This window comes from Pseudoalteromonas sp. BSi20652, assembly GCF_000239855.1.
In the GTDB taxonomy this organism is placed as follows: domain Bacteria; phylum Pseudomonadota; class Gammaproteobacteria; order Enterobacterales; family Alteromonadaceae; genus Pseudoalteromonas.
Window position 1 is genome coordinate 1 of sequence record NZ_BADT01000100.1, and the last position, 52,253, is coordinate 52,253.

Genomic DNA, 52,253 nt, shown 5'->3' on the forward strand with positions numbered 1-52,253 from the left:
TAAGTACTGGGGACATCGGTGAGTAACAAAACGCTTAGACATAAATTAGCATTTACGTGCATGGTTCCAGTAATGACACCAGGATTTATCTTTTACACTTTGATAAACGGACACTATGAAAAAGTCTTTATTTTGATCTTAATATTATTGAGCGGCCTTTATTATTTTAGGCTATATTTTAATACTTTTAAGAAGTCAGATGGATTTATTGCAAGACTAATCTGGTCATTTATCATACTCACTTCATCAATGATTGTATTGAGTTTTTCACCTGAGGCAGACAATGCGTTTGCTGGCGCGGCACTATTTTTAGTTTTGCCATCCATTTTTATCTCTGCCTCCATGCTCACCAGTAGTAAGGCAGCACGCAAAGTTGTGATGTACAGTAAAGGTACGTTATAACAAAAAATTGAAGACGGATGTTCCCGAGGAGCGCGGGCCCACCGCTTAATTTGGTGTTAGGTTTATTCAAGGTAATCTGGTGTATCGAATTCTTTTAGCGTGTTCTTTTCTGGTATGTTCCTACTTTTCTATAGGGGCGTATTTGTTATACGCACAAATGCCACGCTATTTATTTCCAAATATTGTTTTAACTTCTAAAACTGAGGAGCTACATAAATTTGAGCTTTACGACTCATTAAAAAATGGATTACTTGTTCGTGAGTATGGGCAATCTGAAGAGCAGTGTATTATATTTTTCCCAGGACGACACGGTGGTGTAAAAAAATACGAAGAAACCCTTTTTAAAGCATTCCAAAACAATAACTTCAAGGTGTTTTCTATCTCGTACTCTGGACAAGATGGCGCTATAGGTCAAGTTGATAATATTGCATCATTAATAAAATTAACTACTGATGAAATGAGATCTATTTCATTAAATTGTCCACTAGAAAAAACTATTATTTATGGCCGCTCTTTGGGAGCAACTGTTGCAGTGTACTCTGTAGGCAAAACAAAAGTGGCGGGGGTAATTCTAGAGGGGGTTGCTCCGTCATTATCGATTGCAGTTAATAACTACTTAAATTCAAAGTGGTATTTAAGCCCGCTGACAATATTGCCAATCGAGATCTTGCTTCCAAAAAACTATGACTTAAACGATCCTCTTTCAAAATTAATAGCAACACCTGTTAGCATTTTTCAAGGCGCTAAAGATTCACAGACACCTTTAAGTCAACTTAAACAAAGTTGGAGTTATGGTAATAATGTATCGCTACATGTAGTTAAAACAGGCGAGCATTCAAATACATATATACAAGCAACAAACGAAATTGTTAAGGTAGCAAAAAATATGTTGGTGCAACCATAAACCTAACAAGAAAATAAACAAGGGCAAAAAACAGCTGGTTTTTGCTCGTGCTTCGCTAATTTTAACCAGCTATTTTATTGCCTCTGAATGAGGCGTTATTTTTATTTCAAGTTCAGAGCGTTAATGGAATATTTATGCCAATAAAAAAGTGGATTGTTCAATACGCAATAGCTCTACCAATTATTTTTGTTCTGCTAACTGGTGTTCAATACTTAAAAGGTAGAAGTCTAGAATACTCTATTGAATTCGGTATATCGTGGGCATTGGTGTCGGTAACTATTTTTGCTCTTAGGCGTTTTTACAATTATCGCAAAAACATTAATTGTGCTGTATGTAATGATTTATCTAATAACAACCAAGATCCTAATAGTAAGTAAAAATAACAAGTGACTAAGGTTATGAGCGTCCGTTCATGGCACATTAATGCCCTTGGAATTGAGCTTGAAACTGTTTCTAAACGTTTGAACTAGCAAGGAGCTTATTTAAGTTAAAAAATGACAAAATTCACATATTATAAAAATTTATCTTTATCAGTTATTTCCATCGCATTAGGCCTAGCCATCGGGTTTGTAAATCTAAATCAGCTTAATAGTGGCTTTCCTTTTAAAAGTGACCTTGTAGAAAAAAGTGGTCTTGTTGATTGGGCTCAAGCACATGATTATGGAATACGCTTCGGATTTGTTAATGATCCAATGAATTTTAATTACCCGTCAAAATCAAATGGGCAAGGCATTGTTGAAGAGTCTCTTTTGAAATCAAAAGATCAGCTTGTTACTATTTTATTTGAGGCTTCTGATACGCATTCGCCAATCTACTCTTCGAAGATATATCATAATTTTTTTGAGTTAAAAGTGAATGGACTGCTTGTTCGTTCTTATGAAAAATCTGAACAAGCTTGGAAGTCAGACAACAAGTTGACACCTTTTATTGTTGCTCTATTTTTGATTGGAGGAACATATATTTGGCGCAAAACAAAAAAAGAGTACAAATATACTCGATATTAAAGCACAGCTAACTCTCACATCATCAGGCCAGAGGGCTCAAATATTGACTTCAAAAATCACGATTCATCAATGTCTGCTCCAGGCACTCAACCGACGTTTGTTATTAGCACATACTTTCCCCGTATTTACTCTGACTGTAATTTGATGTTTTCAAATTTTTTGTTTTATTAAAAGCTACCCTTGCTCCTTTAAGTAGGTCAAAATCTCACGTTGCTCAACAATCTCACCTTCTGTGTAGTATCAATTGGTTAATATATCTTACTTTGCTTGTTAGTTGAGTTTCGTCTGGTACAATCAGTCAGTTATTCGTGTAAGCGAAACGTTGTAGATTAATTCGAGTGGGAATTGGATGAGAATTTTTAAAGCGAAAAGCCCAGCAGGATTTGCTGAAGAATACATAGTTGAGTCTATTTGGAATGGCGATTTCCCTCCAGGTTCAATTCTACCAGCTGAGAGAGAGCTCTCTGAGTTAATTGGCGTAACAAGAACTACATTACGCGAAGTGTTACAGCGTTTAGCGCGAGACGGTTGGCTAACTATTCAGCATGGTAAACCAACAAAGGTGAATAATTTTTGGGAAACGTCGGGCTTAAATATATTAGAAACGTTAGCACGTTTAGATGAAGATAAAATGCCTGAGCTGACAGATCAGTTGTTGTCTGCGCGTACTAATATAAGTGCTATTTATACCCGAGCTGCGATTAAGCTTAATCCTGAACGTGTAATTGAAATTTTATCATTAAGCCACGAGCTCGAAGATACTGCACAAGCATTTGCTGATTATGACTATAAAGTGCATCACGAATTAGCTGTTGCAGGTAATAACCGAATATATGTATTAATTCTTAATGGTTTTAGAGGGTTTTATTCCAAAATTGGTTGCCACTATTTCTCAGATCCGGGTACCCGCGAGCTTGCCCGTCAGTTTTATAAAGATTTAACAATTTTGGCGCAAAATAAAGAGCACGATGGTGCTATTTCGATGATGCGTAAATATGGTCATCAAACGGGTGAGATTTGGCAAAAAATCCGTGGCGATATGCCCTCAGATATAATGGACTAAAACCCAAGTTAAAAGCCGCATTATTTATGCGGTTTTTTTATAGGTACTTTAAAAGTCATAGAGGGCTTAATGCAATTGTTCACATCTCGTTTAAGTATGCGACAAATCACAGATGCTGACTGGACTCTGTTCTTACAGCTTCACCGAGAACCGGATGTACTTTTGCATTGTTTTGATATGCCCAAAGAGGTCTTTGTGAGGCAACGTTTTGAACAGCGTTTACCTCCATGGAACTCAAATTCTCGTCATCCGCTATGTTTAGCAGTTATAAATAATGAAACGCAGCAAGTTTTAGGTGTTACAGGCTTTACCTATGATGGTATATGTGCGGAGTTAGGATACTTATTTTTACCCGCATATTTTGGAAATGGCTATGCCACTGAGTCATTGAGAGCTGTTATTGAATGGGCATGGAAAGAGTGTGGCATTACGCAATATAAAGGTGTTGTTAAACGTGGTAATAAAGGCTCCGAGAACGTGCTTAGTAAGTGCGCACTCACCCACACTGATACAATTAGTCAAGTACATACCATTGCAAACAAGTTATATGATGATCTGATTTATACACTTAAGCTTTAGTCCTATTTATTGGGCTAGAAAGCTAGCCCAAATATAAATAGGCGCACTAACTATAAGTGTTGCTCTATTGTTTTTCGGTCTTTTTCAGGCATATTTTCTACGACTAAATTAAACGAATTATCAATCATACGTTCAATTTCGCCCTGAGGAATAGAGCCGTCTAGAATAACAGTATTCCATAAACGTTTATTCATATGATAGCCTGGAACGACCGCAGGAAAAATGTCGCGTAACGATAATGCTTCATCAGGGTCGCATTTTAAGTTAAGCCACCAAATATTTTCTCCATCATCATTTGTTTCACCATCATTGCCAATGGCAAGAGTAGCAAACATTTTGTGATTTACTTTATAAACATCAACCTCTTGAGCAAACGGTTTTGTAACCTGAACAAGTGGTTTTTTAACTAAATACTCATGTACTTTTATTTGGTCCATGATCCATTCCTTGAAGTCATACTCGGTATAGTTAGAATAGCAGTTTTTTACACATTTGATTATATGTATTTTAGTCTAAATTTTAATTTTATAAGTTAATACAACGTATAACGAGGTTTTAAGTAACTTTCTTGTTGAACAAAGTCCAGTTCGTGGTATGTTTCTGACAATCAAAAAAATAATAGGAATTTCTACATGCCAAAGGCGAGTGATGTTAAAAAAGGTACTGCCATTGATTTTAATGGTCGCGTTTTAGTTGTAAAAGATATTGTGAGATCAGTTCCACAAGGCCGTGCTGGTGGTAGTTTATACCGTATGCGTTTATATGATGTAGTAACTGGTGGTAAAGTAGACGAAACATTTAAAGACAGCGACATGCTAACACTTGCTGATTTAACGCGACGTGAAGTAATGCTTTCTTACGTAGATGGTGACGAGTATGTATTCATGGATAATGAAGATTACACGCCATACAATTTAAACAAAGAGGCCATTAGCGAAGAGATTCAGTTTGTTAACGAAGAAACACAAGGTGTTCACGTTATTGTAATTGATGGTGCACCCGTAGGGCTGGACTTACCGTCAAGTGTTGAACTTGTTGTTGAAGAAACAGACCCGTCTATTAAAGGTGCGTCTGCGAGTGCTCGTTCAAAACCAGCACGTATGTCTACAGGTTTAAATATTTCTGTACCAGAGCATATCTCAACAGGTGATCGCATCCGTATTAATACGGTTGAACATAAATTTATGGGTCGTGCTGAAAAGTAAGTCATAAATTATAACTTTAAAAGCCGAGCTAAGGTTTTACTGGTTCGGCTTTTTTGTATGCCTGTGGTTTGTTGCTTTAGATTTAATCAAAAAAACGCTAAAATAAATGCCTTATTTTTGAGCTGTTTTAAGGTGTAGATTTGTCTCTTGTTTTATTAAGCTGTGTATTTATAGCGATAATGTACTTGCAGGTTATAAAAAAAGGCATGCCAGTTAAGCGATGGCTTATTTTAGCTGGTTTGCTTGGCCCTGTGGCGTGGTGTTTGTTTAATCTACATTATCGTCGTGCTTTGGTGCGAAATGTGGGTGTAAATGCATGCATATGGCGTCCTTAATTTATTGACGTCACATTTTTATTATTTGTCCTAATTAAGCTGGGTGTTGCTTTACTTTGTTGTCGTTTTAAAAACTCAGTAAATTCATCTTTAGATAATGGCTTGGAGTAATAATAGCCTTGCACTGTTTCACAATTTAGCTTTTTAAGTATTTCAACTTGGTTAGCTTGCTCAACCCCTTCTGCAACTACGTGTAAATCAAGGTTGTGCGCAATGGTAACAATTGAGTCGACCATATTACGGCCACGTTCGTTTGTCATATCATCTATAAATGCTTTATCTACTTTTAATGTATTAAGAGGGAATTGCTTTAAATACGCTAAAGAAGAATAACCCGTACCAAAATCATCCATTGCTAAGTGAATACCTCGTGCACTTAACGAGCGCATAATTGCTATTGCTTCTTTGGGATCGTCCATTACTGTACCTTCGGTTATTTCTAGTTCCAAAAAGTATGAAGGTAATTCGTTTTTTTGTAAAATAACGTCAATACGAGAGGTTAAATCAGGAAGACTGAATTGTTTTGCTGATAAGTTAACGGCAACTCGGCCGCTAAATAATCCACTATCGAGCCATTTTTTTACATCTCTGCAGGCTTTGTTTAATACCACTTCGCCTATTTCTATTATTTGACCTGTTTCTTCAGCAATAGGGATAAATACACCCGGACTTATAATACCTTTTTTGGGGGTAATAAAGCGTACTAATGCTTCCATTCCCGTCAACTTTCCGGTGCGAATATTCATTTTTGGTTGGTAGTACACTTCAAAATGGTCTTCTTTTAGACCAAAACGCATAAGGTTTTCTATTTGTAGACGCTTAACAGCTTGGCGATTCATAGCGTCATTAAAAAACAGGTAGCTATTACCTTCTTTTTAGCATGATACATGGCTATATCAGCATTTTTTAACAATAACTCAGGTGTATTACCATCTTCAGGAAAGAGCACAATACCAACGCTTGAGGTAATTGCTAGTTCATGACCGGCCATCTTAAACGGTGTAGCAATAGCAGCTAAAAATTGCTTTGCCATACGTGTAATTAAATGAATGTCATTAGTGTCTGACATTACTAAAGCAAACTCATCGCCACCTAAGCGATAAAACACATCGTTTTCACGGGTTAGCTTGTTTAAACGCATAGCAAGTTTAGCAAGTAAACTATCGCCTAATTGATGTCCCAGTGAGTCGTTTATTTTTTTAAAGTTGTCTAAATCAAAAACGAGTAATGCATGGTGTGAGTGTTGTTTAACTAATTTGTGTAGATCAGTAAAAAATAAATTTCGATTAGGTAAGCTCGTTGTTCGGTCTCTATTTGATAAGTTATGTAATTGAGACTCTGCTTTTTTGCGCTCAGTTAAATCAGAATAAACAATAACATAGTTAGTTATCTGATTTTGATCATTCTTAATTTCATCAATTGATATTTCAATGGGAAGCAGTACACGTTTACTGTTACGCAGTTTTACCTCTTGCTGAATATGTTCGGTTTGTCGTACCACTTCGATTATGTTGTTTACATAAACGTTATCGTAGCCAGGAAGGCTGAAATCTTTTTTAAGGTATTGCTCACGTACACCCCCAAACAATGTTAAAAAACTAGGGTTTATATCAACTAGCTTAAAGTTTTTATCGTATATAGCTAGCGCATCAGTAAGTGATTCAACACATTTAGCGAATAAGTTTAAGCGTTCTTCAGTTGATTTTAACTGCGAGATGTCGCGTACTGTACCCGTCATTCGAAGTGGTAATAAGTTGGCATCTTTCTCAATTATTTTTCCACGGTCGAGTACCCAGTGCCAGCGACCAAATGTATCTTTAATTCGATAAGTCGCTTCAAAAAATACAGTTTGTTCGGCAAAGTGTTTTTTAAGCGAATGTTCGACATTTACTACATCATGCGGATGAATAAGGCTTTTATTAGGTGGGAAGCCGATTAAAGTAGTTGAATTCATCATATATTTATCATTAATACGAATGACTTCACCTGTTTTTATATTCCAATCCCAGAGAGTATCGCCGCTGCCTTCAACGGTGCTTTTTAAACGTTTTTCAGATAATCGCAGTTGGCGGCGTGAACGTCTTAATTTATAAATTACAAATAGCAGGTAGGGTAAAGCAAGCGCTATTACAGCGCTCGCTAAAATAAGGATAGTATCTGAATTGTAATTAAATGATAGCTCAAAAGCGTAAAGGCTAAATGAGCAGGCAATTAAGACAAGTGACAAGATTAGTTTTATTATTGTTATTTTTATCATTTTTTTTACTTCCAATATACAAATGATAATCTAAAACAAGCAAAACCAAGAGTCAAAGAGAATGCGAATAAACTGGCATATTTTGAGATTTATTCGCTTTAACTGAGCTTAATAGCTCATATCTTGGCCTGTCTTCATTAAAAAGTTCGAGTGCATATGTTTTTAGTTCTTTTAAAGTGAGTGCGTTTAATGCATTAAGTAGTCTTTGCTGCATATTAAATTCATGATCTCGGTTGCCAATAGCAAGCCATAACCGTTGGGAACGTAAACGCAGGTTTTTATCTTTTTCGGCAATATGAGTATTTAAACCATGCTTTTGTTGTTGCCAGTTTTCTTCATCTAATTCATCTATGTTATTTAAGTATTGATTAACAAAGCAGTTATGGCGATGTATTAAAGTTTTGGCATCAAATTTAGGTGATTGAATATAAAAAGCGATACCGGCACGTGTGTTAAATGGTGCATAACCAGCACCCACCAAATAACCCAGCTGTTGCGTTGTGCGTAATTCATTAAAGTAGTCTTGGTTCATTAAATGATTAAGTGCCATCATTTTTACTTTTTCGATTACGCTATCGGTTTGTGCTTGATAATAAATAACCATAGCATGATCATTGCTAGGTAACTCTAGCTCATACCGCGTTACCTTTTTAATTTCAAATAGCGGACGTCTTAAATCGTCTATTGTTGTTGCATGCTTCAAATGTGCAGCTACTTTTTTCTGAAATTTAACTGCATCACTTTCTTGCCAGTTACCATGCAAAAATGACTCAACGTGAAGCGCTTTAAAAAAGTCCTGTCTGAATTCATTAAATTGCTGAAAGCATGTGTTCTTTAATGCTGATGCGAGTTCATCTGGTTGTGGATTCCAAGGCATTACCTTTGCACCTAAAATACTAAATAACTCACTGACAGGTTTGTTTTGGTTGCTATTACGCCAATGTCTTACGAGTTGTTTTTTATACTCAGCAAAGCGTTTAGAACAGATATCAACATTAAATAATGCATCAAGAAGTTCATCAACTAATTCTAACTGGCTAGATGAAAGCCCTGCTGTATGAAGTGTTAAACCACCTTGGTGTGACGTTAAATGATAACTCAAACCTGCTAGTTCTGCAGGGTAAAATTGCTCGCCCACGCTATCCATAAATAAATCTGTAAATAAACGAGTTAAAGCCATGTGTTTTACATCTTTTACTGCAAAGTCTGAATCCATGGCTAAATAAAAATGACCTTTTGCCACTCTAAAGGTATTGTCTTGTTTAAACCAAAAATCAAAGCCTGGTTCTTTTACTAAAAGCCTTGGCTGTGTTTGTGGTTTGACTATATCAAATAGCACCACATCTTTAGTTAAATAGGGATTTGCAGTTGGTAATAACATATCCTTTAGAGGTTTGTTTATATCGCTTAGGGCATCAAGCCAGCTGGGTGATACTTTCTCAACTTTATAAGGTGTGTTGTACCATGCGGTTTTGTGTTCAGGCTCTACGTCAGGGTGTATCAATACAACCCGCATATTGTTTGGCGTTAACCACTGCATAGCCATATCATGAGTCGCTTTTTTAAAGCCCTCCATTAAATAGTCACCTTGCAAATAGTTACATTCGTCATAGTGTTGCATGTTTATACTTAAGTTACTGACCCAATCAATTAAGCGAGACTTTTCCTGGTTATCAAAAGCAATTTGTAATAGATTTTTTTTATCTTGATAAAGACGAGGTAACTTATCTGTATTTGCATTAATTAAACAGATGTATTCAAAAACCATTTCTATAATGTCTTCAAAGTACTCAATACCTTCATCGGTGAGTGCCATACTTATATTAAAATCTTTAAAATTACTGCCATTAATACCGCCGCCTGCGGAGAGTGCATTTATCCAGCCTTGGTCTTTTAAAATAGAATAAAGGGAACCCGCGCCTTCATAGCCTAGTAAATGGGCAATAAAGCTGACCGTTTTGTGGCGATAAAAATCATCAATATTAGGCATAGCAAAGCTAACGATGAGCTTTTGCATGTGTTTGTGCGGTTCAATATGCAGTATTTTTCCAATGTCTTGTTTGCGATACAGTGGCTCACTAATTTCTGGCTTTTTAAGATTTTTATTGCCTTTGATCTCGCTAAAGTACTTATTAGCCCAAATTTGCAGTGTATCAAGATCTTCATTGGCGCAAACAACCAAAGTCATCCTCTGAGCTTGATAATGGTTATTAAAAAAATCACGTAGCTCATCACTAATACAGCGCTCTCTATCTGCAAGTGTTTGTAAGTTACCCACTGAAAATTTAGCAAAAGGATGAGCAGGATTAACGGTTTCTTTATGGGCTTGATAAATACGGCGACCGTCATCTTTAATTTTTAATTTAAATTCGGCTTCAATCGCGTTTCGTTCTTTTTCTGTTTCAGCAGGGTTTAAAAGCGGTGCTATAAAAAAACGGCTAAATTGCGTTAGGGCTTCTTCAAACTCTTGATTATTTATGTCAAAAAAATAGCAAGTATGTTCTGTACCAGTCCATGCATTCGTATTGCCGCCAGCCTGTGATACAAAATTATTAAAGCTGCCAGAGCCTGGAAATTGGTCAGTGCCTAAAAAAAGCATGTGTTCTAAAAAGTGTGCTAAACCTTGTCTATCAAGAGGATCATCAAAATGACCCGCATTTACAGCCATAGATGCAGCCGCTTTTGTTGAATCTTTATCTTGCACAAGTAGTACTTTTAGACCATTGTCCAGTGTGAGGGTCCGATATGCTCTGTTATCATTGCGACTGATATTCAAATGATGCTCCTGAAACTAAACGTTTGCTTGTTAACAACAGATGATAACTTCAGGGCCGTGAGGTACAGCTAAAAAATTTACCTGAATATCATAAAAGAACTATTTTAGAAAAAAATAGATTTATGCTGTCAATATAGCGGACAAATGGGCAGACTGGCTACTGTTTTATATTCTTTAATCGGTTGATTTTTTATGAAAACAATCCTAATAATGCGCCACGGTGAAGCAACACCTATGCAGGCTGACGATGCTGCTAGAAACCTAACTAGGGTAGGGGGTGCAGAAGCAGAAAAAATGGGCATATGGCTTAGCAAAAATCATTTCCCCGATGCTTTGTTGGTTAGTCCTTACACTCGTGCACAGCAAACCGCACAAGGTGTAGCAAAAAATAATAATTTTAAATTTAGTGAAACCACCCACGATATCGTGCCTGAGGGCAAACCACAAATTGCTGTCGACTACTTAGAGGCCTTAATTGCCACACATCCTGAATGTAATTCTTGGCTTATCGTGGCGCACATGCCTATTGTTAGTTATTTGGTTGATCAATTAAGCCCGGGAAATATGCCGATTTTTAACACCGGTGCAGTTGCAGTAATTAACTATGATGAGCAAACTCAGCGTAGTCAATATATGAGTATAAACGCTCCTGAAAATGTATAACCTTAAATAAATATATAGAGAAAAAAGTATGGCGATCGAACGGCTTCAAACAGGTGCGCGTATGAGCCGCATTGTAAAACATAACGGTACAGTTTATCTATGCGGACAAGTATGTGCTGACGCTGAAAAAAATATTAAAGAGCAAACCCAAACTATGCTCGATAAGGTTGAAGTATTGCTTGATGAAGCAGGCAGCTCAAAAGAGCATATGCTAAGTGCCACTATATATATTAAATGTATGGATTATTTTGCTGATATGAACGCAGTATGGGATGCATGGGTACCCGAGGGGCATGCACCAGCGCGTGCTTGCGTAGAAGCTAAAATGGCACGCGATGCTCTACTTGTCGAAATCTCAGTCGTCGCTGCTTTAAAAGCGTAGTCGTGGTAACAGTGGCAAGTACTCGTCCTTTCGTTGCACTCATCACTGGCTCAAGCCGAGGTATAGGTGCTGCCACTGCATTATATTTTGCTAAGCAGGGTTATGATGTTTGCATTAATTATAAGTCTGATCTAGCAAGTGCGCAGTTAGTTGCAAGTGAGGTGGAAAGTTTTGGTGTTAGAGCTCAAATTGTAAAAGCAGATGTGTCACAAGAGGCTGATGTTTTAGCTTTATTTACCCACATAGATAAGGAATTTGGACAGCTTAATGTATTGGTAAATAATGCCGGTATTTTAAAACCACAAATGCCTTTGTTAGATATGAGTGCTGAGCGCATAAATGCGGTTTTGACCACAAATATTACCAGTGCTTTTTTATGTAGCCGTGAGGCAGTAAAGCGCATGGTAAATGGTGGCAGTATTGTTAATGTTTCATCCGGGGCGGCTAAAACAGGTTCTCCCAACGAATACATAGACTATGCTGCATCTAAAGGAGCTATGGACACATTTACTATTGGCTTAGCAAAGGAAGTGGCAAGTAAAGGTATTCGTGTTAACTCTGTTCGACCTGCGCTTATTTACACTGATATGCATGGCGATGGCGGTGAAAAAAATCGAGTCGATCGTCTTAAAAACAAACTTCCTCTTGGCAGAGGCGGAACACCCGAAGAAGTTGCTGCAGCCATTTACTTTTTAGCTTCAGAGCAGGCTTCTTTTACAACGGCTAGTTTTATTGATGTAGCCGGGGGTTTGTAAGCTAAAGTAATACAGCTAGCCAAAACGTAAAACTAATGACACTTAAGATAGTAGACAACACCACAGCACCCGCTAATGTTGCTTCATGTTGCTTTATTTGACTCGCAATAAGGTAGGCATTTACACCAACAGGAGACGCACTTAAAAGTACCAATACGTTAAGTATTTGCGTGTCTAGTTTAAAGACATAAGTACCTACCAATAGCACTAATGCCGGTAATAAAGTTATTTTTAAAAAAGAGGCAATTAAGGCTGGTTGCCAATTTGCAGCTATTTTATAAAACGCTAAATTTGCACCAAGAACAAACAGCGCACAGGCAATTGCGGGTTTAGCTAATAGCTCTAAACTATTTGCTAAGTCAGTGAGCAGCGTTACTCCTGATATGTTTAGTATAAGCCCACAGCCAATGCTCAGTACTATGGGGTTTAATACCATGCTTTTTCCAAAATGCGACCACGAAAACTTATCGATACTGCCTTTAGCGCCGATTAAAAATGTAAGTGCAAATAACAATGTGCTATGAAATGTAATGATCATAAACGCAATTGCAATCATTTCTTTTCCTAATGACGCAATAACGATAGGAATACCCACAAGCACCATGTTGGAATAGCTAGAAGCAAGACCGAATACACTGTGTTGCTGGTAATTTTTTAAATGTTTTTTATTTAAATAAAAGCGGTCAATTAAAATACCAATACCAAACACAGTCAGTACAGGTATGTAAAAGCTTAAAAATGCAAATAGGCTAATGCTTTGCTGCAAGTTAATTTGCGACATATTTAACAATAAAAAAGCAGGTAAACTAATATAAAAAGTAAACTTACTCAGGCCTGCAATGTGTTGTTGTTCAAAAAATTTCAACCTGCAGCAGCTATAACCAAGCGCAACAATAAAAATGAGTGGAAAAATAATTAGAAAAAATATGCACGTAGTTACATCCTAGTAATAGGTTAAATTAGCGTCTAAATTCATCGCTTTGTGGTAAGTTGATCAAAATAAGAACAGCGCCTCTACCACCATATTCAAGTGGCGCTTGGTGCATTGCTATTACATCGGGGTGTTGCACTAAATACTGTGGTACTTTGTGTTTTAGTATGCCGCCCCCAATACCATGTACTACACACGCACAATAATAATGCTGCTTTTTACATTCATGAATTAGCCCTGCGAGTTCATCTTTAGCTAGTTCTTTATTTAAACCATGTAGATCAAGCGTTAAATCGGGGGCGAAGTCACCACGACGAAGCTGTTTGGCTAAAAAACTATCTTGCCCTGGTTTTACATATTTAATCGTTCCGTGGGTGTCTATATCGGGAATATAAACGTCTGAGAAAAAAAATTCAGACTGTGCCTGCTTTTTTTGCTGGGCAAATTGCTTAGCTTGTGACACCTTAGGTTTTGTATCAAAACGATGAGTATCTTGTTTAAATACTTTAGCGCCTGTGATCGTTTGACGAAATAAGCTTATATCGTCATTGGTTAGGGACGAATGTGGTGAATTGTTTTTTTTCATAACTTTATACCTAAACAAAAAAACGTAAAAACGCAGCGCAAAAGGCGGTACAATACTTAAATGAGGGGCAATTGTAATTTGCCCAGCGCAGATAGGCAATGCAATCGTCTCAAAGACTCAAAACAGTCAGTAAGCTACTACAGGTAAAAATATATGAACGATTTACAAATAGAAGAAGCAACACTCGAAGAAGCCGTTGCAGAACTGTCAACTTTACATGACTGGTTACGTTGGACTACAAGCCAATTTGCAAGTAGTGGTATATTTTTTGGACATGGTACTGATAACGCATGGGATGAAGCGGTAAGTTTGCTCCTTCCTGCGCTTAGTTTACCTGTTGATGCACCAAAAGAATTAATGCATGCGCGTTTAACAAGCACAGAAAAAAACCTGCTATCAGGTCTTATTGCCGAACGTATTAACGACTGCACGCCAGTACCTTATTTAACAAACATAGCCTGGTTTGCTGGTATGCCGTTTTATGTGGATGAGCGCGTACTTATCCCTCGCTCCCCGTTTGCTGAGCTTATAACTAACCGTTTTACACCGTGGTTAGAGGAGCCTGAATCAGTTAACCGTATTTTAGATTTATGTACAGGCTCAGGTTGCATTGCAATAGCGCTTGCACAAGCATTCGAGCAAGCACAAGTTGATGCGGTAGATATATCGTATGAAGCACTTGAAGTAGCAGATATAAACATTAGCGATTACATGCTAAGCGAACGAGTACTGCCTATTCAATCAGATGTATTTAGTGGTGTACCTGGCCAAAAGTACGACCTTATAGTGGCAAACCCTCCTTATGTTGATGCAGAGGATATGGCTGATTTACCTCGCGAGTTTCACCATGAGCCAGAACTTGGGCTTGCATCAGGTCATGACGGCTTAGATGTAACACGTACCATTTTAAGTGAAGCAAGTGAGCATTTAACCGATAACGGTTTGTTATTTGTAGAGGTGGGGAATTCTATGGTACACATGGATGCACTTTACCCAGGCGCGCCATTTGAGTGGGTTGAATTTGAGCAAGGCGGCTTAGGTGTATTTGTAATTAGTAAAAAGCAGTTAGATGAGTATTTTACAAAATAAGTAAAAATAATGAATAGCCAAGCCAAGTGCTTGGCTATTGGTAGTCATTAGGAATGAGGAAAGTTAATGGCAGGTAATAGCATAGGGCAGTTATTTAAAGTGTCCACCTTTGGCGAGAGCCACGGCGTTGCATTAGGCGGCGTTGTTGATGGAACTCCCGCAGGTCTTGAAATAACAGAGGCCGACTTACAAATTGATTTAGATCGTCGTAAACCAGGGCAAAGCCGTTATACAACGCAGCGTCGAGAAGGCGATCAAATAAAAATATTAGCAGGCGTTTTTGAAGGTAAAACAACCGGTACTAGCATTGGTTTGTTGATTGAAAACACCGATCAGCGTTCACAAGACTACGGCAAAATTAAAGATGTATTTCGTCCAGGTCATGGTGATTACACGTATTGGCATAAATACGGTCTACGCGATTATCGCGGTGGAGGACGTTCATCTGCACGCGAAACCGCAATTCGTGTGGCGGCGGGCGCTATCGCTAAAAAATACTTAAAGCAATTTCATGGTATTGAAGTTAAAGCATGCTTAAGTCAACTTGGTCCTATTAAGGCGGAAACATTTGACTGGGATGAAGTTGAAAATAACTTATTCTTTTTCCCTGATGCAAGCAAGCTAGAAGCGCTTGACGAATATATGCGAGACCTTAAAAAGCAAGGTGATTCAGTGGGCGCTAAAGTAAAAGTAGTGGCAAGTAATGTACCTGTAGGATTGGGTGAGCCAGTATTTGACAGACTTGACGCTGAGCTTGCACACTCATTAATGAGTATTAATGCTGTAAAAGGTGTTGAAATTGGCGATGGATTTGATGTGGTTGAGCAAAAAGGCTCAGAACATCGCGATGAACTAACTCCTGAAGGATTTACATCAAACCATGCGGGTGGCGTACTTGCAGGTATTTCGACAGGGCAAGATATTATTGCTTCTATCGCGCTAAAGCCAACGTCGAGCATTACTATTCCAGGTAACAGTATTAATACAAGCAACGAAGCGGTAGAGATGATCACAAAAGGTCGTCATGATCCATGTGTAGGTATTCGTGCAATCCCGATTGCAGAGGCGATGATGGCTATTACATTAATGGATCATTTACTTCGTCAGCGCGGTCAAAATCCACATGTAAACCATGAACACGGCCCAATAAAAGGCTCTATTTAAATACTTATAGATACGTTAATCCACAGTGCGTTTAACTCATTTTGTATTTATGATAAACCTCGTATTTTCATGCGGGGTTTTTTTATTTCTCAAAGGCTGCGGTTACAATTTCTATGCCTAAACAAATAACGCACACTAAAATGGATTGGCTGAAGAAGTTAGTTATTCACGGTTATTTCTAATCTATATTGTAAAGTGAGAGCCTTCTTTAAATATAATGAAATTACTCTTTTGTGATATTTTTAGGTAAAAGGTCTAGCGCTTTTTCAATAGTTTAAGGAGCTTCAGACTCTGTTTTTATAATTAATTTAATAGAGTAAGGGAAAATTGTTGAACTTTAATTAGGTTATCCCCATATACTTGAGTAATGTTTAAAATAAATGAAGTGCGAAGAGAAACTATAATGACGCTTGAGAGAACCGACCGAGTTGAAATCCCAGTCCTAGCACTGCGCGATGTAGTGGTATACCCGCACATGGTGATCCCGCTTTTTGTAGGCCGTGAAAAATCAATAAAATGCCTAGAAGCGGCAATGGACAAAGACAAACAAATTTTCTTGGTTGCACAAAAAGATGCAACTGTAGATGAACCAGAACAAGATGATATTTATCGTATTGGCACTATTGCTACGGTACTTCAGTTATTAAAATTACCAGACGGTACAGTAAAGGTATTAGTTGAGGGTACGCAACGTGCTCAAATTGAAGAGTTTGTAGATAATGATGACTTCTTTGTAGCTAATGCTCAGTTTATTGAATCTGATTTAATTGATGAGCAAGAGCAAGATGTATTCATCCGTAGCGCTATTAGTCAGTTTGAAGGTTATGTAAAACTAAATAAAAAAATCCCACCTGAAGTATTAACGTCAGTGTCTGGAATTGATGAGCCTGCGCGCCTTGCCGATACAATGGCTGCGCACATGCCATTAAAAGTACCTGAAAAACAAAAAGTGTTAGAAATTTCAAGTGTTACAGAGCGTCTTGAATATTTAATGGCATTGATGGAAGGCGAAATAGATCTATTGCAAGTTGAGAAAAAAATCCGTACGCGCGTTAAAAAGCAGATGGAAAAGTCTCAGCGCGAGTATTACCTCAACGAGCAAATGAAAGCCATTCAAAAAGAACTCGGTGAGCTTGATGATGTACCTGATGAATTTGAAGCACTTAAAAAGCGCATTGAAGAATCGGGCATGCCAACAGAAGCACAAGAAAAAGCAACCACAGAGCTTAATAAGCTTAAAATGATGTCGCCAATGTCAGCTGAAGCGACTGTAGTGCGTTCATACATAGATACGTTAATTAATGTGCCTTGGAAAAAACGCTCTAAAGTGAAAAAAGACTTAGCGGGCGCGCAAAAAATTCTAGATAGTGACCACCATGGTTTAGATAAAGTAAAAGAGCGTATTTTAGAGTACCTTGCGGTACAACAGCGAACTAATAAGCTCAAAGGCCCAATTTTATGTTTAGTGGGGCCACCAGGTGTTGGTAAAACATCACTTGGACAATCTATTGCGCGTTCAACTGGTCGCAAATATGTGCGTATGGCACTGGGCGGCGTACGTGATGAAGCTGAAATCCGTGGCCACCGTCGTACATATATCGGTTCAATGCCAGGTAAGTTAATTCAAAATATGACTAAAGTGGGCGTTAAAAATCCACTGTTTTTGTTAGATGAAATCGACAAAATGTCATCTGATATGCGTGGCGACCCAGCGTCAGCATTATTAGAAGTACTCGACCCTGAGCAAAACAGTCATTTTGCTGATCATTACTTAGAAGTTGATTACGATTTATCTGATGTAATGTTTGTTGCGACATCAAATAGTTTTAATATTCCAGGCCCATTATTGGATCGTATGGAAGTAATTCGCCTATCGGGTTATACCGAAGACGAAAAGTTAAATATTGCAAAAGAGCACTTAATAACCAAGCAAGTAAAGCGTAATGGCTTAAAAGAACATGAGATTGAAATTGATGATAGTGCGATCATCGGTATTATTCGTTACTACACACGTGAGGCGGGCGTGCGTAATCTTGAGCGCGAAATTTCAAAACTATGCCGTAAAGCAGTTAAAAATATCTTAATTGAAAAAGACACTAAAACAGTGACTATCAATCAAGATAATCTTGAGGACTTCTTGGGTGTTCAACGCTTTGATTACGGTAAAGCTGAAGATGGCGACCGTATTGGTCAAGTTACAGGCCTTGCATGGACAGAAGTGGGTGGGGATTTACTAACAATTGAGTGCGCAGCAGTACCAGGTAAAGGTAAACTTACTTATACAGGTTCATTGGGCGATGTAATGCAAGAGTCGATTCAAGCGGCAATGACCGTTGTCCGTAATCGAGCTGAAGCATTTCGGATTAATAGTGACTTTTATGAAAAACGTGATATTCACGTACACGTACCAGAGGGCGCAACACCAAAAGATGGTCCAAGTGCAGGTGCTGCAATGGTAACGGGTCTTGTATCTAGCTTAACGGGTAATCCTGTTCGTGCTGATGTTGCAATGACTGGTGAAATTACGCTACGTGGCGAAGTGCTTCCTATCGGTGGCTTAAAAGAGAAATTATTAGCAGCGCATCGCGGTGGAATTAAAACGGTAATCATTCCAAAAATTAACGAACGTGACTTAAAAGAGATACCTGATAACGTGCTGGCAGGTCTTGATATTCACCCAGTTACATGGATTGACGAGGTGTTAAAACTCGCTTTGGTGCATCCTGTTGATACTTTTTCAGTCGAAACACCAAAAAAGCAGTAAAAAACTTAAAAAAAGTGCTTTTTAGGGCTTTTCAAATCTAAACGGTATGATAAGTTAAGCACTGGTTTTCAAGCCTAGCCCGCACAGGGCCTAGGCTTAAGAAAAATATAATTATGTGAGCATAATAAGTTTGCTCTAAAATTTCAAAAAAAGTGATGTTAGTTTAAAAAACCATCGCTCTTGATAATAACAATGAAAGAGGATGATATTGTGAATAAATCTCAATTAATCGATCAAATCGCAGCTGATGCTGACATTTCTAAAGCGGCTGCAGGTCGTGCACTAGATTCATTCATCGAATCTGTAACTGGCGCGTTAAAAGAAGGCGACTCAGTTGCACTTGTTGGTTTTGGTACTTTTTCGGTACGTGAGCGTGCTGCACGTTCAGGCCGTAACCCGCAAACTGGTGAAACTATTCAAATTGCTGCTGCCACTATCCCAGCTTTTAAAGCCGGTAAAGCGCTTAAAGATGCAGTAAACTAATCACTGTTTTAAACACATTAGTTATGGCGAGTGTAAAGTTACTTATTCACCACAACAGATGAATTAAGTAACTTTACCGCCAGTTACTTCAAGTGAAAAAGCGTATCTGGTAAGATACGCTTTTTTTACATGTGACAAGGTAAAATACCTTGATCAAAAAGAGATAAACAAATGCTTGAGAAAATCAGAGAAGGTTCGCAAGGACCTGTAGCCAAAATAATTTTAGGCGCGGTGATTTTATCTTTTGCCTTAGCTGGGATCGGTAGTTACCTAGGTCAAACCACAGAACAACCCGTTGCTGAAGTAAATGGAATTAAAATTAGTCAAACCGATTTCAACCGTGCTTATCAAAACGAACGTAGTCGTTTAGAGCAACAGTTTGGTGAATACTTTACACAAATTGCGGCTGATCCAAATTACATGGCACAAATTCGTCAAGGTGTAGTTGACCGCTTAGTACAACAAGAATTGCAATCACAGCTAGCGGCTGATTTAGGCCTTCGCGTAAGCGACGAAAGTGTACGTAAAACAATTTTAGAGCTACCGTACTTTCAAATTGGTGAAAAGTTTAATAACGATCGTTACTTGCAAGTAATTCGTCAAATGAACTTTCAACCAGATGCTTTTCGTGAATACTTACGTAAAGATATGACACGTAGTCAGGTTGTATCAGCTGTTGCAGGTACAGACTTTGCCCTAGAGAGCGAGCTCAAAAGCGCAATTGCTCTACAGCAGCAAACTCGTAGTATTGATTACCTAGTTGTAAACAAAGAAGCACTTGCAATAAACGTTGAAGTGTCAGAGCGAGAAGTATCTGATTACTACGAGTTAAACGCATCACAATTTTTATCTCCAGAGCTTATCTCAGTAAGTTATATAGAGCTTAAAGCACAAGATATAAATGTTGAATCGGTAACCGAGGATGACGTTAAAGCGTATTACGATCAAAACAAAGCACAATACGTTGAGCCAGAAAAACGTCGCGTATCACATATCTTAATTGATAACAGTGAAGACGATGATGCAGCAAAAGAGAAAGCTAATGCACTTCATGTACAACTAGAGCAAGGTGCAGACTTTGCTGAGTTAGCACAATCATCATCTGACGATATCGTTAGTGGCGAAATGGGCGGCGATCTTGAATGGATTGAACGTGACGTAATGGACCCTGCATTTGAAGACGCGACTTTCGCACTTCAAAACAAAGGTGATATTTCTGAGGTTGTTGCTTCTGAGTTTGGTTATCACATAATTAAACTTACAGACATTCAACCACAACAAGTTAAAGCGTATGACGATGTTAAAGCTGACTTACGTGCTGAATTAGAACAAGCTGAAAAAGTAGATGCATTTTACGAAAAGCAAACTGAAATGGGTGCACTTGCATTTGAAATTTCAGACCGCTTAGATGATGCTGCAGAAGTTGCTGAAGTGGAAGTTAAATCTACACCTCTTTTAGCACTCAATGCTCTACCAGAGCCGTTAAACAGCCCTGCAGTTGTAACAGCACTAACATCAGTTGATTTACTTGAAGATAAAGTAAACTCTGAAGTTATTGAGCTTGGTGAGGAGCATGCAATTATTGTTCGTATTAACGAGCATAAACCTGCAGCGACTAAACCACTAGATGAAGTAAGCGAGCAAATTAAAGCGCGTTTAGTTAATGAAAAATCATCTGAGCTTGCTAAAGAAAAAGCGCGTAGCTTATTTGCAGAAGTACAAGCAGGTAAGAGCTTAAACGATGTAGCAAACGAGCAAAGCTTAACGGTTCGCCAAGAAGCGCAGTTAACACGTCAAAGTTACACTGTGTCACCTGCTATAGTGACTCAAGCATTTAAGATGGCTCACCCAGCAGGCTCTGCAGTATTTGAGCTCGTTAATTTAAATAATGGTGATGCAGCAATTGTAGCGCTTAAGTCGGTAACAGATGCACAAGTTGCAGCTAACATTGATCCTCAAGCAAAACAAAGCATTACTATGGCGCAAGCTAATAAAAACTACATGGTATTTATTGAAGCGCTTAAGGCAAATGCTGAGCTTAACTTACCAACGACTGCACAACCAGTTGAGTAATTAATTTTAGCTCATAAAGAAAGGCGCTTTTAAAGCGCCTTTTTTATTGTCTTGAATAAAGTAGGTATAATACCAATTCGCTTAATTAAGCATTATTGCGGATTGGTATTAATTACCTCTGGCAATAAACTCAATCCGATTGCCGCTAGGCTCTCTTATCATCATATGCTGGGTTGGGCCCCTACCTAAATTTTCGGGTGCAAACTCTATAATAATATTATTTTGCATTTTTAAGTGTTCATGTAGCTCGCTTAACCTTTTGATACTTTCAACACTGAGTGCTAAATGGTGTAAGCCCACATTTTCTGCTCGATTAAACTCTACACGTTTTGCATCGTTTTTCACGCGCCATAATGTAATGGTTATTTTATTGTTTGATAAAAAATAAGCAGGATAGTCTGGGTCATTTCCTAGCGTTTTAAAGCCAAGTACATCAGTAAAAAATGCTTTGGATGCATCTAAGTTTGATACGGTTAACCCTAAATGATCAACGCCACCAACCCAATTTTTAATCTTTTTTGGTGTATCAGCAACAGCTGAAGCTGACAGAAGGAGTAAGGGGGAAAGGCTAAGTAATAACTTTTGTTTAAGCATGAGATCTCTTGTTAATTAAATACACTTAACAAGAAGACCCATCTAAATACGGTTAACTTACAAAAAAGTTAGGTATTTATAATCTGCCTTAGCAGCTCAATAATCGCTGCGTTACTTTTGATTGGGGATTTTGAAAAACCTCTTCAGTAGGGCCGTATTCAACTACTTCGCCCTTATCAAGCACAACAACGTGATCGCTAATATGGCGTACTAAGCTTAAATGATGGGTGATCATTACATAGGTTAATCCTGTATCTCGTTGCAGTTTAAGTAACAAGTTTACTATTTGGGCGCGTATAGAAGGGTCTAAAGACGAAAGAGCTTCATCAAGAACAATCACCTTAGGATCTAAAATTAATGCGCGAGCAAACGCTACACGCTGTAATTGCCCTACACTAAACATATGTGGGTAGTAGTGTCGGTGATCCACTAGTAAACCAACTTTTGATAGCGTAGCCGCTATTTTTTCTTCACGCTCTGTATTATCAAAACCAGTATTGTACTGCAGGCAATCATCAAGCATTTCGCCAATAGTTAATCCTGGATTTAATGATGCGCCTGAATCTTGAAAAATCATACGGATGTGGCGACATTGATTATCGCGTACACCCTTGTCTTCAATAATGTTATTTTCAAGTAAAATTTGCCCGCTATCAGCACTATCAGCACCAGAAAGTAACTTAGCTAAGGTACTTTTTCCTGAACCGGTTTCGCCAATAATTGCAATGCTTTCGCCTTTACCCACACAAAATGAAATGTTTTTAAGTACTTCAAACTTTTTACGTGAAAAAAGCCCAGCTCGTACATTGAATGTTTTCGATAACGCTTGTACTTTTAATAACGGTTGCATTATTTCATGTCCTTAATTAGCGGGAAATGGCATGCGTAACTATGTCCGTGGTGCTTAGTAAGGGGAGGTGTGATTACACATGCTTTTTGTGCTTGTGGACAACGTGGTCCTAAACGGCAGCCAATAGGCAAGTGTTGTAGGGTTGGAATAGTGCCTTTGAGAGCATAAAAAGGCTCTTTATGGGCTAAACCTTGTTCGTAGTCGGGCAAACTTTTTAATAAAGCTTGTGTATAGGGATGGCGAGGTTGTTTAAATATTTGCTCGGTCGGACCTGCTTCAACCATTTGTCCACAATATAAAACGTGAATACCATGTGACCAATGCGCAATTTCTTCAAGTTCGTGAGAAATCATCAAGATGGACATGTTTTTAAGTTGGTTTAAGCTTTTTAATAACCTAAACACTTGTGCACGCGTTGTGCTTTCAAGCGCTGTAGTTGGCTCATCAGCAATTAATAGCTTGGGGGTTCTGGCAATCGCCATTGCTATCATGACTTTTTGACATACGCCTTCTGAGAGTTCGTGTGGATAGCTACTTAGTACCGCTTCGTGGTTTTTAATACCTACTTTATGGATGAGTGCTTTTACTCTGTCTTTTCGCTCGCGGTTGCGCTTTAAAAAGAAACCCTTAGTAGCAACCTCTGGTAATGTTTCGGCAATTTGGTCAAATATTTTAGCGGTCGGGTCAAGGCAGCGGCTTGGGTCTTGATAGATCATCGCTATATCCTGGCTTACAATTTTACGACGTTGATCAGGAGTTAAACGCATCAAGTCTACACCGCGCCAATGAATACGGTCGGCTGTTATATCCCAGCGTTCGTTTAGTACGCCAATAATGGCTTTAGCAATTAGGCTTTTGCCAGAGCCAGATTCACCTACAAGTGCATGTACCTCACCTTCTTTTAAGCTAAAGCTGACTCTATCTACCGCTCTTATAACGGTTTCTGAAGTGCGAAGTTCAATTGTTAGGTTTCGAACATCAAGTAATTGCATTCAATCAGCCTTACGTGCTTTTAGCACTTGTCGCAGACCATCACCTACTAAATTTGTAGATAATACGGCTAAAAATAGTAGAACGCCGGGCAGGGCAACCGTCCAAGGCGCTAAATAAATTAGGCCTAAATTTTCGGCTAATATTGCACCCCACTCGGTGGTTGGTGGCTGAGCGCCTAGTTTTAAAAACCCCAGTGCAGAAATATCCAATATGGCAGTCGAAAGCGCCATGGTGAATATAACCACAATATGCTCATAAATATTAGGGAAAATACCGCGCGATATAATATGCCAATTAGATGCGCCATCGAGCCTGAAGGCGGTAATGTAATCTTTATTTAATTCATCAACAATAAGGTTTCTTATTGAGTGAATAAACTGTGGTAAAAGCGCTAAAATAATAGCCCACACGGTATTCATTAAACCAGGACCCAGTATAGCGATTATTATTATTGCCAATAATAACGAAGGAATAGAGAGCGTTATATCAAGTAAATGATTTAAAAAGCTTGATCGTAAACCACGGCTAATACCTGCAAAAGTACCCACTAATACACCAATAATAGTGGTGAGAAGCGCGGCCACAACAGATAAACCAAACGTATATGTAGCACCATTCATTAAACGCGAAAGTACATCGCGGCCTAAATCATCGGTGCCTAAAATAAAGCGGACATCGCCCATTTCACGCCAAGATGGTGGGATAAGCAATGCATCACTATGCTGTTGGTTAACACCATAAGGAGCTAAAAGTGGCGCTGTTGCGGCTAATAACGCAAATGCTAAAAATATCCATAAACCAACCAATGCTGGATGATTATTTTTAAATTTTCGCCAAAATCGCGCGAGTGGCGATTTATTCGACTCTTCAGAAAATAAATTAAACTTTGCCATGGGCTTGATTCCGCGAGAGTGGGTCGAATAGAGTGTAAATAAGCTCAGCTGTAATAGTGGCTAAAATAACAAACAACGATACCGCCATTAAACCGCCTTGAATAGCGGGGAAGTCGCGTTGATAAATACTGTCAATTAACCAGCGACCAATACCTGGCCACGAAAAAATGACTTCGGTTATCATTGCAAGTGTTATTAGCGTACTAAACTGTAAACCAATTTGCTTAATTACCGGTAGTAATGCATTACGCAGTGCATGGTGCATTATAAGTTGCCTGCGATTAAGCCCTTTTGCTCTTGCCGTTTTAATAAAGTTTTGATCCATTACTTTAAGCATCGACTCGCGAGTAAAACGAACCAATACAGTTGTTGGATACATGGCAAGTACAATAGTAGGTAGCGTTAAATGATGCAGTGCATCTAAAAATGCAATTCCTTTGTAGGGAAAACCCGCTAACGCGATATCAATTAAGATAAAGCCTGTATCGGCGGGAATTTCATAAAGGAGCCCCATCCTTCCTGACATAGGAAACCAGCCAAGCTTTAATGAAAAAACCATTATTAATAACAATGCGAGCCAAAATACAGGCATTGAATAACCCACCATAGTGGTAGAATTTATAAGTTTATCGGGCCAGCGTTTATGATAGCCAGAGCCTAAAATGCCAGTAGGTACACCAATAACAACCGATACAATCAATGCATACACGCTAAGCTCTAAGGTAGCCGGTAGCAAATCCACAATATGGCCAAAAACACTGTTACCAGAGGCAAACGAAAGCCCCCAATCACCCTGAAATATTCGCCCTAAAAAGGCAATGTATTGCATAAAGTAATTGCTGTTATATAAATACTTGTCTTCAAGCTCACTATGCTGTGCAAAGTTACTACTTGGTATGCCGCTTAAATTACTTAGCGGATCACCGGGAAATAAATACGCCAGTGAAAACGTAAATACGCTGAGCATCAGTATCATAAAAAAGAACAAACCAAGGCGGCGTAAAACATAATCTAAGATCATTATTTTTTCCTCGCGTTGGCAAGTGATATAGCGCCAAATGGGCCAAGTGTTATACCTTCAACATCAGCACTGCTTGCTTGAAAACGCAGACCATGGGCAATAGGTAATAATGGTAGCTCGTCGATAATTAGTGTTTGCGCTTCTTCATAATATTTTTTACGTTTATTCAGATCAGTTGTATCGAGTGCTTGAGTTAGCAATAAATCAAATTTAGGGTTACACCAGTTTGCTGGATTTTTACCACTAAAAGTTGCGGTACAACTTAATAGTGGGCTAAAGAAGTTATCAGGATCGGGTGTATCAGCAGCCCAACCAAGCAGTACGCTATCGTGTCTGTGCTCGCCGATACGTTTAATAAACGTATTCCATTCATACTCTACAATGCTTACGTTAACGCCAATTTTGCGTAAATCGCTTTGCATAAGCTCAGCCATTTTACGTGCGTTAGGATTATAAATTCGGCTCACAGGCATCGCCCAAATATTCATATCAAAGCCATTAGGAAAACCAGCGTCAATAAGTAATTTTTTAGCAAGTTCAGGGTCGAACAGTGGCATGTTCTCTTGCGGCTCAAATGCCCATGAAGTGGGTGGTAAGATAGATTGTGCACGTGTGCCGTTACCGAAATAGACCGCTTGCATTATTTTATCTGTATCAATAGCATGCGCCAGTGCTTGGCGTACTCTCAAATCGTCAAAAGGAGCGCGCTCGGTATTAAATGCCCAGTAACCAACATTTAAGTTTGTTTCTTTTTCAATGTTAATATCGTCGCGTTGAGCTAAAATACTGAGCTGTGCACTGCTTGGATGAGCGGTTACATCGCACTCTTTAGTCAACATTTTAGCAATGCGTGCGGTACCATTAGGTGTAATGTCGTAAACTAATTGCTCTAGTGCTACTTCGTGTTTCCAATAAACTGGATTTTTATAAAAGCGCACTAAGTGATCGCGGCGATATTCTTTATAAATATAAGGACCAGTGCCAACAGGGTATTGATCAAACAAGTTTGTTTGTTCGCTTGCCTTTAACTTCATTGCATATTCTTCTGAAAGTACCACGGCAAAGTCGGTAGCCATATTAGCTAAAAAGCTACTTTCAGGATTAAACAACTCAAATCGTACTTGGTAGTCAGACACGCGTACAATTTTACGAATGAGTTGATCAATCCCCACACTTTGAAAATATGGGTAATTAGCATCGCCCACAAAGTGATATGGATTGTATACATCGAATAATCGGCTAAAGGTGAATATAACGTCGTCGGCGTTAAAATCCCGCGATGGGGTAAAATAAGAAGTTGTATGAAACTTTACATCTTTACGCAAGGTAAAGGTAACCGATTTACCATCTTTACTAATTTTCCAATCGGTTGCTAACTCACTTTGAAATTCTGCCGTAACAGGGTCAATGCTAATTAAACGGTCGTATAATTGGTTAGCAATTATATCAATAGTTGAACCGGTGGTCGTGACTTGCGGATTAAACGACACAGGGTTAGCTTCAGCGCAATAAACTAAGCCTTGGTTTTTTTCTTCTATGATTTCTTCTTTGCTATCAAGGCAACCAACTAAAGTGGTGGCAAGCAAAACAAGTAATAATTTATGCACCCGCATAACCTCTGACTATTGTTGATCCAACAAGTTGTATTTTTTAAGATAACCACGTAATTGATGATACGTTAAACCAAGTACTTCTGCAGTTTTCTTTTGATTAAATTGGCTATGTTCGAGCGCTTTATTAATCATGTTTATTTCAAAGTCGTTTGAGCGCTCTTTTAAGCTGCACGGAAATTGAATATCGACGGCGATATTACTGCTTGCTTGAGCAATCGGCGGCGCAACAACAATAGGCTCGGCATTAACAGTTTGAGCCGCTATAGGTGCTTTAATGCGCGCTTTTGGTCTAAATGGGCTATCGAATGGGTCTAAAATAATCTGGTGAACGGGGATATGTTCACTACCGTGGCGATACAAACTGCGTTCAACCACATTTTTAAGTTCACGAATATTACCAGGCCAATCATAACTAAGCAGTGTTTCTGTTGCGCTTCGGGTAAAACCGCTAAACAGTTCCCACTCTAAATCGCGTGCCATATTCATCGCAAACTGCTCAGCAAGAAGCATAATATCGTCTTGGCGTTCGCGCAGTGGCGGCAGGGTAATTACATCAAAGGCAAGGCGATCGAGTAAGTCACTTCTAAATTCACCTTGCTCAGCTAAATAAGGGAGGTCTTCGTTTGTGGCACACACTAAGCGTGTATCTACTTTTACAGTTTGTTTGCCGCCAACACGTTCAAACTCACCGTATTCTATAACGCGCAGCAGTTTTTCTTGTACCATAGCTGAGGTATTAGCTAATTCATCTAAAAACAGTGTGCCGCTGTTAGCGCGTTCAAAACGACCTTCGTGGCGTTTGCTTGCCCCCGTAAAAGCACCGCTTTCGTGGCCAAACAATTCACTTTCGAGTAAGTTTTCGTTAAGTGCTGCACAGTTAAGTTTTACGTAGTTTTGATCCCAACGCTTTGATAAAAAGTGTAAGCGTGCTGCTATTAGCTCTTTACCTGTGCCGCGTTCACCAATAATAAGTACCGGTTTATCTAAATTAGCCAGTTGCGATACCTGATCTAATACAGACAGAAAGCTATCTGATTGGCCGAGTAAATTATCCTGTTGGCGATATTGGCTCATATTTCCTAACTCTTGGTCATTTTTACTAACAGTTAGTGTATTTCATAAGTCGGGATAACTAAAGAAATTTGTATATTTAGTTTAACGTAATGAAAATAAAGTGTATTTTAACTTTTAAAAAGTTGGCAAGCATATTGATACTAGTTATAGCAGACTAACTAAGTTTTAATTACAGAGGTAAATGTTATGGGAATTTTTTCACGTTTTGCAGATATTGTTAATTCTAATATCAACGCCATTTTAGATAAAGCAGAAGACCCAGAAAAAATGGTTCGTCTGATTATTCAAGAAATGGAAGACACGCTTGTTGAAGTACGTTCTACATCAGCTAAAACATTGGCTGAGAAAAAAGAAATTGTACGCCGCTTAGATACGCTTAAAGCACAGGTAAGCGATTGGCAAGATAAAGCCGAACTGGCTTTAAGTAAAGACCGCGACGATTTAGCGCGTTCAGCCCTACTTGAAAAGCAAAAGTCGGCAGATGCCGTTGCTTCAGTCGCTAGTGAACTTGAACATGTAGAGTCTCATATTGAGAAATTACAGCAAGAAGTAACGACACTACAAGAAAAGCTAGCAGATGCGAAATCTCGTCAAAAGGCAATTATACTTCGCCAACGTTCGGCTGAGTCGCGCCTTGAAGTGAAAAAGACACTTGATAGCTCAAAAGTAGAGGACGCACTTAATCGCTTTGAACGTTACGAAACTAAAATTGATGGACTAGAATCTCAAATTGAGTCTTACGATTTAGGTAAAAAGACGTTAGCGGACGAAATTGCTAATCTACAAAAAAATGAAAAGATAGATGATGAGCTAGCCGAACTTAAAAAGAAGCTAGCTGATAAATAACTTATAAAGGGGTACTTAAAGTGCCCCACTGCTTAAAAACATCAAAACGGATTATCAGGAGAGGATTATGTTTGATTCAGATGTAATAATTGTTCCATTTGTTATGTTTATGATTTTTGTTGCCCCGCTGTGGCTAATTTTGCACTACCGTAGCAAAAAACAAGTAAGCCAAGGTTTAAGTGAGCACGAACATCGCCAGTTACTTGAGCTTGCACATAAAGCCGAAAAAATGGCAGACAGGGTTGAAACACTTGAAGCATTGCTTGATCAAGAGTCACCACAATGGAGACGCAAAGTATGAGTGCCAAACGCGAATTATTAAGAGACCCACAACGCGGTAAAATAGCCGGAGTATGTGCGGGATTAAGTGACTACTTTAATATGGAGTTATGGTTAGTTCGCATTATATTTGTTAGTGCGGTACTGCTAACGGGTGGCCCATTATTTGTGGTAGCGTATATTGCAGCCTGGTTCATTTTAGATAAAAAAGAGCCCGCAACAGTGCAAACTAACAGCTCAACTAAACATGACGATCCGCTAGAAGTAAAATTGAAAGTATGGCAAAAAGGCGAGCCACCGCGCCGCGCATTGCAAGATTTAAAAGAGCGTTTAACGCGTGTAGATACTCGCCTTCAAGATATGGAGCGCCATGTAACTTCAAGCGAGTTTACGGTGAGTCGTGAAATTAACAAACTTTAAAGGATTTAATAGCACCTTATTTGCAGCGTGATAAATTACGGCAAATTAGGTGCAAGACACTTTATGAGCCAATCATTCGCAAAAAAGACCTTTAAAAGTATTAAAGGCAAAGCACAAAAAGCCCTTCATCGCGGTTTAGACCAACACGTAAAACTAGCCGTAACAGGCCTAAGTGGTAGCGGTAAAACAGCCTTTATTACCGCGCTTGTTAAACATTTAACAACCCAAGCGGACGATAAAAACTTACCTTTTTTGATGTAATGCGCGAGCATCGCCATGTGGCCACTAAAGTTGTGCCGCAAGAGGCGTTAAAAGTCCCTACGTTTAATTATACGCGCGCGCTAAACTCATTATTACCCAGCGATGGGATGCCTACATGGCCTGCATCTACCGAGCGTATTAATACGCTGCGCTTGGCAATAAAGTATCAAAGTAACGCAGGGCTGCGCGGCCATTTTTCGCCGCAATCAACACTTTATTTAGATATTATTGACTACCCGGGTGAATGGCTCCTTGATTTACCTATGCTTGAGCAAAGCTATGCTCAATGGTGCGAGCAGCAATATCCATTATTAACTCAGCCTTCGCGCGTAAACACGTCAAGTGATTTTTTAATGGCCGTTGAGCAACTTGACTTAAACGCTCCCGTTGATGAAAACGCACTTGCTCATATTGCTCAGCTTTATCAAAGCATGTTAGTAGGGCTTAAAAAAGACACCAAACTTGCCATGTTGCAACCTGGGCGCATGCTTATGCCTGGCGACTTACAAGGCGCACCATTATTATTGTTTTTCCCGGTATCGGGTGAGGTAAACAGTGACGATGTTGTTGCGGGTTCTAATTTAGCGCATTTAATTAAGCGCTTTAACGCCTATATAAAAGAAGTCGTAAAACCATTTTATAATGAGCATTTTAGGCACTTTGATCGCCAAATTGTACTTGTAGATGTACTAAGTGCATTAAACGAAGGGCACGAAACACTCCAAGAGCAAAGCAGTGTAATAAACCAATTACTCGCACACTTTAATTATGGCGAATCAGGCTTTTTTAAACGTTTATTTAAGCCAAACATAGACAAAATATTATTTGCAGCTAATAAGTCAGATCATATAAGTGCTAAGCACCATAAAGATTTAGCACTGCTACTTGATTCGCTCGTGCATGAGCAAAGCAATCATTTAAAGTTTGATGGTGTAAAAATAGAAACCATGGCTATGTCGTCAATTACAGCCACGCAGCCGCGCCAAATTGCCGACAAAGGCCAAACGCTTGACTGCATTTACGGCAAACCATTACACGAGCCTGATTGGCTTACGTATTTACCGCCCCAACCTCCCTCGCGGATGCTTAATAAAAATGAGTGGCCAGCACAGGGATTTGAGTTTTTATCGTTCTCTCCAATGCCGAGCCCCGATAAACAACTAAAACATATTCGATTAGATCATGTCATGCAGTACCTGCTAGGAGACAAATTAACATGAGTGAGTCAAACCAACCATTTCAAGCAGGGCGTCGCATAGATACGCAAAGCATTGAACAAAACGAACCCGTTTTAGCACCTGCAAAAATTATTCAGCACGGGCAAAGTGATTACGAAGAGCTTGAAGATGAAGCACTGGAGCCAGAAATAGATCTGGAGCCTGTATACAAAAAGTCAAAATGGCAAACGCCCAAAGGTGTTTTTGCTATTAGCTTTATAGTGCTGGTGCTTTTAGAGTTTGCATACTCGTTAGTATTTGCTTTCGAGCAGTCAATCATTTTAGGCAGTGTTTATTTAACAGCGGTTGTAAGTGGCGTATTGCTAATAGGGCGCTTATTGTGGCGAGAGTATCGAATGCTGCGCAGTTTAAAGCGTAACCAATTGCACCGAGTTGAAGCCGACAGACTTTTAAACAGCGAGCAAGTAGGCGGTGCATTACCTTGGCTCGAAAAGCTTAATAAACACCAGGAGCTTGATAACTTTGAAACCTTTAAAGATCAAGTAGCTACGCATCACAGTGACAAAGAAATAATGACGTTGTACGCCAACAGCTTATTAATAACCCAAGACACCAAAGCTAAAAAGCTTATAAATCGTTTTGCGACTGAATCTGCACTGCTAGTTGCCCTAAGCCCACTTGCGCTGGTGGATATGATGGCCGTGCTTTGGCGCGGTACTAAGTTAATAGAACAAATTGGTAAAATTTACGGCATTGGTTTTGGCTACGCGAGCCGTATAAAGTTATACCGTATGCTGATAAAACAAGTGATGTTTGTTGGCAGTGCTGAGCTTGTATCTGACCTTGCTGCAACTGCACTGAGTGCTGAACTGCTAGGTAAACTTTCGGGGCGGGCAGCGCAAGGGGTCAGCGCCGGTATTTTTACAGCGCGTATTGGTTACAAAGCAATGGAGCTTAGCCGCCCATTACCACGGCTTGAAAACAAGCGTAGCTTGTTAAAAGGCACTGTGCAAAGTATTGCAGGTAAAATAATGAGTCGTAAAAAACCAGAGTCTGCTCAATAATTTGGCAATATTTATGTACAGGTGAGCGAGTAAACTTTGCACAAATAGCCATCTGAGCATCTGGCATGCTTGCTGTTTGTAAGCGCATACGTTTTGATTGATGAATTGCAAAAACATAATAATCAAAAAATGAGCCTACAATGAGCAAGCATCATATAAACACCCAATGTATTCACGGACCACAAAAAGCAAACGACCCGCACGGCGCACTCACTTCTCCTTTGTATCAAACCTCTACTTTTCATTTTGAAAATGCCGCACAAGGTGCTGCGCGTTTTGCAGGCGACGAACCTGGCTATATTTATACGCGTTTAGGAAACCCTACAACCACAGAACTTGAACAAAAAGTTGCTCAACTAGAAAGCTGTGAAGCGGCAGCTGCAACCGCAACGGGTATGGGGGCTGTATCTGCCTCAGTACTGAGCTTTTTATCGCAGGGAGATCATCTTGTTGCCTCAAGTGCTTTATATGGTTGTACCTTTGCGTTTTTCTCGCACATGTTGCCGCGCTGGGGAATTGAAGTCACCTTTGTTGATATGACCAACGAGGACGAACTACGCGCTGCCATCAAACCTAATTCAAAAATGATATTTGTAGAAACGCCAATTAACCCCACTATGGCGGTTATTGATTTGGCACTCATTGGCGCAGTTGCTAAAGAGCACAATTTAATTAGTGTGGTCGACAACACCTTTTTAACGCCGCTACTACAATCACCAAAAAAATACGGTATCGACATTATAATGCACAGTGCGACCAAGTACTTAAATGGTCACGGAGACGTAGTCGCCGGTATTGTATGTGGATCGCTTGAGCACATAACACACATCAAAATGACCGTATTAAAAGATATTGGTGCAACCATAAGCCCGCACGATGCATGGCTAATTAATCGAGGTCTAAAAACACTCGCCATTAGAATAGAGCGTCATTGTCAAAGCGCACAAACGATAGCCGAATATCTAGAAGCGCACCCACAAGTAAGCACAGTATATTACCCAGGGCTTAAATCGCACCCAGGTTATAAGTTTATTGGTAACCAAATGAAAGCCGCTGGTGGTGTTATTGCGTTTGAAATAAAAGGTAGGATACAAGAAGGCGCGCAATTTATTAATAGTATGAAACTTTGTACACTTGCAGTAAGCCTCGGCGACGCTGAAACACTGATTCAGCATCCTGCATCAATGACTCACTCGCCTTATACGCCAGAGGAGCGAGCCGCCGCTGGAATAAGTGATGGGCTGATCAGACTCTCGGTTGGGCTTGAAGATGTTAACGACATTATTAGTGATTTAAACCAAGCTTTTACTAAAATTGGTTGTGTGTAATTAATTGTGTACACATAAAAATGAGCTGCAGGCCTTTATTTTAAGGTCTGTATTTTTAATGTGCCACAGGTGTAATTTTTACTTTACGATTGGGGTGATCGCGCCAAATACTGATGTTAGCCTATCTATTAAACTCTTCTTCACTTTTGCATAGTATGGGGTCATTCGATATTCAATAGGTTTGAATATCACACTGACACCGATTTAGGGCTCACACCCAAGAAGGTATTTATGGCTAAAGCAAGTAAATACACATCCAAAACACCAGACGAAAATGGTGTTATACACTGGAGTGATGAAGAAAATAAAATTTGGTCTGAGCTTGTAGCGCGCCAGCTTACATGCATTGAAGGCAAAGCCTGCAACGAGTACATGCAAGGGTTAAAAAGATTAACTTGCCGCACGATCGTATTCCGCAGTTAAGCGAACTAAACGAAGTGTTACTAGCCACTACCGGTTGGCAAGTAGCGCCAGTACCTGCACTTATCGACTTTGATGAGTTTTTTAGATTACTGGCAAATAAGCAGTTTCCGGTAGCTACATTTATTCGTAGCCGCGAAGAGTTTGATTACCTACAAGAGCCAGATATTTTTCATGAAATATTTGGCCATTGCGCCATGCTAACTAACCCTGACTTTGCCGAGTTTACGCACAAGTACGGGCAATTAGGTTACGCAGCGCAGAAAAAGGACCGTGTATACCTTGCGCGTATATACTGGTTTACGGTTGAATTTGGTTTAATGCAAACCGAAGACGGCCTGCGTATTTACGGCGGTGGTATTTTATCAAGCCCAGGTGAAACTCAGTACGTGTACTCAAACACGCCAGAAATCAGCCCAATGAATGTGCTTGATGTACTGCGTACGCCGTACCGTATTGATATTATGCAACCACAGTACTACACCATAAATTCGATTCATGATCTGTTTGATATATCGCAAATGGATATTATGACTTTGGTTGAGCGAGCTAAAGAGCTTGGTTTGCATGACCCAAAATTTCCACCAAAAGAAAAATTAGCCAGTTAAACATTAATGCTAAAAAAGCTAAAAGTAAGGATTTAGAATGTCTTCATTAAGTGCACAAAAATGCGAAGCTTGTCATGTAGATGCGCCAAAAGTATCTGACGAAGAGTTAGCACAATTAATTACTAAAATCCCAGACTGGGTACCAGAAGTACGCGACGGCATTATGCAGCTTGAGCGTGTTTATAAATTTAAAAACTTTAAACAGGCTATCGCGTTTACTAACAAAGTAGGCGACATGGCAGAAGACGAAGGCCATCACCCAGGTTTATTAACCGAGTGGGGCAAAGTAACGGTTACATGGTGGAGCCATTCAATTAAAGGCCTACACAAAAACGACTTTATTTGCGCAGCTAAAACAGACGACGTATTTAACGCGCTGTAAACTTTTTAAAGGTCTAACCTTCGCAACAAAAAGCTCGCTAAAATTATTTAGCGGGCTTTTTATATGCCGTCGTTACTGGCATTTATAGAAATTGAATGAACCTTTAGCTGCTTATCTGAAAACTTACTTTTAAGCATGTCGATGGTTTTTTCTTGTTGCCTACAAGGCGGACAGGGGCCTACATCTTCATCTATTGAGGTGTAAAACAACGTATACTTTTGCTGGGTAAAATCGGGCAATGTTGTTAACAGCTGCTCTAGGTTACTTTTAATTAAATCAGAATCAGGATGGCTTTGTTTATTTTTAAAAATGGATAAAATATTAGGTAAATATTTATCAGAGTAATAAATCAACTCGCCTTTGCTGTTAAACAAAAACATTTGCGGTGCGGTATTACCAATGGGCGATTTAGTCATTTGGTAATGAGAGAAACTATACTGCTCAGCGTATGTATTTCCGCTATATATAAGTAGTGTAGCTAGTAGTAATTTGTACATGCTTATCCTTAAGTTAAGCTATTCCACGAGTTGTTAAGTGTTTTTTTAATCTCTATAGCAATAATACATATAACCGCTAACAAAATGACTAAATGCACTGTAAGTATCGTGTTTAGGTCAAAAACGGATTGTTGAAATAAAAAAGTTTGTAGTTTTTCATGTTGGGTGAAAAATAACGCAATAATAACTATGTGGGTTATTACAAATGCAGTGAAAAAGAGCTTTAAAAATAAATAGCATATTTGGTAGCTGCGAGCGCCCATAGCACGTCTTAATGCAAGCTCTGTGGATGATTTAGCCGTAAGTTGTTTAATACTGCTGTAGTTGTATAAAAAGGCAGAGAGTAGAAGAATTGATGAACACACAACGGTAATTATAAGTAATGCATTTCGTAGGGGCTTGCTCATTTTTTACTAAAGACGAAAGGGGGGTAAGTGATAAATCGTTAAAGTTTACACTTAATGCTCTTACTGCCGTTTGGAGTTCATTTTCAACTTGTGTGATGGGCGCATAAGTTTTAATTATAATTGTCTCAAAACCTGTCAGGGCACTTATTACACTATATACAGTTGGCTGAACGGGTGTGTCGGCTCCTTCGTTATAAATATCATTAACAACGCCAACTACTTTATGTTTTACTTTTCCAGTATCAAATTGGGCTAATAAATAAGCTTGGCTTAGTTCTGTACCTGCAAAGTATTGATCCCATAACGCGCTGTTAACGACAATGTTTTGGTACTGTTGCCATTGCACGCTTTGCCCAGAGATAAGCTTAGCGCCAATAGTTTTAAAGTAATGCGGGCTCACTCTATGGCTTGCGGTACTAGCGCTTTTTCCCGAACTGATAGCTTGTCCGGTAACGGTGTACCATGCACTAAACCCACTGCGATCTGATAGTGGCGGGGCAGAGCTAAGTGATACTTCTTCAATAATAGGTAGTGATTTTAATTGCTGAATTAATTGTTGAGCAGAGTTATTTGCATTAAAGGCCTCGTTAGGTGATTGTGGAAAACTAAAGCTGGCAATTAGAATATTGTCTGCATTAAAACCCATACTTTTGTTATTTAAATTAATCTGGCTGTAAATAACCAAACTACTAATGTAAACACTTGTAATAGCAAGGCTAGTAAGTAATGAAAGCAATGAGAACACTTGTACTTTTTCGCTTGTTGTTGCACTTTGGCTGCGTCCAATACTGCTGTGTATCCACCTTCGCTGAAAATAACTAAGCGCCGATAAAAAAGTAATAATAACAATGTAAAATACCGCCAGCGTAAATAATGAAAAAGAGCTGCTTAGCTGATTCAGGCTTGGTAATAAAATTGCGCTGATGCGGTCGCTCAGTGGATACAAAGCGCACATTACAATAATAAGTAGTAGGCTTGTGAGTGCAATATCAATAATTTGCTGCACAAAAATGTGTTTGTTATTGGCTCCACATAGTTTGCGTATAGTTTCTTCTTGTTGCTTTTTAATTGACTCTGCACAGTAAAATGCACAAAAGGCTATAAAGCTAAATATGAGTAAAATATAATAAAGTAACTGCAATAAGTTTAGGCGCTTCAATATTTTATTAAAGTGAGTAGGGTTAACGCCAATACCATCACTAAACTTAAGTTCGGTGTTATCAAATATAAACATTTCGTTTTGTAAGTGCTTATTTAGCAAGCTTAAAAAGAGTGTTTTATTTTTAACGTTTCCTAGAATATACGTAAATGTATCTGGGGTCAGTCTACTTTCTTGAGGCAAAATACGCTTGAGTTGCGAGTAAGGAATAACGAGTTTAGGTTCATAGGCACGTTTAAAGCTTTTAAACTCTTTTGGCATTACAGCAACAATGTTTATGCTTTTATTATTAACAACAAGCTGTTTGCCAATAATATCAGTGACACCTTTAAAATGAGTATGCCAAAACGAATAGCTAATGGCGGCACTTAGTGCGCTGCCTTGTTTTGGGAAGTCTAATTGATTAAAGCTGCCTAAGGCAGGAATGATACCTAATTGTTTATAACCCCCCGACATAAAGCTTACCTTAACAGGCTCACTATCATGATTAACCGAAAGCTTTAATGATAAATCAATAGAGCGTTCAAAAACGCCGACTAAATCTTGGTGCAATAAGGTTATTTCATCAAAAATGTACTCATCAACGGGTAAGTCATTTTGAGTATCACTTAAGTAAACTTGTTTAATGTTGTGGATGTTATTTATTGCCGTGTAATCGGCTGATAAAAACTGACTATGAATATTACTTATATTTAAAATTAAACATAAAGGAATACTCAGCAATAAACAGCTAAGCCATAATTTAGTATTTTGCTTAGCATATTTTAGCCAGTTTAAGGTCAGATCAGTAATTAAGTTCAGCATCAAAAACCTTGCGCACTAAGCTGTCCGTCTTGAATATACAAACGCGTTTTTGCTGTTTTAGCATGGTTTTCATCATGTGTTATTAAGCAAATTGTTTTGCCATCGTCGTTTAGCTTATTGAGTAACTGATATATTTGTTCGCTATTACTCGAATCTAAATTACCCGTTGGCTCATCGGCTAAAATAATAGAGGGCTCATTTATTAATGCTCTAGCAATAGCAACTCTTTGTTGTTGCCCGCCTGATAATTGGCTTGGCTTTCTATCAATAAATTCAAGCATATTTACTTTATTAAGCGCAGCTTCTACTTTTTTTGATAATCCTTTCTAGGTACCGACTTGTTGTAACTGAGTGGCAAAGCTACGTTATCAAATACGCTTAAATGATTTAATAAATTAAAGTTTTGAAATATAAAACCAAGTTCTCTGTTTTTAATGGCTGCAATAGAGTCGGATGTTAAGTCTGCTGTGTTAGTGCCTAAAATAGTGTATTGCCCTTGGCTAGGTAAGTTTAGTAAACCTAAAATAGAAAGTAGGGTACTTTTACCACTGCCAGAAGTACCAGTTATTGCAATGTAGTCACCACTGTTTATTTTAAAACTTACAGCTTTGAGAGTATCAATTTTGGTATTAGGGTATTGATAAAAAACATTATTAAACTCTATTAACGGATAACTCATAACTGACACCTCATTAAAATGCTTTTTTCAAATCAAGGTTACTTTGAGTGGCGTAAGCAGCTGGTAGTAATAAAACATAGTTACCTTGTAACGACCCATCAAAGCTTAAAGTGTCTTGCTCAGTCGTTTTGTAGTTTATATGAGTAAGAATAGCTTTGCTGGAGGGCGTTATTTCATATATTTTCCACAGACTGTAGTTATCAAAATCATTCGGTTTTTTAATATTTTGAACTACTAAAGATTGCTCCAAATAAATATGAGCTTCTATTGCTTGGCTGCTTCTAAGCCATGATGGAGGGGAAGCGTCTAATACTAAAAATACATTAATAGCGCCATTTCTTATTACCGTATCTATATAATCTACCTTAGCTGCAATTGTGCCACTGGGTGTAACTATGTCTGCTTTTTGGCCTATTTTTAACTGATTAGATGAATACTGAGGGACTTGTATTTTAGCCAGTAAGTTGTCGGTCTCTATTAACTCAAACAGTGATTGCCCTTGAGTAACCGCTTGACCTAATTTAGCTAAGTTTTGGCTTACGGTACCGTCAAAGTTTGCTGTGAGTGTTAGTTGCTCTTGACGCCTTTGTAAATAGCTAAGTTTGTTTTTTGCTATGTTTACCTTGTTATCAAGCGCAATTAATTGCTGATCAAATGCCTCTTTAAATAGGCTAAGTTCATCATTTTTAGCATTAACTTCAAGTTCACTTTGCTTATAAAGCATTTCGCTTTGTTTAAAGCGAATTGCAGAAATAATACCTTGTTCCAGTAAAACTTTATTTGCATTTAATTCAAGCGCTTGCTGCTGCAACGCCATTTTAGCTTTAGATAAATCGACTTTAATTTGCGAGAGTTTAATTGCTAAATTACTTTTATCAATAGCCACTTGAGATTCTAAATTAAGCTGCTCGTAACTCGCATTATGTATATCTTGCTCCAATTCGTAGTTAGTCAGCTTTGCTAATACTTGGCCTTTTTTTATAGCTTGCCCTTCACGAATTGTAAGTGTGTTGATATTGCCTTTTAGCGGCGCAGACAAAAGCTCTCTTTGTGTAGGCTCTATTGTGCCAATCCCTTTTAATACATTGGGTAATGATACTTGAGAGACTAATATTGGCTTTAAATAACGTTCAGGAATATCATTTGAGAAAAGCAGTATCTTAATTAAATAACCCAAAGCCAATAACAACAATAAAGCCGCAATAGCGATAGGGTATCTACTTTTTTGTTTAACGATTAAATACTCTTCCATTAGTACAACCTACTTGTGCTTTTGTTATTTTAAAATGTGGTAAACGCAGTTTTAGTTAGAGTTTTTACTTTCCTTAAGTAAAGGGTGTGGGAGGAAGCTAGCTGAGTAATATTTTTTAGCTGGCAGCTAATGGTTTAATTTAACACCAACTGCGTTCCCAAAACACATTCAGTTATATCACCACTAAGTTAACTATGTAAATTTTATTTTAATGGAGTTTAGTGGATAAAGGTTTGATTATCTTGTTTGTTGAATAAGCAGTAAAATCCATACAGTTTTAGGGAGGCAGGTATACAGCTCATGTTTAATTTAAAAACGTATAAATAAGCTTATAATGCTAAATGATTAATTGAGGGTATTTGAGTTTAATGAAAGTTTATAAATATTTACCTATCTCTTTTGGTTCTCAAGCAATATTAATTGATGGGACTTTAAAGTTTAGCAGTCATAAAGATTTTAACGATCCGTTTGATTGTATTGTTTCTTATAATACGGAAGCATCACTAAGCTATCTTAAATCGAGAAAAGATTTGTTCCTAAAAGCATCAGAACATTTAAAGCTGAGTCCTAGCAGACGAATTGAGAACAAAAATAAAATGTATAAAGGGATTGAGAACTCGATAACTTCTGGGGATTTTCATAAAGATATAATTGATAGAATAGGAATTTGTTGTTTTAGTAAAAAGCCAGATAATATTCTGATGTGGTCACATTATGCACACAACCACACTGGTTTTGTAATAGAGTTTGATATTGATCTTAATGACCCTACTCTGAATTTATATAATAGCGAAAGTAATTTAATTGGTTACGATATTGTTTACAAGGATGAGATGCCAATTATCAAGGTTGGGGAAGGTAGCTTTGATGCGGTAAAAGATGTTTTTTTGACTAAGTCTAATGATTGGTCTTACGAGCAAGAATATAGAGTTTTGACTCGTAACAAGGGCCCTGGTATCCATGATTTTAATTTAAATAAGATAAATAAAATTATATTTGGAGTTAAAACCTCAGGCAAAGACATTGAAAGGCTGACACAAATAGTAAATGATTTATCACAGAAATTAAAAAAAGACATACCAATCATTCAAGCTAAAATGGTTGAGGGGAAATATAAATTAAAAGTAGATTAGAGAAAGATGTTGTAACGTTTAAAGCTTTCTTTTGAGAAACCAAAAAGCTCCAAACCAACGGCTTAGAGCTTTTTTATATACAATTAAAGTTTAGCTAGAACACTTAACTTCAAAGTATCGTTGGGTTTCGTTTCACTCAACCCAACCTACGATTACTCATCAATGGAGCGTAGTAGGGCGTTTATGCCTACTTTTTCACGTGTTTGCTTATCTACTTTCTTCACGATGATTGCAGCGTAAAGGCTGTGAGTACCATCTTTTGACGGTAGTGCGCCTGGTACAACTACTGCGCCTGCTGGTACGCGGCCGTAGTGAATTTCGCCGGTTTCGCGGTCGTAAATACGGGTGCTTTGGCTGATGTAAACGCCCATTGAAATTACTGCGCCTTCTTCAACAATTACACCTTCAACAATTTCAGAACGTGCGCCAATAAAGCAGTTGTCTTCAATGATGGTTGGGTTAGCTTGTAGAGGCTCTAAAACGCCGCCTATGCCAACGCCGCCTGATAAATGTACGTTCTTACCAATTTGTGCACACGAGCCTACAGTCGCCCATGTATCAACCATGGTGCCATCGTCAACGTATGCGCCAATATTTACATACGATGGCATAAGTACGACGTTTTTACCTACAAAGCTGCCTTTACGTGCTACAGCGTTTGGTACTACGCGCATACCACCTTGTTGAAATTGCTCTGGCGTGTAGTCGCTAAATTTAAGCGGTACTTTGTCATAAAACTGGTTTACGCCGTCGTTCATTGGTTGGTTGTCGCGAATACGAAACGACAGTAATACTGCTTTTTTAAGCCACTGGTGTACAACCCATTCACCGGATATTTTTTCAGCAACGCGTGCTGCGCCGCTATCAAGTAAATCAAGTGCGTCGATAATGGCTTGTTTTACGTCGCTTGATACTGTGCTTGGGCTAATACTATCGCGGTTGTCCCATGCGTTTTCGATCATCGTTTTTAAATCTGACATGTGTGTCCTCTATTCTGTTTCGGCGTTGAATTTTTTACGTAATGCCTGATGAATTTTTGCTTGCTCTTCATCAGTCAGCGCTTGGTATTCGTTATTAGATACAACAAAGAAATCCTCGGCACGTTCACCTACCGTTGTAATACGGGCAGCGTGAATGTGGAGTAAATGCGCTTGGAAAACTTCGGCTATTTTGGTTAGTAAACCTTGTATATCGACGGCTTGAATTTCTATTAAGCTACGGTCTTTGCGTGCATGTGGGCGCAACACAATTTTAGGTTTAATATTAAAATCTTTAAAGCGTTGAGAGCGGCTCTTTTTAAAGCGAATTTTTTTACGTGGATCGCTTAGTGCTTGCTCAAGCCCGCGTTTAATTGATTGCGCTCGACCACTGGCAATTGGATCGCCACTTACTTCAAGTATTACAAAGCTAAACAAGGCGTAACCGTCTTTTGTGGTCAGGACTTGCGCGTGTTGTATTTGCGCTTTTTTAGAGCCAATCACACTCACTAATCGGGCAAACAGAGGGCCAGAGTAAGGGCTGTATACAAATACTTGTGTGCCACCATGCATAGCTTTATTAGATACAACAACACTTGGCTGGCTTAAATCGGGGCTGTTTAATAAGTGCTCACTTTGCCATGATATTTGCTGTTCGCTAAAAGCGGTAAAGTAGTTGGCTTTAAAGCGGCTCCAAATTAAATCAATTTTTTCCTCTTGATAACCTAAATTAAGAAGACGTTGTTTAGCTTGGTGCTTTTTATCGCGAATTTGGTCGCGTTGATCCATTGGGTTTTCGAGCCCTAGGCGCAAAGCGCGTTGCGTGTGTAAGTATAGTTCACGCAGTAGGGTGTTTTTCCAATCGTTCCATAAGTTGTCATTGGTTGCGCGTATATCGGCGACCGTTAAACAATATAAGTAGTCGAGTTGACGCTCTGTTTTTACGCGTGTTGCAAAGTCTTTAATTACCGTTGGGTCATTTATATCTTTACGCTGTGCGGTAACCGACATAAGTAAATGGTTACTTACAAGCCATGCTACTAATTTTGCATCAGAGGATGAAAAACCATGTAATTTAGCAAAGGCTATTGCATCAACAGCGCCAAGTTCGGAGTGATCGCCACCACGACCTTTAGCAATGTCGTGAAATATACCGGCTAAATAAAGTAGCTCTGGTTTGTCCATTCGAGTAACTATTTCACTGCAAATTGGAAACTCGCTAATGCCTGTTTTATCAAAATATTCGTAAATGTTTTTGATTAATTTGTGGGTGTGCTCATCTACAGTGTAGGCGTGAAACAAATCAAACTGCATTTGCCCAAATATATTACGCCACTGCGGTAAGTAGGCGGCAAGCATGCCGTGCTTATGCATGAGCGTAAACGCGCGGCCCATGCCGTTAGGATGTTTAACTAAGCGTAAAAAGGCTTCGCGACAGGCTGCGTAATCTTGTAAATCACCCAATAAACGACGGCGCACTTGGCGAATAGTACGAATAGTACTTGGATAAATATGCGTTATTGCTGGGTTATCGGCTATGTGCTCAAACAATACAAAGAGTTGGTCGCGCCTAAAAAATACCGACGGATCTTTTACTCTTATTTGATGGCCCACTTGTTCAAAGTTTCTGTCGAGTTCTATTGCCGCTACTGCACTCGTTTCGGGCATAATACTTTGTTCAAAATACGAAAGGAGCATTTGGTTTAGCTCTCTTACGCGGCTCATTATTCTAAATAAGCGTTTCATCATACGCTCAACCGATGCTTTGCCGTCGCTCCCAAATCCTAAAATTTCGGCTGCAAGTGGCTGATGATCAAACAATAAGCGGTTTTCAGCACGTCCTGCGGCTAAATGCAGTGCAAAGCGAATGTTCCATAGATTTTCTAGACACTCTGAGAGCTCTTGAAACTCTTCGTGGGTAAGATACCCGTGGCTTATGAGCTCTTGTAAGGTTTCTGTTCTAAAATGCTTTTTTGCCACCCAAATAATGGTTTGTAAGTCGCGCAAACCACCTGGGTTTTCTTTTATGTTTGGCTCAAGGTTATACGCGGTGCCGTGACACTTTCTGTGGCGTAGATTTTGTTCTTGAACTTTGGCTGTAAAAAATTCGCCAGACCGCCATACAGGTGTTTCAATTATGTGCATTTTGAGTTTTTCAAACTCAATGTGATTACCAAAAATAAGGCGACTTTCTAGCAAGCTGGTAGCAAAGGTGACATCGCCACGTTTTTTTTCAATGGCTTGCTCAATTGTATGTACGCTATGACCTATCTCTAAATTGAGATCCCATAGCATGGTGACGAATTGACCTATTTTTTCACATACTTCGTCACTTGGCTGACCAGTAACGAGCAACAAAAAATCAATGTCGGAGTAGGGATGTAGCTCGCCACGGCCATACCCGCCTACCGCGATTAATGCTAAATCAGATTCGCGCGCTAAATCGTAAACATGAAATAGCTTAATGAGTAGGCGGTCAATAAACTCAGCCCGGGCATTAATTAAATTCCCAACCGGTTGTTTAGAAAATTCATTATGTAACCATTTATAAAAATAGTTAGAGCAATCGCGATAATCACTCAGTTGCTCAGCGTCGCTGAGTAACTTTTTACTTTGTTGGGTAATGCCACGTGGGCTGGCTCCTTTTATTGGGCAGGTTAACTTTTCAGAAATTAAAATTAATTAATTTAAAAAGTCACACGCCCTATTATTAGTGTTCTATGATCCGCTCGATTGTATCATCTGATCGTAGCGTTAAAATTTCAACACCATTTTCAGTGACTAATAATGTGTGTTCCCATTGTGCAGACAAACTGCGGTCACGTGTTACGACTGTCCAATCATCTTTAAGAAGCTTGCATTGGCGCTTACCAGCATTAACCATCGGTTCAATAGTTAAACACATACCTGCTTTTAAGGCTTCGCCTGTACCGGCTTTACCGTAATGCATTACTTGTGGTTCTTCATGAAATCCTGCGCCAATACCGTGGCCGCAGTATTCACGTACAATTGAGTAGTTAAAACTCTCTGCATATTTTTGAATTGCTTCGCCAATATCACCTAAGCGTACACCTGGTTTTACCATTTTAATGGCTAGATATAAGCTTTCTTGTGTTACTTCTGCAAGACGCTTAGCTTGAATGTTTGGTGTACCTACGTGGAACATTTTAGATGTGTCACCGTGGTAACCATCTTTAATGACTGTTACGTCAATATTTACGCTGTCGCCTTCTTTTAATGGTTTATCGTTTGGAATACCATGGCAAATAACATGGTTTACCGAAGTACAAATTGATTTTGGGAAACCATGATAATTTAATGGAGCAGGGACTGCTTGTTGCACATTAACAATATAATCATGACAAATTGTATTTAGCTCATCGGTGGTAATTCCTGGCACAACATGCGGTCCGATCATTTCAAGTAGTTCTGCCGCTAAGCGCCCAGCCACGCGCATTTTCTCTATTTCTTCAGGGGTCTTGATAATAGCGCTCATTGAGGCTCCAAAGTTGAGTTTGTAACATTTATCGGTGCATAAATTTTGCACGCGATGTTGAGTATTTAATTTTAATATGGTATAAAGCGCGCCGTCTTTTTACAAATAAATTCTTAAATGATTTTTTGTATTTAAGGCAAACACAATTTGATTTTAACACACACACGTATCGTCACATACACTTGGGTGCATTTGAAGTTTAAATACTTCGATGTTGGTGCTATGGGATATGTGGAGGCCTAACCCTAACAACTATAGAGGATCTATAAAATGGCAAACGTTTCAATGCGCGATATGCTTCAAGCTGGTGTTCACTTTGGTCACCAAGCTCGTTACTGGAACCCTAAGATGAAGCCTTTCATCTTCGGCACACGTAACCGTGTACATATCATCAACCTTGAGCAAACAGTACCAATGTTCAATAACGCACTTAAGTTTTTAACTGGTGCTGCTTCAAACAAAGGTAAAGTTCTTTTCGTTGGTACTAAGCGCGCAGCAAGCGAAGCAGTAAAAGAAGCAGCTATCGCTAGCGATCAGTTTTACGTTAACCACCGTTGGTTAGGTGGCATGTTGACTAACTGGAAAACAGTTCGTCAATCAATCAAGCGTCTTAAAGACCTTGAAGCTCAAAGCCAAGACGGAACTTTCGAGAAATTAACTAAGAAAGAAACGTTAATGCTTAACCGCGAAATGGAAAAGCTTGAAAAGAGCCTTGGTGGTATCAAAAACATGGGCGGTCTTCCAGATGCGCTTTTTGTTATCGATGCTGACCACGAGCACATTGCTATCCGTGAAGCTAACAACCTAGGTATTCCTGTTGTTGCAATCGTTGATACTAACTCTAATCCAGACGGCGTTGATTTCATCGTTCCTGGTAATGATGATGCTATCCGTGCTGTAAGCCTTTACACTAGCGCTGTTGCAGCTGCTATCACTGAAGGTCGCGAGAATAACATCGTTGCTCAAGCTGAGAAAGACGATTTCGTTGAAGCTGAGTAATTAGCTGTCATCAAGTCTTCATCTTTTTAAGGTGAAGACTTGCTATTCTTGTATAGCGGGTAACCCGCTTATCTAAACCAGATTTCAGATTTGAGGATTTACTAATGGCTGTAACTACTGCCCTAGTTAAAGAATTACGCGAGCGCACAGGCGCTGGCATGATGGATTGTAAAAAAGCGTTAACTGAGACTGATGGCGACATCGAGTTAGCGATTGAAAACATGCGTAAAAGTGGCGCTGCTAAAGCTGCTAAAAAAGCAGGTAACATTGCTGCTGAAGGTACTATCATCATCAAGCAAAATGCGGGTGTTGCAGTACTAGTAGAAGTTAACTGTCAAACAGACTTCGTTGCAAAAGACGTAAGCTTCTTAGCATTTGCTAATAAAGTTGCTGACGCTGCAATTGCTGACACAATCTCTATCGAAGACTTACAAGCTAAGTTTGAAGAAGATCGTGTTGAGCTAGTGACTAAAATTGGCGAAAACATCAACGTACGTCGTCTACAATACGTAACAGGTGAAAACCTTGTTGAGTACCGTCATGGCGATCGTATCGGTGTTGTTGTTGCGGGTGTTGCTGATGAAGAAACACTTAAGCACGTTGCAATGCATGTTGCTGCATCTAGCCCTGAATACTTAACACCTTCTGATGTACCAGCTGACGTTGTTGAAAAAGAAAAGCAAGTACAAATCGAAATCGCGATGAATGAAGGCAAGCCTGCTGAAATCGCTGAGAAGATGGTTGTTGGTCGCATGAAAAAATTCACTGGTGAGGTTTCTCTTACTGGTCAAGCTTTCATCATGGAACCTAAAAAGTCTGTTGGCGATATTCTTAAAGAGAAAAACGCAACAGTTACTAGCTTCGTACGTGTAGAAGTTGGTGAAGGTATCGAGAAGAAAGAAGAAGATTTTGCTGCTGAAGTTGCTGCTCAAATTGCTGCTGCTAAAGCTAAGTAAGATTAACTATTTGTGATGCAAAAGGAAATTAGATGCAATTAAAGTACTATTTGGTTTTGCTTCACAGCTAGAAATTCTTTAAAATAACCGCGCTTTTATGTTTAACATAAGCGCGGTTATTTTTTATCCATAATTTAATAAAAGTTGGCCCCAATACTATGATTATCAATCGCAAACCTATTTTTAGACGTGTTCTTCTCAAATTAAGCGGTGAAGCTTTAATGGGAGACGCAGGCTTTGGCATCGATCCAAAAGTTTTAGATCGCATGGCTCAAGAAATCAAGGAGCTGGTAGAACTCGACGTAGAAGTGGGTTTAGTGATCGGTGGTGGTAACTTTTTACGCGGCGGTTCTCTTGCCGAAGCGGGTATGAATCGCGTTGTAGGCGATCATATGGGTATGCTTGCAACCGTTATGAATGGTTTAGCAATGCGCGATGCATTGCATCGTGCATTTGTTAACTGTCGTTTAATGTCGGCTATTCCGCTTAATGGTGTATGTGACGCTTATAACTGGGCTGAAGCAATTAGTTTGTTAAAAACAGGTCGTGTTGTTATTTTTGCAGCAGGTACGGGTAATCCGTTCTTTACTACTGATTCTGCTGCGTGTTTACGTGGTATTGAAATTGAAGCCGATACCGTAATCAAAGCAACTAAGGTTGATGGTGTTTACAGTGATGACCCTGTTAAAAACCCAGATGCAACGCTTTATACCCATTTAAGCTACAATGAAGTTATTGATAAAGAATTAAAAGTTATGGATTTAGCGGCGTTTACTTTGGCACGCGATCATAAAATGCCACTAAGCGTATTTAATATGAATAAATCAGGCGCGCTTAAGCGTGTTATTATGGGTGAAGAAGAGGGAACCCTTATTTCTTCACAAGCCTCAGATGAAATAATCAAATAGATTAGGATTGAACCGTGATTAACGATATTCAAAAAGATGCGCAAGCGCGCATGCAAAAGAGTGTAACAGCACTAGGCAGTCAACTATCTAAAATCCGTACTGGTCGTGCTCACCCTGCGATATTAGATGGTATTATGGTGTCTTACTACGGCGCACCAACACCGTTAAACCAAGTTGCAAACGTAACAATTGAAGACTCTCGTACACTTGCTATTGGTGTGTTTGATAAGTCATTAGCGCAAGCTGTTGAAAAAGCAATTATGGCGTCTGATTTAGGTTTAAACCCTATGTCGGCAGGTACTGTTATTCGCGTACCACTTCCTCCTCTTACAGAGGAACGTCGTAAAGATTTAATTAAAATTGTACGCGCTGAAGTTGAAGGCGGTCGTGTTGCTATTCGTAATATTCGTCGCGATGCGAATGGCGATGTGAAAGCTTTATTAAAAGATAAAGACATATCTGAAGATGAAGCGCGTCAATCTGATGATGCGATTCAAAAGCTGACTGATAAGTTCATTAAAGAAATGGACACTTTATTAGCTGCTAAAGAAACAGAATTAATGGAAATTTAAGTAAGATCCTGTTTATCCTTTGAAGTTGAATTTGCAGCAGGGTGTTTGTTTTTTAGGCAAGGCACAGCCTATATAGCGTGGTTATTCCCCGTAATTAGGCGATAACGACGCATAAAATTCAAACACGCGCTGCCCAAAGGATTCTGCCTAGGGATGATAACTCTTTGTTGTCTACGTGGATGTAGAAAGGGGCGTGAGTAGAAAGCAGAAGCTTTGCTTGTTTTTACTTAGTCCAAGGTCGACAGGACCTATTAAATTTATTAGTTTTGAAACGCTGTCTGGGGTATACTAGGCGGCGTTTTTTTATGGAATAATCGATATTTATGGCTCTAGACGCTGACACAATTTCACAGCAATGTTTACCTAAGCATGTTGCTATCATAATGGATGGTAACGGACGTTGGGCGCAAGCTAGAAATAGACCTCGTGTATATGGGCATAAAAAAGGTGTGGACGCAGTGCGTCAATCTGTTCAGTTTTGTACTAAATTGGGGATACAATCGTTAACCTTATTTGCTTTTAGTAGTGAAAACTGGCGCCGCCCTGAAGACGAAGTAAACACGTTAATGGAGCTTTTTCTCTTTGTTTTAACAAAGGAAGTTAAAAAGCTTCATAAAAACAATGTAAAACTAACCATTATTGGAGATTTATCACGATTTTCAGAAGGTTTGCGCAGCAAAGTATATGCTGCACAAGAACTGACAGAAAATAACACTGGGCTGTGCTTAAATGTAGCAGCTAATTACGGTGGTCGTTGGGATATTGCTAACGCGGCTAAACAATTAGCTTTGCAAGTGGCGAAAGGCGAGCTCAACACAGACGATATTACCGAAGAGCGTTTGGCGCAGCATATGAGCATGGCAGATCAGGCAGTACCTGATTTACTTATTCGCACTGGTGGCGATGTTCGTATTAGTAACTTTTTACTATGGCAAGCCGCTTACGCAGAACTTTACTTTACCGACACACTTTGGCCTGATTTTAATGAAGCAGCATTTGCTGAAGCCATAGCATGTTACGTTGCCAGAGAGCGACGTTTTGGTTGTACGGGCGAACAAATAAAACAATTACTCGCTCAAACCCAAATAGAATAAGGGTCACAATTTTGTTAAAACAACGAATTTTAACCTCACTAGTGCTAGCTCCGTTAGCGTTAGCTTTGGTTTTTTATACACCGCTTACGTTATTTAGTTATTTTGCGGGTGCAATAGTATTATTGGGTGCATGGGAGTGGTCTGCATTCATGGGATTGTGTAGCAAGCTTAAAAGAGGCTCATTTGTCGTTTTAGTTGGCGCATTATTAGGATTACTTAATTTACATTGGCCAATAGATTCATTATGGCAAAACGGTAAATTAGTTGGTGATGCAAATTATGTATTTACGCTCGCATTTGCTTGGTGGATTGTCGCTAGCTATTTGATATGGCGCTACCCAGCAATGGCAAAAGCATGGAATGAAGGCCTAGTTATGCGCGGCATTGCAGGTTTATTAACGCTTGTGCCGTTATGGCTTGCACTAAATACACTACGTAGCGCGCAATACGTCGAATCAACTCATTTTGGTTCTGTGCTTATTTTATTAGTACTCGGTATTGTATGGAGCGCAGATGTGGGTGCTTACTTTACCGGTAAAAGTTTCGGTAAACATAAGTTAATGCCTAAAGTAAGCCCAAATAAAACGATTGAAGGGTTAGCCGGCGGCGTTGTTGCATCAATTATTTTTGTTATTAGTCTTTTGTCATTTTACTGATATTGATTTAGTTGTTTGGCCCATATACGCCATAATGACTGCATTTATTGCTTTATTTTCTGCAGTAGGTGATTTGTTGGAAAGTATGTTTAAACGCGAAGCTGGTTTGAAAGATAGCGGTAGTTGCTTACCTGGTCATGGCGGTATTTTAGATAGAATTGATAGCCTAACGGCAGCGGCTCCAATGTTTGTTATGTGCTATGCGTGGACTCTGAGTTTATGAGCCAAAAGCAATTGTTGGTTATTTTAGGCGCAACAGGCTCAATTGGTTTAAGTACACTTGATGTTGTGTCGCGAAATAAAGAGTTATTTGATGTTTTTGTTTTGACTGCAGGACAAAATGCAAAGAAAATGGCGGAGTTGTGTATTGAACATGAACCGCTTTATGCAATTATGGCTAATCAGCAGGCCGCAGAACAGCTATCTGCTCATTTAGCTAATACTCAGTGTCAAACTCTTGTTATGCACGGTGAGCAAGCAATGAGTGATTTATGTGCTCATCCCGATGTTGACATTGTAATGTCGGCAATTGTAGGTGCAGCTGGTTTACTACCAACATTAAGTGCAGTAGAAGCAGGTAAAAAAGTACTGCTAGCTAATAAAGAATCCTTAGTTATGTCGGGTCAGTTGTTCATTGATAAAGTCAAACAACACAAAGCGACGCTACTACCAATTGATAGCGAGCATAATGCTATTTTTCAATGCCTACCTTCTTCGTTACAAAATGGCAAAGGCGATCAAAACCTGCAGCAACATGGCGTAAGTAAAATTTTGCTTACCGGCTCTGGTGGCCCGTTTTTAACACGTGATATAAATACGCTTAAAGATGTAACTGTCAATGAAGCCGTGGTACATCCAAACTGGTCAATGGGTAAAAAAATATCAGTAGATTCCGCAACTATGATGAACAAAGGCTTAGAGTTTATTGAAGCTAAGTGGTTATTCAACTGTGATGCCAGTGATATTGAAGTCGTTATTCATCCGCAAAGTATTATTCATTCAATGGTGCAGTACCATGATGGTTCTATTTTAGCGCAAATGGGAAATCCTGATATGCGCACGCCTATTGCGCATGCACTTGCTTATCCTGAACGAATAAATGCAGGTGTTAAACCGTTAAACTTTTCTGATATTTCTGATTTTACCTTCACTAAACCTGATTTTACTCGTTACCCTAATTTGCAACTTGCTATTGATGCATGCTCTGCAGGGCAGGGGGCGACAACAACGGTTAATGCAGCTAACGAAATAGCTGTAGAGGCGTTCTTAAATGGTAAAATTGGTTTTACCGATATATATAAAATAAATGCACAGACCCTTGAAGCTGCAACGTACACCAATGTACAAAGTTTAGACGAAATTTTAGACTGCGATAAATTAGCGCGTATTAGCGCTTCAGAATTTATAACAAAAGTGGCGCATTAA

The 52,253-nt window shown here is 39.0% G+C and carries 47 protein-coding genes and 5 pseudogenes; 31 read left to right on the plus strand and 21 right to left on the minus strand.

The features are described 5' to 3' along the window. Positions 1-161: 161 nt before the first annotated feature. The gene (locus tag P20652_RS20390) at positions 162-326 is read right to left on the minus strand and encodes a hypothetical protein (protein WP_008168534.1); all 165 of its coding nucleotides are present in this window, start codon (positions 324-326) and stop codon (positions 162-164) included. A 218-nt stretch (positions 327-544) separates the two neighbouring features. Between P20652_RS20390 and P20652_RS09845 the strand changes: the two genes are divergently transcribed. The 5 genes from P20652_RS09845 to P20652_RS18025 all read left to right on the plus strand — a co-directional run bounded on the left by P20652_RS09845 (position 545) and on the right by P20652_RS18025 (position 3,952). Then, positions 545-1,306, plus strand: coding sequence for an alpha/beta hydrolase (locus tag P20652_RS09845; protein ID WP_008168536.1), 762 nt, complete (start codon positions 545-547; stop codon positions 1,304-1,306). Positions 1,307-1,440: 134 nt separating this feature from the next. After that, the gene (locus tag P20652_RS09840) at positions 1,441-1,683 is read left to right on the plus strand and encodes a hypothetical protein (protein ID WP_008168538.1); all 243 of its coding nucleotides are present in this window, start codon (positions 1,441-1,443) and stop codon (positions 1,681-1,683) included. A 117-nt stretch (positions 1,684-1,800) separates the two neighbouring features. Continuing rightward, positions 1,801-2,310 carry a hypothetical protein gene (locus P20652_RS09835; protein ID WP_008168540.1) on the plus strand — a complete coding sequence of 170 codons (510 nt, stop codon included), beginning with the start codon at positions 1,801-1,803 and terminating at the stop codon, positions 2,308-2,310. A gap of 349 nt (positions 2,311-2,659) precedes the next feature. Next, complete coding sequence (fadR, locus tag P20652_RS09830; RefSeq protein WP_008168542.1) at positions 2,660-3,373, plus strand: fatty acid metabolism transcriptional regulator FadR; 714 nt, start codon at positions 2,660-2,662, stop codon at positions 3,371-3,373. Positions 3,374-3,442: 69 nt separating this feature from the next. Beyond that, positions 3,443-3,952: a GNAT family N-acetyltransferase gene (locus tag P20652_RS18025; RefSeq protein ID WP_033017435.1), complete on the plus strand. Its 510-nt coding sequence runs from the start codon at positions 3,443-3,445 to the stop codon at positions 3,950-3,952. Between the two features lie 50 nt (positions 3,953-4,002). On the opposite strand, the gene P20652_RS09825 is transcribed toward P20652_RS18025, so the two are convergent. Then, positions 4,003-4,389: an MmcQ/YjbR family DNA-binding protein gene (locus P20652_RS09825; RefSeq protein WP_008168545.1), complete on the minus strand. Its 387-nt coding sequence runs from the start codon at positions 4,387-4,389 to the stop codon at positions 4,003-4,005. Positions 4,390-4,584: 195 nt separating this feature from the next. Between P20652_RS09825 and yeiP the strand changes: the two genes are divergently transcribed. Continuing rightward, the gene (yeiP, locus tag P20652_RS09820; RefSeq protein WP_008168547.1) at positions 4,585-5,157 is read left to right on the plus strand and encodes an elongation factor P-like protein YeiP; all 573 of its coding nucleotides are present in this window, start codon (positions 4,585-4,587) and stop codon (positions 5,155-5,157) included. A gap of 140 nt (positions 5,158-5,297) precedes the next feature. Further along, complete coding sequence (locus P20652_RS21455; protein ID WP_008168549.1) at positions 5,298-5,492, plus strand: hypothetical protein; 195 nt, start codon at positions 5,298-5,300, stop codon at positions 5,490-5,492. Here P20652_RS21455 and P20652_RS18030 read toward each other — a convergent pair. Both P20652_RS18030 and P20652_RS09810 read right to left on the minus strand, forming a co-directional pair. Next, positions 5,489-7,749, minus strand: a pseudogene (locus tag P20652_RS18030) (EAL domain-containing protein). The gene P20652_RS21455 and the pseudogene P20652_RS18030 sit on opposite strands and share 4 nt — an antisense overlap. A 52-nt stretch (positions 7,750-7,801) precedes the next feature. After that, positions 7,802-10,525: an insulinase family protein gene (locus P20652_RS09810; RefSeq protein WP_033017438.1), complete on the minus strand. Its 2,724-nt coding sequence runs from the start codon at positions 10,523-10,525 to the stop codon at positions 7,802-7,804. 192 nt (positions 10,526-10,717) lie between these two features. Between P20652_RS09810 and sixA the strand changes: the two genes are divergently transcribed. Genes sixA through P20652_RS09795 form a run of 3 tightly spaced genes read left to right on the plus strand, consistent with a single transcriptional unit; the run spans position 10,718 to position 12,325 of the window. After that, positions 10,718-11,188 (plus strand): phosphohistidine phosphatase SixA, encoded by a 471-nt coding sequence (gene sixA, locus P20652_RS09805; RefSeq protein WP_008168556.1) that lies wholly within the window; start codon positions 10,718-10,720, stop codon positions 11,186-11,188. 28 nt (positions 11,189-11,216) lie between these two features. Further along, a complete protein-coding gene (locus tag P20652_RS09800; RefSeq protein ID WP_033017439.1) occupies positions 11,217-11,570 on the plus strand; it encodes a RidA family protein in 354 nt (117 codons plus the stop codon). A 2-nt stretch (positions 11,571-11,572) separates the two neighbouring features. After that, entirely contained in the window at positions 11,573-12,325 is a 753-nt protein-coding gene (locus tag P20652_RS09795) for an SDR family oxidoreductase (RefSeq protein ID WP_008168560.1), read from the plus strand. A gap of 1 nt (position 12,326) precedes the next feature. Here P20652_RS09795 and P20652_RS09790 read toward each other — a convergent pair whose 3' ends face one another. Next, complete coding sequence (locus tag P20652_RS09790; RefSeq protein WP_033017440.1) at positions 12,327-13,253, minus strand: AEC family transporter; 927 nt, start codon at positions 13,251-13,253, stop codon at positions 12,327-12,329. Positions 13,254-13,284: 31 nt separating this feature from the next. Next, the gene (smrB, locus tag P20652_RS09785) at positions 13,285-13,842 is read right to left on the minus strand and encodes an endonuclease SmrB (protein ID WP_008168564.1); all 558 of its coding nucleotides are present in this window, start codon (positions 13,840-13,842) and stop codon (positions 13,285-13,287) included. A gap of 153 nt (positions 13,843-13,995) precedes the next feature. On the opposite strand from smrB, the gene prmB reads away from it, so the two are divergent. The 5 genes from prmB (at position 13,996) to P20652_RS09760 (ending at position 21,415) form a co-directional block, all read left to right on the plus strand. After that, positions 13,996-14,931 carry a 50S ribosomal protein L3 N(5)-glutamine methyltransferase gene (gene prmB, locus P20652_RS09780; RefSeq protein WP_008168566.1) on the plus strand — a complete coding sequence of 312 codons (936 nt, stop codon included), beginning with the start codon at positions 13,996-13,998 and terminating at the stop codon, positions 14,929-14,931. A gap of 66 nt (positions 14,932-14,997) precedes the next feature. Beyond that, the gene (gene aroC / locus P20652_RS09775) at positions 14,998-16,095 is read left to right on the plus strand and encodes a chorismate synthase (protein WP_008168568.1); all 1,098 of its coding nucleotides are present in this window, start codon (positions 14,998-15,000) and stop codon (positions 16,093-16,095) included. A 403-nt stretch (positions 16,096-16,498) separates the two neighbouring features. Further along, entirely contained in the window at positions 16,499-18,859 is a 2,361-nt protein-coding gene (gene lon / locus P20652_RS09770) for an endopeptidase La (RefSeq protein WP_008168570.1), read from the plus strand. 192 nt (positions 18,860-19,051) lie between these two features. Then, positions 19,052-19,342: a nucleoid-associated protein HU-beta gene (gene hupB / locus P20652_RS09765; RefSeq protein ID WP_158307895.1), complete on the plus strand. Its 291-nt coding sequence runs from the start codon at positions 19,052-19,054 to the stop codon at positions 19,340-19,342. A 171-nt stretch (positions 19,343-19,513) separates the two neighbouring features. Next, positions 19,514-21,415 (plus strand): SurA N-terminal domain-containing protein, encoded by a 1,902-nt coding sequence (locus tag P20652_RS09760; RefSeq protein WP_008168574.1) that lies wholly within the window; start codon positions 19,514-19,516, stop codon positions 21,413-21,415. Positions 21,416-21,523: 108 nt separating this feature from the next. Here P20652_RS09760 and P20652_RS09755 read toward each other — a convergent pair whose 3' ends face one another. From P20652_RS09755 to pspF, 7 genes are all read right to left on the minus strand, one after another. Continuing rightward, positions 21,524-22,009, minus strand: coding sequence for a VOC family protein (locus P20652_RS09755; protein WP_008168576.1), 486 nt, complete (start codon positions 22,007-22,009; stop codon positions 21,524-21,526). An 88-nt stretch (positions 22,010-22,097) separates the two neighbouring features. After that, positions 22,098-22,859 carry an ATP-binding cassette domain-containing protein gene (locus P20652_RS09750; RefSeq protein ID WP_008168578.1) on the minus strand — a complete coding sequence of 254 codons (762 nt, stop codon included), beginning with the start codon at positions 22,857-22,859 and terminating at the stop codon, positions 22,098-22,100. Beyond that, positions 22,859-23,851: an oligopeptide/dipeptide ABC transporter ATP-binding protein gene (locus P20652_RS09745; RefSeq protein ID WP_008168579.1), complete on the minus strand. Its 993-nt coding sequence runs from the start codon at positions 23,849-23,851 to the stop codon at positions 22,859-22,861. The genes P20652_RS09750 and P20652_RS09745 overlap by 1 nt, the downstream gene beginning before the upstream one ends. Beyond that, positions 23,852-24,745, minus strand: a complete 894-nt coding sequence (locus P20652_RS09740; RefSeq protein WP_008168581.1) for an ABC transporter permease subunit — start codon at positions 24,743-24,745, stop codon at positions 23,852-23,854. Beyond that, entirely contained in the window at positions 24,732-25,766 is a 1,035-nt protein-coding gene (locus P20652_RS09735) for an ABC transporter permease subunit (protein ID WP_008168584.1), read from the minus strand. Before P20652_RS09735 ends, P20652_RS09740 begins: the two co-directional genes overlap by 14 nt. Continuing rightward, complete coding sequence (locus P20652_RS09730) at positions 25,766-27,373, minus strand: ABC transporter substrate-binding protein (protein ID WP_008168587.1); 1,608 nt, start codon at positions 27,371-27,373, stop codon at positions 25,766-25,768. The genes P20652_RS09735 and P20652_RS09730 overlap by 1 nt, the downstream gene beginning before the upstream one ends. Positions 27,374-27,388: 15 nt before the next feature. Continuing rightward, positions 27,389-28,453 (minus strand): phage shock protein operon transcriptional activator, encoded by a 1,065-nt coding sequence (gene pspF, locus P20652_RS09725; protein ID WP_002958334.1) that lies wholly within the window; start codon positions 28,451-28,453, stop codon positions 27,389-27,391. Positions 28,454-28,639: 186 nt separating this feature from the next. Between pspF and pspA the strand changes: the two genes are divergently transcribed. The 8 genes and pseudogenes from pspA (at position 28,640) to P20652_RS09690 (ending at position 35,239) form a co-directional block, all read left to right on the plus strand. Then, positions 28,640-29,299: a phage shock protein PspA gene (gene pspA / locus P20652_RS09720; RefSeq protein ID WP_002958333.1), complete on the plus strand. Its 660-nt coding sequence runs from the start codon at positions 28,640-28,642 to the stop codon at positions 29,297-29,299. A gap of 67 nt (positions 29,300-29,366) precedes the next feature. Continuing rightward, positions 29,367-29,600 (plus strand): envelope stress response membrane protein PspB, encoded by a 234-nt coding sequence (gene pspB / locus P20652_RS09715; RefSeq protein WP_008168589.1) that lies wholly within the window; start codon positions 29,367-29,369, stop codon positions 29,598-29,600. Continuing rightward, positions 29,597-29,998, plus strand: a complete 402-nt coding sequence (pspC, locus tag P20652_RS09710) for an envelope stress response membrane protein PspC (protein WP_008168590.1) — start codon at positions 29,597-29,599, stop codon at positions 29,996-29,998. The genes pspB and pspC overlap by 4 nt, the downstream gene beginning before the upstream one ends. Positions 29,999-30,061: 63 nt before the next feature. Then, positions 30,062-31,479, plus strand: a pseudogene (locus P20652_RS09705) (YcjX family protein). Beyond that, the gene (locus tag P20652_RS09700) at positions 31,476-32,501 is read left to right on the plus strand and encodes a YcjF family protein (RefSeq protein WP_008168593.1); all 1,026 of its coding nucleotides are present in this window, start codon (positions 31,476-31,478) and stop codon (positions 32,499-32,501) included. The pseudogene P20652_RS09705 and the gene P20652_RS09700 overlap by 4 nt, the downstream one beginning before the upstream one ends. A 140-nt stretch (positions 32,502-32,641) precedes the next feature. Next, positions 32,642-33,829 carry a methionine gamma-lyase gene (gene megL / locus P20652_RS09695; protein WP_008168594.1) on the plus strand — a complete coding sequence of 396 codons (1,188 nt, stop codon included), beginning with the start codon at positions 32,642-32,644 and terminating at the stop codon, positions 33,827-33,829. 231 nt (positions 33,830-34,060) lie between these two features. Next, positions 34,061-34,857, plus strand: a pseudogene (gene phhA, locus P20652_RS18035) (phenylalanine 4-monooxygenase). 37 nt (positions 34,858-34,894) lie between these two features. Further along, positions 34,895-35,239, plus strand: a complete 345-nt coding sequence (locus P20652_RS09690) for a 4a-hydroxytetrahydrobiopterin dehydratase (protein WP_002958326.1) — start codon at positions 34,895-34,897, stop codon at positions 35,237-35,239. 59 nt (positions 35,240-35,298) lie between these two features. Here the strand turns inward: P20652_RS09690 and P20652_RS09685 are convergent, their stop codons facing one another. The 5 genes from P20652_RS09685 to P20652_RS09670 form a co-directional block, all read right to left on the minus strand. Then, positions 35,299-35,736: a hypothetical protein gene (locus P20652_RS09685; RefSeq protein ID WP_008168597.1), complete on the minus strand. Its 438-nt coding sequence runs from the start codon at positions 35,734-35,736 to the stop codon at positions 35,299-35,301. A gap of 309 nt (positions 35,737-36,045) precedes the next feature. Beyond that, complete coding sequence (locus tag P20652_RS09675; protein ID WP_008168599.1) at positions 36,046-38,106, minus strand: ABC transporter permease; 2,061 nt, start codon at positions 38,104-38,106, stop codon at positions 36,046-36,048. Continuing rightward, on the minus strand, positions 38,106-38,387 hold the full coding sequence (locus P20652_RS21335; RefSeq protein ID WP_008168600.1) for an ATP-binding cassette domain-containing protein: 282 nt from the start codon (positions 38,385-38,387) through the stop codon (positions 38,106-38,108). Before P20652_RS21335 ends, P20652_RS09675 begins: the two co-directional genes overlap by 1 nt. Before the next feature lie 23 nt (positions 38,388-38,410). Continuing rightward, entirely contained in the window at positions 38,411-38,785 is a 375-nt protein-coding gene (locus tag P20652_RS21340; protein ID WP_008168602.1) for an ATP-binding cassette domain-containing protein, read from the minus strand. Positions 38,786-38,798: 13 nt separating this feature from the next. Beyond that, entirely contained in the window at positions 38,799-40,037 is a 1,239-nt protein-coding gene (locus P20652_RS09670) for an efflux RND transporter periplasmic adaptor subunit (protein WP_008168604.1), read from the minus strand. 368 nt (positions 40,038-40,405) lie between these two features. Between P20652_RS09670 and P20652_RS09665 the strand changes: the two genes are divergently transcribed. After that, complete coding sequence (locus tag P20652_RS09665; protein WP_008168606.1) at positions 40,406-41,170, plus strand: DUF2971 domain-containing protein; 765 nt, start codon at positions 40,406-40,408, stop codon at positions 41,168-41,170. 152 nt (positions 41,171-41,322) lie between these two features. Here P20652_RS09665 and dapD read toward each other — a convergent pair whose 3' ends face one another. The 3 genes and pseudogenes from dapD to map all read right to left on the minus strand — a co-directional run bounded on the left by dapD (position 41,323) and on the right by map (position 45,694). Continuing rightward, positions 41,323-42,150: a 2,3,4,5-tetrahydropyridine-2,6-dicarboxylate N-succinyltransferase gene (dapD, locus tag P20652_RS09660; protein ID WP_002958324.1), complete on the minus strand. Its 828-nt coding sequence runs from the start codon at positions 42,148-42,150 to the stop codon at positions 41,323-41,325. Positions 42,151-42,159: 9 nt separating this feature from the next. After that, positions 42,160-44,777 (minus strand): annotated as a pseudogene (glnD, locus tag P20652_RS09655) ([protein-PII] uridylyltransferase). An 80-nt stretch (positions 44,778-44,857) separates the two neighbouring features. Beyond that, positions 44,858-45,694, minus strand: a complete 837-nt coding sequence (gene map / locus P20652_RS09650; RefSeq protein WP_272941823.1) for a type I methionyl aminopeptidase — start codon at positions 45,692-45,694, stop codon at positions 44,858-44,860. Between the two features lie 219 nt (positions 45,695-45,913). Between map and rpsB the strand changes: the two genes are divergently transcribed. The 7 genes and pseudogenes from rpsB to ispC all read left to right on the plus strand — a co-directional run bounded on the left by rpsB (position 45,914) and on the right by ispC (position 52,253). Further along, the gene (gene rpsB, locus P20652_RS09645; protein WP_008168612.1) at positions 45,914-46,642 is read left to right on the plus strand and encodes a 30S ribosomal protein S2; all 729 of its coding nucleotides are present in this window, start codon (positions 45,914-45,916) and stop codon (positions 46,640-46,642) included. A 104-nt stretch (positions 46,643-46,746) separates the two neighbouring features. After that, positions 46,747-47,598 carry a translation elongation factor Ts gene (gene tsf, locus P20652_RS09640; protein ID WP_008168613.1) on the plus strand — a complete coding sequence of 284 codons (852 nt, stop codon included), beginning with the start codon at positions 46,747-46,749 and terminating at the stop codon, positions 47,596-47,598. A gap of 158 nt (positions 47,599-47,756) precedes the next feature. Further along, positions 47,757-48,506, plus strand: coding sequence for a UMP kinase (pyrH, locus tag P20652_RS09635; protein ID WP_008168615.1), 750 nt, complete (start codon positions 47,757-47,759; stop codon positions 48,504-48,506). 50 nt (positions 48,507-48,556) lie between these two features. Further along, positions 48,557-49,078, plus strand: a complete 522-nt coding sequence (frr, locus tag P20652_RS09630; RefSeq protein WP_370587472.1) for a ribosome recycling factor — start codon at positions 48,557-48,559, stop codon at positions 49,076-49,078. Between the two features lie 323 nt (positions 49,079-49,401). Continuing rightward, on the plus strand, positions 49,402-50,172 hold the full coding sequence (locus P20652_RS09625; protein WP_008168616.1) for an isoprenyl transferase: 771 nt from the start codon (positions 49,402-49,404) through the stop codon (positions 50,170-50,172). Between the two features lie 11 nt (positions 50,173-50,183). Then, positions 50,184-51,051, plus strand: a pseudogene (locus P20652_RS18045) (phosphatidate cytidylyltransferase). Beyond that, positions 51,048-52,253 carry a 1-deoxy-D-xylulose-5-phosphate reductoisomerase gene (gene ispC, locus P20652_RS09620; RefSeq protein WP_008168620.1) on the plus strand — a complete coding sequence of 402 codons (1,206 nt, stop codon included), beginning with the start codon at positions 51,048-51,050 and terminating at the stop codon, positions 52,251-52,253. The pseudogene P20652_RS18045 and the gene ispC overlap by 4 nt, the downstream one beginning before the upstream one ends.

What these genes read in the sequence shown, in the direction of transcription:
- tsf (WP_008168613.1), top strand. Translation starts at nt 46,747, where the DNA reads ATGGCTGTAACTACTGCCCTAGTTAAAGAATTACGCGAGCGCACAGGC.
- P20652_RS21340 (WP_008168602.1), bottom strand. Translation starts at nt 38,785, where the DNA reads ATGAGTTATCCGTTAATAGAGTTTAATAATGTTTTTTATCAATACCCT.
- P20652_RS09735 (WP_008168584.1), bottom strand. Translation starts at nt 25,766, where the DNA reads ATGATCTTAGATTATGTTTTACGCCGCCTTGGTTTGTTCTTTTTTATG.
- rpsB (WP_008168612.1), top strand. Translation starts at nt 45,914, where the DNA reads ATGGCAAACGTTTCAATGCGCGATATGCTTCAAGCTGGTGTTCACTTT.
- P20652_RS09685 (WP_008168597.1), bottom strand. Translation starts at nt 35,736, where the DNA reads ATGTACAAATTACTACTAGCTACACTACTTATATATAGCGGAAATACA.
- pspB (WP_008168589.1), top strand. Translation starts at nt 29,367, where the DNA reads ATGTTTGATTCAGATGTAATAATTGTTCCATTTGTTATGTTTATGATT.
- P20652_RS09700 (WP_008168593.1), top strand. Translation starts at nt 31,476, where the DNA reads ATGAGTGAGTCAAACCAACCATTTCAAGCAGGGCGTCGCATAGATACG.
- lon (WP_008168570.1), top strand. Translation starts at nt 16,499, where the DNA reads ATGACGCTTGAGAGAACCGACCGAGTTGAAATCCCAGTCCTAGCACTG.
- pspC (WP_008168590.1), top strand. Translation starts at nt 29,597, where the DNA reads ATGAGTGCCAAACGCGAATTATTAAGAGACCCACAACGCGGTAAAATA.
- yeiP (WP_008168547.1), top strand. Translation starts at nt 4,585, where the DNA reads ATGCCAAAGGCGAGTGATGTTAAAAAAGGTACTGCCATTGATTTTAAT.
- aroC (WP_008168568.1), top strand. Translation starts at nt 14,998, where the DNA reads ATGGCAGGTAATAGCATAGGGCAGTTATTTAAAGTGTCCACCTTTGGC.
- sixA (WP_008168556.1), top strand. Translation starts at nt 10,718, where the DNA reads ATGAAAACAATCCTAATAATGCGCCACGGTGAAGCAACACCTATGCAG.
- pspF (WP_002958334.1), bottom strand. Translation starts at nt 28,453, where the DNA reads ATGAGCCAATATCGCCAACAGGATAATTTACTCGGCCAATCAGATAGC.
- P20652_RS09625 (WP_008168616.1), top strand. Translation starts at nt 49,402, where the DNA reads ATGGCTCTAGACGCTGACACAATTTCACAGCAATGTTTACCTAAGCAT.
- P20652_RS09755 (WP_008168576.1), bottom strand. Translation starts at nt 22,009, where the DNA reads ATGCTTAAACAAAAGTTATTACTTAGCCTTTCCCCCTTACTCCTTCTG.
- dapD (WP_002958324.1), bottom strand. Translation starts at nt 42,150, where the DNA reads ATGTCAGATTTAAAAACGATGATCGAAAACGCATGGGACAACCGCGAT.
- pyrH (WP_008168615.1), top strand. Translation starts at nt 47,757, where the DNA reads ATGATTATCAATCGCAAACCTATTTTTAGACGTGTTCTTCTCAAATTA.
- P20652_RS09835 (WP_008168540.1), top strand. Translation starts at nt 1,801, where the DNA reads ATGACAAAATTCACATATTATAAAAATTTATCTTTATCAGTTATTTCC.
- P20652_RS09800 (WP_033017439.1), top strand. Translation starts at nt 11,217, where the DNA reads ATGGCGATCGAACGGCTTCAAACAGGTGCGCGTATGAGCCGCATTGTA.
- pspA (WP_002958333.1), top strand. Translation starts at nt 28,640, where the DNA reads ATGGGAATTTTTTCACGTTTTGCAGATATTGTTAATTCTAATATCAAC.
- megL (WP_008168594.1), top strand. Translation starts at nt 32,642, where the DNA reads ATGAGCAAGCATCATATAAACACCCAATGTATTCACGGACCACAAAAA.
- P20652_RS09665 (WP_008168606.1), top strand. Translation starts at nt 40,406, where the DNA reads ATGAAAGTTTATAAATATTTACCTATCTCTTTTGGTTCTCAAGCAATA.
- P20652_RS09675 (WP_008168599.1), bottom strand. Translation starts at nt 38,106, where the DNA reads ATGCTGAACTTAATTACTGATCTGACCTTAAACTGGCTAAAATATGCT.
- smrB (WP_008168564.1), bottom strand. Translation starts at nt 13,842, where the DNA reads ATGAAAAAAAACAATTCACCACATTCGTCCCTAACCAATGACGATATA.
- P20652_RS18025 (WP_033017435.1), top strand. Translation starts at nt 3,443, where the DNA reads ATGCAATTGTTCACATCTCGTTTAAGTATGCGACAAATCACAGATGCT.
- prmB (WP_008168566.1), top strand. Translation starts at nt 13,996, where the DNA reads ATGAACGATTTACAAATAGAAGAAGCAACACTCGAAGAAGCCGTTGCA.
- frr (WP_370587472.1), top strand. Translation starts at nt 48,557, where the DNA reads ATGCAAAAGAGTGTAACAGCACTAGGCAGTCAACTATCTAAAATCCGT.
- P20652_RS09670 (WP_008168604.1), bottom strand. Translation starts at nt 40,037, where the DNA reads ATGGAAGAGTATTTAATCGTTAAACAAAAAAGTAGATACCCTATCGCT.
- ispC (WP_008168620.1), top strand. Translation starts at nt 51,048, where the DNA reads ATGAGCCAAAAGCAATTGTTGGTTATTTTAGGCGCAACAGGCTCAATT.
- P20652_RS09760 (WP_008168574.1), top strand. Translation starts at nt 19,514, where the DNA reads ATGCTTGAGAAAATCAGAGAAGGTTCGCAAGGACCTGTAGCCAAAATA.
- P20652_RS09750 (WP_008168578.1), bottom strand. Translation starts at nt 22,859, where the DNA reads ATGCAACCGTTATTAAAAGTACAAGCGTTATCGAAAACATTCAATGTA.
- P20652_RS20390 (WP_008168534.1), bottom strand. Translation starts at nt 326, where the DNA reads ATGGATGGCAAAACTAAAAATAGTGCCGCGCCAGCAAACGCATTGTCT.
- P20652_RS09825 (WP_008168545.1), bottom strand. Translation starts at nt 4,389, where the DNA reads ATGGACCAAATAAAAGTACATGAGTATTTAGTTAAAAAACCACTTGTT.
- P20652_RS09840 (WP_008168538.1), top strand. Translation starts at nt 1,441, where the DNA reads ATGCCAATAAAAAAGTGGATTGTTCAATACGCAATAGCTCTACCAATT.
- fadR (WP_008168542.1), top strand. Translation starts at nt 2,660, where the DNA reads ATGAGAATTTTTAAAGCGAAAAGCCCAGCAGGATTTGCTGAAGAATAC.
- P20652_RS09690 (WP_002958326.1), top strand. Translation starts at nt 34,895, where the DNA reads ATGTCTTCATTAAGTGCACAAAAATGCGAAGCTTGTCATGTAGATGCG.
- hupB (WP_158307895.1), top strand. Translation starts at nt 19,052, where the DNA reads ATGAAAGAGGATGATATTGTGAATAAATCTCAATTAATCGATCAAATC.
- P20652_RS09740 (WP_008168581.1), bottom strand. Translation starts at nt 24,745, where the DNA reads ATGGCAAAGTTTAATTTATTTTCTGAAGAGTCGAATAAATCGCCACTC.
- P20652_RS21335 (WP_008168600.1), bottom strand. Translation starts at nt 38,387, where the DNA reads ATGCTTGAATTTATTGATAGAAAGCCAAGCCAATTATCAGGCGGGCAA.
- P20652_RS09745 (WP_008168579.1), bottom strand. Translation starts at nt 23,851, where the DNA reads ATGCAATTACTTGATGTTCGAAACCTAACAATTGAACTTCGCACTTCA.